Below are 54883 nucleotides of genomic sequence, written 5' to 3' on the forward strand. Positions count from 1 at the left end.
AGTACGTCCAGTACGGCGGCGCCCCGCCAAGGCGCCGATGCACGGCACCGGACGACGCGGGCTTGACCGGCAAGATCCGAAAGAGACGACCTAGCCGGAAGCCCGGCGCGCCCGGATCAGCCCTCGCGCAGTACGGCGACGGCCCCGCGCGGCCGCGTCCCGTCGGGCAGCTCCCAGCCGGCGGTGACGCGGCCGAGCGCGCCGGGGTCGGTCCGGCCGGCCTCCAGCACCCGCACCAGTTCCAGGCCGAGCCGCCGCCCGCCCGCCTCCACCACGAGACGGGTGCCCTCCGGCCCGTCCTCCACGGCCGCCACCGCCGCCCCGGCCGGGAGCGCGTCCTCGGCGGTCTCGGGAACGACGGTCGGGTCGGGGGCGCCGCTCACGTTCTGGTCCTGCGGCTCGGCGCCACCACGCAGGAGCGCGAGCAGACGCTCGGTCAGTACCGGGTCGTGCGCGCCGTCGTAGATCCAGCGGGTGCCGAGCACCCCGTGCTCGGAGGTGCCGACGAGCCCCTCCCCGGCCGCCTCCAGCGGGGCGCCGCGGTAGGTGAGCGGGACGAGGTAGGCGACGGGCTCGGCGCCCGAGGCGTCGGTGACCACCATGAACTCGATGCCCACCTCGCCCTCCGGGTCGTCGATCCGGAACCCGCCGGCCCGGGCCAGGTCGGGCGCCGCGGAGGTGCCGGCGTACCAGGGGCGGGTGGGGAGCCAGCCGGCGAGCAGCTCCAGCTTGCCGGGCTGCATGGTGGTGCGGTGGATGACGGCCATGTCCGGTCAACTTCCTTCGGCGGTACGGGTTTCCCCGAGGGGCGGGCTGTCCTGGTTTGATCATGACAGCCCGCCCCCGGTCCCCACCGATTTACGGAGCGGACGTCAGGTACATCCCGCTCTGGTCGGCCCCGGCGGTGTTCTTGCAGCCGGTGGCCGAGTCCGCGGCCTGGGCCACGGCCAGGGCCAGACACCGGCCGGCGGCCAGCTGGCCGAAGTGGTTCGGGTGCATCGACTCCTGGACCAGGCCCTGCGTCTCGTTGTTGTCGATCCACCGCGCCCACTCGCTGGTCTTCGCCGACGCCGGGACCGCCGAGGTGACCTGCTTGCTGGCCTTGGCGCAGACCTCGCGCCCCTGGAGCATGTCGCGCAGGTCCAGGAACTGGGTGCCCTTGGCCGCCGCGACCTGCTTGAGCCGGTTCGCGAGCTGCGGCACCAGGGAGTCGCGGGCCCAGTCCGAGTCACGGTTCCAGAAGGGGCAGCCGCCGCTGTTGAGCCGGCTCCAGTCGCTCTGGGTGTACCGGTTCTCCGCCCCGCGCGGGATCGGCGAGGGGTAGGACTGGAGCACGATGCGGTACGAGGAGTCCGTGTAGCCGGCCCCGCGCATCACGGCCCGGATCTCGTCGACGGACTTCCCGACGTTCGCCATCACTCCGTCGATCCTGGCGTCGACGCCCGCCTGCTGGTCGTCGTAGCAGTACGAGTTCCAGAGCACGAAGTCGAGCGCGCACTCCTTGATGATGTCGGCGAAGCCCAGGTCGTTCCCGCCGACGGAGAGCGCGATGACCTTCACGTTGCGGCTCGCGGCCACGGCCGCCAGCTGGTCGGCCTGCGGGGCCTCGCCCTTGTAGGCGACACCGCCGTTGGCGGCGCGGAAGACGTTCTCCGACGTCGCCCCGGAGCAGGCCAGGTTCACCGCCGTCTCGGCGACGGCGCCCGCGCTCAGCACCTCGGCCGAGTCCGAGCGGTCGCAGCCGCCGGCGGTGGCGCCGTATACCTTCGCGGGGTCGTAGGTGCTGCCACTGACCCAGGCCCGGTCGGTGCCGTTCCTGCTCCCGCTGTTGGTCAGGCTGTTGCCCTTCCAGCGTCCGGCCTCGCCGGAGATGTAGCTGTCGCCCATGGACACGACGGCGGTGGGACCCGTCCCGGGCCCGGCCGCCGCCGGCCCGGCCCCGCCGACGAGCAGCGCGCCGGCGGCCAGCGGTACGACCATCCCGGCGCCGGCCAGTCGCCGCACACGGCTTCGGGCGGCCCGGTCCTTGCCGGCCTTGCGGAATCCGATCACTGCGGAACTCCTGCGGTCGGCCACGCCGAAGTTGCCGACAACTTCGGTGCGTGGCTTGGAAAGTGGGGGTACCGCCGGCGCCGGTGGCATCGGAAAGGTGGCACGCGCCCACTTGTTACCGCTAGGTACAGTCGGATTACGATGACGTAACGCCCGACCGGTCGGTCGGGCGCGGCAAGGCCCCGAGGGGGCGCCCGGACGAGCCCCGGGGCGTGGTGACGGCAGGGGGTGTCGGGCGCCCGGCTTCGCAGGCGCGCACGCCGCGGCGGTCATGTGTCGACCGCTCCGGGCCCAGGGACGACTCCGCCCCCGGGCCCGGGAGGGCGGCGGGGGCGGAGGGGGTTCGGCCGCTGTGCGATTCAGCCGAAGCGGGGGGTGTCAGCCGACCAGCCGGTCGTACGCGGGGAGGGTCAGGAAGTCCGCGTAGTCGGCGTCCAGGGAGACCTGGAGGAAGAGGTCGTGGGCCTGCTGCCACTTTCCGGCCGCGAAGGCCTCCTCGCCGGCCTCGGCGCGGATCGCGGCGAGCTCCTCGGCGGCGAAGGCGCGGGTCAGTTCGGCGGTGGCGCGCTCGCCGTTCTCGAAGACGACTCCGGCGTTGATCCACTGCCAGATCTGGGAGCGCGAGATCTCGGCGGTGGCGGCGTCCTCCATGAGGCCGAAGATGCCGACGGCGCCCAGGCCGCGCAGCCAGGCCTCGATGTAGCGGATGCCGACCTGGACGGCGTTGCGCAGGCCCTCGTAGGTGGGCTTGGCGTCCAGGGAGTCGATCGCGATCAGGTCGCCGGGGGCGACGGCGACGTCCTCGCGGAGGCGGTCCTTCTGGTGGGGCTTCTCGCCCAGGACGGCGTCGAAGGAGGCCATGGCGATCGGGACCAGGTCGGGGTGGGCGACCCAGGAGCCGTCGAAGCCGTCGCCCGCCTCGCGGTCCTTGTCGGCGCGGACCTTCTCGAACGCGATCCGGTTGGCCTCGGCGTCCTTGCGGGACGGGATGAAGGCCGCCATGCCACCGATGGCGTGGGCGCCGCGCTTGTGGCAGGTGCGGACGAGCAGTTCGGTGTAGGCGCGCATGAAGGGCGCCGTCATGGTGACCGCGTTGCGGTCGGGCAGGACGAACTTCTCGCCGCCGTCGCGGAAGTTCTTCACGATGGAGAAGAGGTAGTCCCAGCGGCCCGCGTTGAGGCCCGCCGCGTGGTCCTTGAGCTCGAAGAGGATCTCCTCCATCTCGTAGGCCGCGGTGATGGTCTCGATCAGGACGGTCGCGCGGACGGTGCCCTGCGGGATGCCGACGTAGTCCTGGGCGAAGACGAAGATGTCGTTCCAGAGGCGGGCCTCCAGGTGCGACTCCGTCTTCGGGAGGTAGAAGTAGGGGCCCTTGCCGAGGTCGATCAGGCGCTGGGCGTTGTGGAAGAAGTAGAGGCCGAAGTCCACGAGGGAGCCGGAGGCCGGGCCGCCCTCGAAGCTGAGGTGGCGCTCCTCCAGGTGCCAGCCGCGCGGGCGCATGACCACGGTGGCGAGCTGGTCGGCAGGCTTGAGGGTGTACGCCTTGCCGGTGCGGGCGTCCGTGAAGTCGATGCGGCGCTCGTAGGCGTCGATGAGGTTGAGCTGGCCGAGGACCACGTTCTCCCAGGTGGGAGCCGAGGCGTCCTCGAAGTCGGCGAGCCAGACCTTGGCGCCCGAGTTCAGGGCGTTGATGGTCATCTTGCGGTCGGTGGGACCGGTGATCTCCACGCGGCGGTCGTTCAGGGCGGCCGGGGCCGGCGCGACCTTCCAGTCGCCCTCGCGGACCTGTGCGGTGTCCGGGAGGAAGTCGAGCGTGGAGGTGCGGGCGATCTCGGCGCGCCGCTCGCCGCGTCGGGCGAGGAGCTCGGCGCGGCGGGGGGCGAACCGCCGGTGGAGCTCGGCCACGAAGGCGAGGGCCGCATCGGTGAGGACTTCGTCCTGTCGGGGCAGGGGCTCGGCGTCGACGATGGCCAGCGGGGACGGCGCTGGTGCGGACATATCTGTCACTCCTTCAGCGGCGGTGCCTGGCGGCCGCGGGGAATGCTCGCGCGAGACGGCACGCAGTGCCGCCGGGTGTGGAGAGTTCCGTGTAACGGTCGCGGGCGCCGTCTGGGGGTTCAGGGCGCTTCTGACCAGTGGATAGTAATTTCCTCATGGTGGAAGTTCAATGGTTTGTTGATGTCGAGATTCTCCGAGTCGACAGATTCCACTTCCCCGTGGCCCTCAGTGCCATCGCGGTCACAGCCCGCTCAAGCCGTACTCCGGCCCGGCTCAGGCCAGACGTGCCAGGTCGGGCGGGGTGTCGATGTCGAAGGCGGCCGCGACGTCCCCGCACTCCACCAGCATGACCTCGTCGGCGTGCTTCTTCAGGTGGACCCGCGCGCCCCGGTCCCCGGTCGCGGTCGCCGTGATGTCGGCCCAGTGGTCCGCCCCGAACAGCACCGGATGCCCGCGCTCCCCGTCGTACGCGGCCGCCACCAGGCTGGCCGGGGAGCGGTACGCCGCCCGCACCCGGGCCACCGCCTCCGGCCCGATGCCCGGCTGGTCCACCAGGGACACCAGCGCCGCGCGGGCGCCCGTACCGGCCAGCGACGCCAGGCCCACCCGCAGCGAGGAGCCCATGCCCTCGGCCCAGTCCGGGTTGTCCACCACCACGCATCCCGCCAGGTCGGCACGTTCGCGCACCTCCGCCGCCGAGGCGCCGAGCACCACGTGCACCGGCCCGCAGCCGGCCTCGCGCAGCACGCGCACCGCGTTCTCCACCAGCGGACGGCCGCGGTACGGGAGCAGGGCCTTGGGCCGCCCGCCGAGCCGGCGGCCGCCGCCGGCGGCCAGGAGCAGGCCCGCGATCACCGGCGGCCCCTCGGCGGTCAACGGGGGAGCGGAAGCGGAGGTGTGTTCGGCTGCTGAGGACATGGGAGCGATTCTCGCGCCTTCCCCCGTACGGGTGAGCACCGTGCGAGCAGGCGCCGTACGGAGGCCGGCACCGCCCCGATCCGCAGCGGCTCGGAGATCCGGTTCTCGGCGGCCGCCAGCAGGGCCCGCTCGTCACGGTCGGTGAACAGATCCTTCGGCATTCCGGACTCTCCTTGCCAACGGGGGGCCAATACCGCGAGTCTGAACCCGGATTGGCCTGGCCGGCAGAGCCAATCAGGGGAGGTTGGCATGGCGAACGGGCGAGGCGTCCACAGAGTGGTCCATACGGCGGACCGGACGGTCGGCAGCCGGCAACTGGCGGCGATGCTCCCGGCCGAGGTGCTGGCCCGCCCCGGCTACCGCTCCCTCGCCGACGCCCTGCGCACCCTGATCCTCGACGGCCGGATCGCCCTGCACGTACGGCTGCCCGCCGAACGCGAGCTCGCCGAGGCCGTCGGGGCCAGCCGCGCCACCGTCACCGGCGCCTACGACCTGCTCCGCGAGAGCGGCTACGTCCGCAGCCGGCGCGGCTCCGGCACCTGGACCGAGCTCCCGGAAGGGCACGGCCCGGTCGGCGCCCACCTGCTGGTCGGCGGCGTCGGGGGCCGGGCCGACGGGGAACCCGGCATCGACCTCGCCATCGCCGCCATGGGCGCCCCCGCCGACAGCCTCGCGGACGCCCTGGCCTGGGCCGCACCCCGGCTGCCCGCCCTCGCCCGCAGCCCCGGCTACCACCCCTTCGGCCTGCCCGACCTGCGGGCGGCCGTCGCGGACCGCTTCACCCGGCGCGGGCTGCCCACCCGCCCCGAGCAGATCCTGATCACCGCCGGGGCCCAGCAGGCCTTCGCCCTGGTGGTCAGCCTGCTCTGCCGTCCCGGCGACCGCGTCGTCACCGAGAGCCCCACCTACGCCAACGCCCTCGACGCCCTGCGCCACGCCCGGCTGCGCACCGGCTCCGTGCCCGTCTCCGACGCGGGCTGGGACATGGAGACCGCCGAGTCCACGCTGCACCAGACCGTCCCCCGGCTGGCGTACACCGTCCCCGACTTCCACAACCCGACCGGCGCCCTGATGCCCGAGGAGCACCGGCTGCGGCTGCTGGCGGCGACCCGGGCCACCGGGACCTGGCTGGTGGTCGACGAGACCATCGCCGACATCGCCCTGGACGTGCCCGCCCCCGCCCCGCTGGCCTCCCTCGCCCCGCGCTCCGGCGCCGACCACGTGATCACCATCGGTTCGCTGAGCAAGACGCACTGGGGCGGGCTGCGGGTGGGCTGGGTCCGGGCCACCGCGAAGCTGGTCAACGAGCTGACGGCCGTACGGGTCTCGGCCGACATGACCGGCTCCGTGCTCGACCAGGTGGTGGCCCTGCCGCTGCTGGACGGCCTGGACCGGACCCTGCCCCGGCGGCTGGCGGAGCTGCGGATCCGGCGCGCGGCCCTGGTGGGCTCGCTGGAGCGGCACACCCCGGAGTGGTCCTGGCGGCTGCCGCCGGGCGGCCTGTCGCTCTGGGTGGACCTGGGCGAGCCGGTCAGCTCCGCCCTGGCCGAGCGGGCGGCCGCCGCCGGGGTGCACATCGGCCGGGGCGCCCGCTTCGGCGTCGACCCGGGGACCTTCGAGCACCGGCTGCGCATCCCGTACACCCTGCCGCCCGACCGCCTCGACGAGGGCGTACGCCTCCTCGCGGCGGCCTTCCACGACGGCGTGCCGCTGGCCCCGGCGGTGGAGCGGCCCTACTGGGTGGCCTGAAAGGGAGCCGGCCGGTGGGACGGGCCGGGCGGGTCAGCTGTGCCGCAGCTCGGTCCAGGTCGCGGCGTCGACCAGGCCGGTCTCGGGCAGGCCCCGGCGGGCCTGGAAGAGCCGGGTGGCCGCCTCGGCGTCCGGGCCGAAGACGTCCCGGGGCTCCTCCTCGGTCGCCTGCAGCCCCGTCCAGAACGTCAGCAGGCAGCGGGCTTCCGCCACGGTCCGGCCCTTGGCGCCGGGGGTGACGGTGGGCGGCGGGGTGCGGCCGTCGAAGCCGCAGCTCAGCCCGGTGAGCTCGGGCTCCGTGGTGGCCGCGGTGGCCGCGGCGGCGGAGCCGAGGAGGAGGCAGACGGTCAGCGCGGCCGAGGCGGCGGCGCGTATCGGTAACGAGTTCATGGTCCGGACCTTAATGATCATCAAGGCCCGGCGGTAGCGATATTCAGGGCGTCCGGATCAGCCGGCGCGTGGCGGCCGCCGCCACCGCCGCCGTACGGGAGTCCACGCCGAGCTTGGCGTACACGTGCACCAGGTGGGACTTGACCGTGGCCTGGCTGAGGAAGAGCCGCTTGGAGATCTGCTGGTTCGACAGGCCGTCCGCGACCAGCTGGAGCACCTCCAGCTCCCGCTTCGTCAGCGCCTCCGCCGGGGTCCGCATCCGGTCCATCAGCCGCAGCGCCACCGCCGGGGCCAGTGCCGACTGGCCGGCCGCGGCCGTGCGCACCGCCGCCGCCAGCTCCTCCGGCGGGGCGTCCTTGAGCAGGTAGCCCGAGGCGCCGGCCTCCACCGCCGCGAGGATGTCCGCGTCCGTGTCGTACGTGGTCAGGACCAGCACCCGGGGCCCGCCCGGACGGGCCGTGATCGCCGCCGTGGCCGCCGAGCCGTGCATCCCCGCCCCGAACTGGAGGTCCATCAGCACCACGTCCACCGGCTCGGACGCCGCCAGCTCCACGGCCCGCTCGGCCGTCGCGGCCTCCGCGACCACCGTGAAGTCCGGTTCGGTGTCCAGCACCGCGCGCAGCCCGGCGCGGACCACCGGGTGGTCGTCGGCGAGGAGCAGCCGGATGGTCATCGTCAGGCCTCCAGGGGCAGCGGCAGGGTGACGGCCACGGCGGTGCCCTGGCCCGGGTCGGACTCCACGGTGAACAGCCCGCCCAGCGACTCCGCCCGCGCCCGCATCGCTGGCAGGCCGAAGCCGCCCCCGCCGGAGGGCGCGCAGGCGGGGTCGAAGCCGCGGCCGTCGTCGACGACGTCCAGGGTGACCGAGCTGTCCATGAAGGTCAGGGTGATCTCCGCCCGGTCCGCCCGCGCGTGCCGCACCACATTGGCCAGCGCCGACTGCGCGATCCGCAGCAGGGCCACCTCGTACGGGGTGGGCAGCTCGCGCGGGGTGCCGCTGACGGAGAAGCGGACGCGCGGCCCCGGTGCCCCCGAGCACAGCCGCTCCAGCGCCGCCGCCAGCGAGCCGTGCTCCAGGTCCGGGGGAGTGAGGGCCCGGACGAACCGGCGCGCCTCGGCCAGGTTCTCCTGGGCGGCCTCCCGGGCCCGGGCGATGTGCGCCAGCGCCGCCGCCGCGGGAGCCGCGGACACGGCGCCTGCCGTGCCCGCCGTTCCCGTCGCGCCCGCCGTGTTCGCCGTTCCCGCCGTGTTCGCCGGGTCCTCCGACAGGGCGCGCTCGGCGGCCCGCAGCAGCAGCTGGATCGAGGACAGGCCCTGGGCGAGGGTGTCGTGGATCTCCCGGGCCAGCCGCTCCCGCTCGGCGAGGATCCCCGCGCCCCGCTCGGCCACGGCCAGCTCGGCCCGGGTGGCGATCAGCTCCTCGATCAGCTCCCGGCGCCGCTCGCTCTCCCGGTACAGCGCCTGGTAGCCCAGTACGGTCGCCACCGCCACCGCCCCGCCCAGCAGCGGCCCCAGGAAGGCCCCGGGGGTGACCGCCCCGCTGTGCCCCAGGAACCCCCCGATCGCCGCGCAGGCCGTCAGCGCGACCGCGGCCAGCGCCCAGCGCAGCCGCAGCAGGTGCAGCTCCAGGAAGTACAGCGGGAAGGCCAGCCACAGCCCGTCGGGGGACAGCGCGAGCAGCACCGCCCACAGCGCGCCCAGCCCCGCCAGCCACGCGCCGGCCGCACGCGCCGACCGCCCGACCGCCGGGGCCCGTACGCCGGCCGCGTAGCCGGCGGCCAGCAGGGCGCAGACGGCGACGACCGACCCGGCGCGGGGCGCGGAATCGGTGACGGCGCGTCCGGCGGCCAGCGCGAGCAGCCCGGCGAACAGGGCGTGCAGGCACAGTCGCAGGACACGGGTGACGGGGGTCAGGGGACGGGAGGGGGCGGCGGAGGAGCCGGAGGCGGGGGCGGCGGCGGAAGCGGAGGACATCGTCCGACCAGCGTAAGCGGGCCCCGGACGGGCCCGGTCAATCAAAAGTTTGATGTCGGAATGCCTCCTTCGATACCAGGATCGCTCCCGTGGCGCGATGCCCGGTGCCCGGGCGGACGACCAAGGTGGGGGACATGTTCGTCGCATGGAGAGATCTACGGTTCGCCCGGGGCCGCTTCGCCCTCATGGGCTCGGTCGTCCTGCTGATCACACTGCTGGTCGGCCTGCTGTCCGGGCTCACGTCCGGCCTGGCCCGGGAGAACATCTCGGCCGTCACCGGCCTGCCCGCCTCCCGGCTGGCCTTCGCCGTCCCGCCGGGGGACCAGAAGGTGTCCTTCACCAACTCGCAGCTGCCCGAGAGCGCCTGGCGGGCCTGGCGCGGCCGCCCCGGTGTCAAGGCGGCGGACCCGCTCGGCATCCGCACCACCAACGCCGCCGCCGGGCAGCGCACCGCCGCCGTCTCCGTGTTCGGCGTCGAGCCCGGCGGCCGCCTCGCCCCCGCCGGGACGGGACTGGGCCCGGGCAGGGTCGTCCTCACGGAGAAGGCCGCCAAGGAGCTCGGCGGGCTCAGCGCCGGGGCGAAGGTCAAGGCCGGCCCGCTGGAGCTGACCGTCGCCGCCGTCTCGGGCACCGCCGCCTACAGCCACACCCCGGTGGTCTGGGCGGACCTGACCGACTGGCAGCGGATCGGCGGACCGGGCGCCTCCCCGGAGACCTCCGCCACCGTCCTCGCCCTCGACGGCTCCGGGGACGTGGACTGGGCCGCCGGCGACAGGGCGGCCGGCACCCGCAGCCAGACCGTCGACGAGGCCCTCGGCGCCATAGGGTCCTACCAGGCCGAGAACGGCTCGCTCCAGCTGATGCGCGGCTTCCTCTTCGCCATCTCCGCGCTGGTCATAGGGGCCTTCTTCACGGTGTGGACCATCCAGCGCAGCGGGGACATCGCCGTGCTGAAGGCGCTCGGCGCCTCCACCCCGTACCTGCTGAAGGACGCCCTGGGCCAGGCCGTCGTGATGCTGGCCCTCGGCACCGGGGCCGGCACCGCGCTCGCGTCCGGCATCGGGGCCCTGATCAGCGGCGGCGACGTGCCGTTCGTCCTCGACGCCGCAACCGTCCTGGCCCCCGCGGCGATCATGATCGTCCTCGGCGCGCTGGGCGCGGCCCTCTCCATCCGGCGGATCACCGCCGTCGACCCGCTGACCGCCCTCGGGAGCGCCCGATGACCCTCCTCGTCCACGACGTCACGCTCACCTACCCCGACGGCGACGGCCGGCTGACCGCCCTCGACGCGGTGCAGCTGGAGGTGCCCGCCGGCACCCTGACCGCGATCGTGGGGCCCTCGGGCTCCGGGAAGTCCAGCCTGCTGGCCGTGGCCGCGACCCTGGTCACCCCCGACTCCGGCCGGGTCCTGGTCGCGGGCCGCGACACCGCGCGCCTCGGTGCCGCCGAGAAGGCGGCACTGCGGCGCGAGGAGATCGGCATCGTCTTCCAGCAGCCGAACCTGCTGGCCTCGCTGACCGCCGCCGAGCAGCTCCAGGTGATGGCCCACCTCTCCGGCCGCCCCGCCCGGCAGCTGCGCCGCCGGGCCCTGGAACTGCTGGACGCGGTCGGCCTGGCCGACAAGGCCGACAAACGCCCCCACCAGCTCTCCGGCGGCCAGCGCCAGCGCGTGAACATCGCCCGCGCCCTGATGAACGAGCCCTCCGTGCTGCTGGTCGACGAGCCCACCAGCGCCCTCGACCACGAGCGCGGCGCGGCCGTCCTCGACCTGCTGGTCACCCTCACCCGCGAGCGCTCCACTGCCACCGTGCTGGTCACGCACGACCACGCCCACCTGGACCGGATGGACCGCACGGCGACCATGACCGACGGCCGCCTCACCTCCGGCGCGCGGCCCGCCGCGCCCTCGGCCGCCGCCCCGGCGGCCTGAGCCGGGCCGCCCCACCCGGGCCCGCGAGCGCGAGAGCCCCGGCGCCCCCACAGGGGGAGGGCGCCGGGGCTCTCGTACGCGCGTACGGGCCTACGCGGGGGTCTGGCTCTGCAGGGCCACCGACAGCTCGGCGGCCACCCCCTGGAGGATCGGCACGAAGGACTCGGCCACCTCCTGCGTCACCCGGCCGGCCGGACCCGAGATGGAGATCGCGGCGGCGGTCGGCGAGTTCGGCACCGACACGGCCAGGCAGCGGACCCCTATCTCCTGCTCGTTGTCGTCGACCGCGTAGCCGGCCCTGCGGACCTGCTCCAGGGCCTCCAGGAAGCCCTCGGGCGTGGTGATGGTCTTCTCGGTGGCCGCCGGCATGCCGGTGCGCGCCAGCAGGGCCCGCACCTCCTCGGCCGGGGTGTGGGCGAGCAGCGCCTTGCCGACCCCGGTGGAGTGCGGCAGCACCCGGCGGCCGACCTCGGTGAACATGCGCATGGAGTGCTTGGACGGCACCTGGGCGACGTAGACGATCTCGTCCCCGTCGAGCAGGGCCATGTTGGCGGTCTCGCCGGTCTCCTCGACCAGGCGGGCGAGGTAGGGGCGCGCCCAGGTGCCGAGCAGCCGGGACGCGGACTCGCCGAGCCGGATGAGGCGCGGTCCGAGGGAGTACCGTCGGTTGGGCTGCTGCCGGACGTAGCCGCAGGCGACGAGGGTGCGCATCAGGCGGTGGATGGTCGGCAGCGGCAGACCGCTCGCGGCGGAGAGCTCGCTCAGGCCGACCTCGCCCCCGGCGTCGGCCATCCGTTCGAGCAGATCGAAGGCGCGCTCCAGGGACTGGACACCACCGCCGGCGGCGGTGGGCTTGGCGGAAGCGTCGGTGGTGCTGGCGCTGGACGTCGGCACGGCGCGGTCCTTTCGGTGCTGGCAGGCAAGGAAGCAGCCTACCGGTCGGTCGACGTCGGCCCTAGAGCCGGGCCTCGGCCGTCCCCGCCGGTCAGAGGCGGTTTGTCCTGGTGGCGGACGTCCTCGGGAAGTTACCCGCCCGGGTGCCGGTGGTGGTAGCTACATTCTGGATAGTGAAATCTTAATTCCATCTCGTGGAAACATCCAATCGCGGTGGGAATGGGTCAGCGGTCCCTCCGGGGGCTCTTGACTGGCCCCGGATCGGGGTGAAGACTCCGTCAACAGAACGTTGAATTTCGCTCTGTGGAAGTAGATGGGGAGGTTCCCGGTGGCCGACGTGGCTGTGGAACTGGTACTGCGCTCGACGCGCGTCATCACCCCCGAGGGGACGCGCGCCGCCTCGGTCGCCGTCGCCGGCGGGAAGATCGCGGCCGTGCTGGCGTACGAGGCCGAGGTACCGGCCGGAGCCCGGCTGGTGGACTTCGGCGACGACGTCCTGCTCCCCGGCCTGGTGGACACCCACGTCCACGTCAACGACCCGGGCCGCACCGAGTGGGAGGGCTTCTGGACGGCGACCCGCGCGGCGGCCGCCGGCGGCATCACCACCCTCCTCGACATGCCCCTCAACTCCCTCCCGCCCACCACCACGGTCGAGAACCTCCGCGTCAAGCAGGAGGTCGCCCGGACCAAGGCGCACGTGGACGTGGGCTTCTGGGGCGGCGCCCTGCCGGACAACGTGAAGGACCTGCGCCCGCTGCACGACGCGGGCGTCTACGGCTTCAAGTGCTTCCTGTCGCCCTCCGGCGTCGACGAGTTCCCGCTGCTGGACCAGGAGCAGCTGGCCACCTCCCTCGCCGAGATCACCGGCTTCGGCGGCCTGCTGATCGTGCACGCCGAGGACCCGCACCACCTGGAGTCCGCGCCGCAGAACCCGGGCCCCAAGTACGCCGACTTCCTCGCCTCCCGCCCCCAGGACGCCGAGAACACCGCGATCGAGAACCTGATCGCCCAGGCGAAGCGGCTGAACGCCCGCGTGCACGTCCTGCACCTGTCCTCCGCCTCCGCGCTGCCGCTGATCGCCGCGGCCAAGGCCGAGGGCGTGCAGATCACGGTCGAGTCCTGCCCGCACTTCCTCACCCTCACCGCCGAGGAAGTCCCCGACGGCGCCACCGAGTTCAAGTGCTGCCCGCCCATCCGCGAGGCCGCGAACCAGGACGTCCTGTGGGACGCGCTCGCCGACGGCACCATCGACTGCATCGTCTCCGACCACTCGCCGTCCACCGCGGACCTGAAGACCGGCGACTTCGCCACCGCCTGGGGCGGCATCTCCTCCCTCCAGCTGGGCCTGCCGGCCATCTGGACCGAGGCCCGCCGACGCGGCCGCACCCTCGACGAGGTCGCGCGCTGGATGTCCACCGCCCCGGCCGCGCTGGCCGGACTCGCCGCCAAGGGCGCCATCGAGGCCGGTCGCGACGCCGACTTCGCCGTCCTGGCCCCCGAAGAGACCTTCACCGTGGACCCGGCGCACCTGCACCACCGCAACCAGGTCACGGCGTACGCGGGCAAGACCCTGCACGGCGTCGTGAAGTCCACCTGGCTGCGCGGCCGGCAGATCGCCGACCACGGCACCCCGACCGAGCCCACGGGCCTCCTCCTCGAAAGGCAGAACTGACAGTGGCGATTCCTTCCTTCACCGGTAACGCGAACCCGTACGGGGGCGGCGACCCGTACGCGGACTACCGCACCGCGGAGTTCGAGTTCACCCAGTACGCCAACCTCGCCGCCCGCGAGCTGGGGGCCGGTGTCATCGCCGCCAACGACGAGTTCTTCGCCGAGCGCGAGAACCTGCTGATCGCCGAGGCCGCGCACTTCGACCCCGAGCACTTCGGCCACAAGGGCAAGGTCATGGACGGCTGGGAGACCCGCCGCCGCCGCGGCGTCTCGGCCGACCAGCCCTGGCCCACCGCCGAGGACCACGACTACGCCCTGATCCGCCTCGGCGCCCCCGGCGTCATCCGCGGCATCGTCGTCGACACCGCCCACTTCCGCGGCAACATGCCGCAGGCCGTGTCCGTCCAGGCCGCCTCGGTCGAGGGCTCCCCGACCGCGGAGGAGCTGCTCTCCGACGACGTCAAGTGGACGACCCTCGTCGAGCGCACCCCCGTCGGCGGCCACGCGGCCAACGGATTCGCGGTCGACGTCGAGCAGCGCTTCACGCACCTGCGCCTCAACCAGCACCCGGACGGCGGTGTCGCCCGCCTGCGCGTCTACGGCGAGGTACGCCCCGACCCGAAGTGGCTCGCCGTGCTCGGCACCTTCGACGTCGTCGCCCTGGAGAACGGCGGCTCCGTCGAGGACGCCTCCAACCGCTTCTACTCCCCGCCGACCAACACCATCAACCCGGGCCGCTCCCGCAAGATGGACGACGGCTGGGAGACCGCCCGCCGCCGTGACAACGGCAACGACTGGATCCGCTACCAGCTCGTCGCCGAGTCCGAGATCCGCGCCGTCGAGATCGACACCGCGTACCTCAAGGGCAACTCGGCCGGCTGGGCCTCGCTGTCGGTCAAGACGGGCGAGGAGGGCGAGTGGACGGAGTTCCTGCCGCGCACCCGCCTGCAGCCCGACACCAACCACCGCTTCGTGCTGGACGCCCCGGCGGTCGGCACGCACGTACGGATCGACATCTTCCCGGACGGCGGCTTCTCCCGCCTGCGTCTGTTCGGTTCCCTGACGGAGGCCGGCGCGGCCGCGCACGCCGCCCGTCACCAGGAGCTGGGCGGCTGATCCGGGCCCGTTCTCGACCCGCCCCGGGGGCCGACACCCCCGGGGCCGGGAAGGCGCCGTCGGGGCGCACCACTTTCGGTGGTGCGCCCCGACGGCGTCTGCCGTGCGGCGTGGCCGCCTCGGCGGGAATCCGGCCCCGCGTTCACGCGCGCCGCACCGATGGATTCCGGGGCGCGCGGGAGTCTGGAGGGGGACAGCACACGACACAAGGAGCGCCGACCCATGGGCAAGCTGACCCTCACGACCTTCCTGACCCTCGACGGGGTGATGCAGGCCCCGGGCGCGCGGGAGGAGGACGACAGCGGCGGGTTCCCCTACGGCGGCTGGCTCGCCCCGCACGCCGACGCGGGCATGCAGGAGTTCATGGAGGAGGTCTACGGCCGCGCCGGCGCCTTCCTGCTCGGCCGGCGCACGTACGAGATCTTCGCCGCGTACTGGCCGCACCACGACGACCCCGCCAACCCCATCGCGCACCGGCTGGGCCGGCTGACGAAGTACGTCGCCTCCACCACCCTCGAGGACCCCGCCTGGGGTCCGGCCGCCGTCATGGACGGGGAACACCTCCAGGCGGAGGTGGTCCGGGCCAAGGACGCCACCGAGGGGGAGCTCCAGGTGCACGGGAGCGGACGGCTCGCGCAGTGGCTGCTCGCCCGGGACCTGGTCGAGGAGCTCAACCTGCTCGTCTTCCCGGTCTTCCTCGGAGCGGGCCGGCGCCTGTTCCCCACCGGCGGCCTGCCCACGGCCTGCGAGCTGACCGCCTCGCGCACCACCGCGAGCGGGACCGCCATCCACACCTACCGCCCCACGGGCCGGGCCGTCTTCCGGGACTTCGAGGCCTGAGGAGGCCCCCGCACGGGTGCGCCGGCGGGCCGATTGGCCGACAATCGCCTCTTCGGGATTTGATCACCGGGCCTACTGTGGCCCGCATGCCCGTCCCGCCCGCCACGGGCCGTGTCCTACAGGTCCGGGAGCTCCTCCAGCCGTACCGGGCGCCGCTCCCGGCGCGAGCGCTCGCAGGCCTCCGCGACCCGGAACGCGGCCAGCGCCTCCCGGCCGTCGCAGGGGTTGTCCCCCTCGCCGCGCACCAGCCGGACGAAGGCCGCCAGCTCGGCCTCGTAGGCGGGGCCGAACCGTTCCAGGAAGCCGGTCCACGGCTTGCTCGCCGGGGGCGGGCCGTGCGGCTCCGTCGAGGCGATCGGCGTACGGTCGTCGAGCCCGCAGGAGACCTGGTCCAGCTCCCCGGCCAGCTCCATCCGCACGTCGTACCCGGCGCCGTTGCAGCGCGTGCCGGTGCTGGTGACCAGGGTCCCGTCGTCCAGGGTGAGGACGGCCGCCGCCGTGTCGATGTCACCGCTCTCGCGGAACGCGGCCGGCCCGGCGTCCGAGCCGGCCGCGTACACCTCGGTGAACTCCCGTCCGGTCACCCAGCGCGCCATGTCGAAGTCGTGCACCAGGCAGTCCCGGTACAGGCCCCCGGAGGCGGCCAGGTAGGCGGCGGGCGGCGGGGCCTGGTCGGCGGTCATCGTGCGGACGGTGTGCAGCCGCCCCAGGGCACCCGAACGGACCAGCTCCCGCGCGGTGCGGTACCCGGCGTCGAAGCGGCGCATGAAGCCCACCTGGAGCAGCCCGCCGCAGGCGGCCACCTCGCGCAGCACCGCCAGGGTCCGCGCCAGGTCCGGGGCCAGCGGCTTCTCGCAGAACACCGGCAGCCCGCCGCGCACCGCCCGCAGGACGAGGTCGGCGTGCCCGTCCGTCGAACAGGCCACGACCAGCGCGTCCACACCCCAGGTGAAGACCTGGTCGACGGAGGGCGCGGCGGTGGCTCCGAGACGGTCCGCGAGCCGCGCGGCCCGCCCCGGCTCGGCGTCGGCCAGCAGCAGCGAGCCGGCATCCGGGTGGCGGGCCAGGGAGCCCGCGTGGAAGGACCCGATCCGGCCCGTTCCGATGAGCCCGATGCGCATGCACTCAACGTGACCCCGTACGGGGGACCTGTCAATCCGCGCCCGCACGCCCCGATGACCCCTCATGGTCCACTGTGGCGGATACTGGGCGGCTGACACCGGAAATGACCGATTCATGACGGACGAGGGAAGGGCACGGGGACGTGGCTAGGGTTCGGACAGGGGTGCGCGTCGTCGGCGCCGTGCTCGCGGCGGTACTGGGGGCCTCCCTCGCGGGCTGCAGCAGCACGGGCGGCAAGCGCGCCGAGGAACGGGCGAAGGCCGCGGAGGCGGGCCGGCCCGCCGTGTCCACACCGCGCTGGACCTTCGCGATGGTCACGCACGCGGGCGACGGCGACACCTTCTGGGACATCGTGCAGAAGGGCGCCAAGGAGGCCTCGGCGAAGGACAACATCAACTTCGTCTACTCGCACGACGACCAGGCGCAGCAACAGGCCCAGTTCGTGCAGAACGCCATCGACCAGAAGGTCGACGGGATCATCGTCAGCCTCGCCAAGCCCGAGGCCCTCAAGGACGTCGTCGGCAAGGCCGTGAAGGCGGGCATCCCCGTGATCACGGTCAACTCGGGCTCCGCCCAGTCGGCCGCGTACGGGGCGCTGGCCCACATCGGCCAGGACGAGGAGATCGCCGGCGAGGCCGTCGGCACCGAGATGACCAGGCGGGGCCTGAAGAAGGCGGTCTGCGTCCTGCACGAGCAGGGCAACGTCGGCCACGAGCAGCGCTGCGCCGGGGCGAAGAAGACCTTCGGCGGCAGTATGGAGAACCTCTACGTCGAGGGCACCAACATGCCCTCCGTCCAGGCCGCCGTCCAGGCCAAGCTCCAGGCCGACCCGTCCGTCGACGGCATCCTCACCCTGGGCGCCCCCTTCGCCCCCACCGCCGTCAAGGCCAAGGAGGCGGCGGGCAGCAAGGCCGAGGTGGACACCTTCGACCTCAACGAGTCCGTCGCCCGCGACCTGAAGTCCGGGGCGCTGGGCTTCGCCGTCGACCAGCAGCCCTACCTCCAGGGCTACGAGGCCGTGGACCTGCTGTGGCTCTACCGCTACAACGGGGACGTGCTCGGCGGCGGCCGCCCGGTGCTGACCGGACCGCAGATCGTCACCGCCGACCAGGTCGCCAAGCTGGATCCGTTCATCAAGCGGGGCAGCCGATGAGCGCCGCCGCCCCGCCCGCCGACGAGCGGCTCGCCCCGGTCTCCCCGGTGCGCCGGCTGCTGGGCCGCCCCGAACTGGGCGCGGTCGTCGGCGCCGCCGCCGTCTTCGTCTTCTTCTCCTTCGCCGCCGACAGCTTCCTGAAGGCCGCCAGCCTCAGCACGGTCCTCTACTCGGCCTCCACCATCGGGATCATGGCCGTCCCGGTCGCCCTGCTGATGATCGGCGGCGAGTTCGACCTGTCCGCCGGCGTCATGGTGACCACCTCGGCGCTGTTCAGCTCGATGTTCAGCTACCAGATGACCGCCAACGTCTGGGTCGGCGTCGGGGTGTCCCTGCTGGTCACCCTCGCCATCGGGTTCTTCAACGGGTTCATGCTCACCCGCACGAAGCTGCCCAGCTTCATCATCACGCTCGGCACCTTCCTGATGCTGACCGGCCTGAACCTCGGCTTCACCAAGCTGATCAGCGGCACCGTCTCCACCAAGACCATCGCCGACATGGAGGGCTTCCCCTCCGCCCGCGCGCTGTTCGCCTCCCAGTGGAACGTCGGCTCGGTCACCCTGAAGGTCACCATCCTGTGGTGGCTGGCCCTGGTCGCCGTCGCCACCTGGATCCTGCTGCGCACCCGCGCCGGGAACTGGATCTTCGCGGTGGGCGGCGGGGCCGACGCGGCCCGCGCCACCGGCGTCCCCGTCGTCAAGACCCGCATCGGGCTCTACATGGGCGTCGCGCTGTGCGCCTGGATCTCCGGGCAGCACATCCTGTTCTCCTTCGACGTCGTCCAGTCCGGGGAGGGCGTCGGCAACGAGTTCCTCTACATCATCGCGGCCGTCATCGGCGGCTGCCTGATGACCGGCGGCTACGGCTCCGCGATCGGCTCGGCCGTCGGGGCGTTCATCTTCGGCATGGCCAGCAACGGCATCGTCTACGCCCAGTGGAACCCGGACTGGTTCAAGTTCTTCCTCGGCGCCATGCTGCTGCTCGCCACGCTGCTCAACGCATGGGTCCGCAAGCGGGCGGAGGCACGGGCATGAGCACGCCACTGGTGAAGCTGACCGGGGTCAGCAAGTACTACGGGAACATCCGCGCCCTGCGGGACGTCTCCCTGGAGGTCGCGGCCGGCGAGATCACCTGCGTCCTCGGCGACAACGGCGCCGGCAAGTCCACCCTCATCAAGATCATCGCGGGTCTGCACCGGCACGACGCCGGCACCTTCGAGATCGACGGCGAGGAGACCGTCCTGGAGAACCCGCGCGCCGCCCTCGACCACGGGATCGCCACGGTCTACCAGGACCTCGCCGTCGTCCCCCTGATGCCGGTCTGGCGCAACTTCTTCCTCGGCTCCGAGCCCACGAAGGGCCGAGGCCCCTTCCGCCGGCTCGACGTGGCGCTGATGCGCGAGACCACCCGCGCCGAGCTGCTGCGCATGGGCATCGACCTGCGCGACGTCGACCAGCCGATCGGCACCCTGTCCGGCGGCGAGCGCCAGTGCGTGGCCATCGCCCGCGCCGTCCACTTCGGCGCGAAGGTCCTCGTCCTGGACGAGCCCACCGCCGCGCTCGGCGTCAAGCAGTCCGGCGTGGTCCTCAAGTACGTCGCCGCCGCCCGCGACGCCGGGCTCGGCGTGGTCCTCATCACGCACAACCCGCACCACGCCCACCTGGTCGGAGACCGCTTCGTCCTCCTCAAGCGCGGTGCCATGGCGGGCAGCCACACCCGGGACTCGATCACCCTCGACGAGCTGACCCGGCAGATGGCCGGGGGCTCGGAGCTGGAGGAGCTGAGCCACGAACTGGAGCGGGTGGCAGAATCGGGTCCGGACACCCCGCCCGGTTCCGCCGCCGCGGCCGCCGCCACGACCACCTCCGACAGGGACGACACGACTCGATGACCACCTACCGGGACTTCTCGCTCACCCACCGCGGGTCGGCGCGAGGCACCGTCCTGCGGACCATCGGGACCCGTGAGCGCCGGTCGCACCTGACCGCCCCCCGCGTCCCGACGGTCGGCATCGACATCGGCGGCACCAAGGTGATGGCCGGCGTCGTCGACGCCGACGGGGTCATCCTGGAGACGATCCGCACCGAGACCCCCGACAAGTCCAAGAGCCCCAAGGTCGTCGAGGACACCATCGTCGAGCTGGTCCTGGACCTCTCCGACCGGCACGACGTGCACGCGGTGGGCATCGGCGCGGCCGGCTGGGTCGACGCCGACCGCTCCCGCGTCCTGTTCGCCCCCCACCTCGCCTGGCGGGACGAGCCCCTGCGCGACGCCCTCCAGTCCCGCCTCGCGGTCCCCGTGATGGTGGACAACGACGCCAATACCGCCGCCTGGGCCGAATGGCGCTTCGGCGCCGGCCGCGGCGAGGACCACCTGGTCATGATCACCCTGGGCACCGGCATCGGCGGCGCCATCCTGGAGGGCGGACAGGTCAAACGCGGCCGCTACGGGGTCGCCGGCGAGTTCGGCCACATGCAGGTCGTCCCCGGCGGACACCGCTGCCCCTGCGGCAACCGCGGCTGCTGGGAGCAGTACAGCTCCGGCAACGCCCTGGTCCGCGAGGCCCGCGAGCTGGCCGCCGCCGACTCCCCGGTCGCGTACAACATCATCGCCAGGGTCGGCGGCAACGTCCACGAGATCACCGGGCCGCTCATCACCGAGCTGGCCCGCGAGGGCGACGCCATGTGCGTCGAGCTCCTCCAGGACATCGGCCAGTGGCTCGGCGTCGGCATCGCCAACCTCGCCGCCGCCCTCGACCCCTCGTGCTTCGTCATCGGCGGCGGCGTCAGCGCCGCCGACGACCTGCTCATCGGCCCCGCCCGGGATGCCTTCCGGCGCCACCTCACCGGCCGCGGCTACCGCCCCGAGGCCCGTATCACCAAGGCCGAGCTGGGCCCCGAGGCGGGCATGGTCGGCGCCGCCGACCTCGCCCGGCTCGTCGCCCGCCGCTTCCGGCGCGCCACCCGCCGGCGCGTCGAGCGGCACGAGCGCTACGCGCAGTTCGGCCGGCGCGCCGCCGCCGGCCCCGAGGAGCAGGAACAGCCGTGACCCCGCCCACCTTGCCCCGTCAGGCCTCCTCCCCCGAGGCGGGCGGCGGCCGGCCCCCCACCGCCGAGGAGCGGCGCAGCACCGTGCGCCGGCGCTGGGTCACCGCGCTGATCATCCTGCTGCTCATCGGCGTCCCGGCCGGCTATCTGGCCATCTCCGCCCAGCAGAGCCGCGAGAGCGGCCGGGACAAGGCCGCCCGGGTGGGCGCCGTCAAGGTGCGCCCGGACTGGCCGTCCAAGGTGCAGCGCAGCATCTACGAGGTGCCGATCCCGCTGATGGCCTCCCACGTCGGCTACCTCGAGACCAACAACTGGCACACCAGTCGGCTGTACGTCCAGTTCCAGGTCACCCCGGAGCAGCTGGACGCCTTCCTGGCCGACGTCGGCACCAGTCGGGGGGCGCTCACCCCCGGGGTCTCGGTCTCCGAGCGCGACGCGCACGTCGCGGGCTGGAGCTGGAGCCCGAAGCACCAGTGGTCCGGGATCACCCTGGACGCCCGCGACCCGCGCCCCACCCGGGACGTCACCGTCGACTCCACCAACCCGGGCGCCCCCCGCGTCTACGTCGTCTCCACCACCGTCCCGTAACCGGCGCGGCATAGGGTGGGATCATGAAGCTCACCAAACGGCTGCACTCCTGCGTCCAGTTGGAGAAGGACGGGCACACGCTCGTCATCGACCCGGGCGCCTTCAGCGAACCGGACGCGGGCCTCGGGGCGGACGCCCTGCTGGTCACCCACGAGCACCCCGACCACTTCGACGAGGGCCGGCTGCGCGCCGCCCTCGACGCGAACCCGGCGGCGGCCCTGTGGACCCTGCGCAGCGTCGCCGAGCGGATGGCCGCCGCCTACCCGGGCCGGGTGCACACCGTGGGCCACGGGGACACCTTCACCGCCGCCGGCTTCGAGGTCCAGGTCCACGGCGAGCTGCACGCCGAGATCCACCCGGACATCCCGCGGGTGACCAACGTCGGCTACCTCGTCGAGCGCTCCCTCTTCCACCCCGGCGACGCGCTGACCGTCCCCGAGGCCCCCGTCGACACGCTGATGCTGCCGGTGCACGCCCCCTGGAACAAGATCGCCGAAGTGATCGACTACGTCCGCGAGGTCAAGCCGCGCCGGGCGATCGACATCCACGACGCCTACCTCGCCGACCTGGCCCGGCCGATCTACGACACGGCCCTGGCCAACCTCGGCGGCGCCCCCCACGGGCGCCTCGGGGCGGGCGAGAGCGCCGCCCTCTGACTGTCGGCGCCGGGCGGTAGGTTGGTGGACATGCGTATCGCCACGTTCAACGTCAACTCGATCACCGCCCGGCTGCCCCGCCTGCTCGCCTGGCTGGAGTCCTCCGGCACCGACGTGCTGTGCGTCCAGGAGACCAAGTGCACGGCGGAGCAGTTCCCGGCCGACGCGCTGCGCGAGCTGGGCTACGAGTCGGCCGTCAACGCCACCGGCCGGTGGAACGGCGTCGCCCTGCTGTCCAGGGTCGGGCTGGAGGACGTCGTCGTCGGGCTGCCCGGCGGCCCGGACTACGAGGGCGTCCAGGAACCCCGGGCCATCTCCGCCACCTGCGGCGGAGTGCGCCTGTGGTCGGTGTACGTGCCCAACGGCCGCGAGGTCGGGCACGACCACTACGGCTACAAGCTGGAGTGGCTGCGCGCCCTGACCGCCGCCGTCGCCGAGGACGCGGCCGGCCCGCGCCCCTTCGCGGTGCTCGGCGACTACAACGTGGCCCCCACCGACGAGGACGTCTACGACCCGGCCGTGTTCGAGGGCCTGACCCACGTCACCCCGGCCGAACGGGCCGCCCTGGAGACGCTGCGCGGGGCCGGCCTCTCCGACGTGGTGCCCCGCCCCCTGAAGTACGACCGCCCGTACACGTACTGGGACTACCGCCAGCTCTGCTTCCCCAAGAACCGGGGCATGCGCATCGACCTGGTGTACGGCAACGAGCCCTTCGCCAAGGCGGTCAAGGACGCCTACGTCGACCGCGAGGAGCGCAAGGGCAAGGGCGGCTCCGACCACGCGCCCGTCGTGGTCGACCTTGATCTGTAGAAGCCTCCGGAACCGGGGCGCGCCCTGTGGCCAGGCGGGGATCCTGGTGCCAGGCTGGTCGGTATGCGCATTCCCTTCCTGGCCAACTGGCTGCACCGGGACGAGACGGAGCAGGGCGCCGTGGGACTCGCCGCCGCCCTGGCGGACGACCCCGAGGGCATCGGCGAGCTGTTCGCGGAGTGCGAGCTGCTGCGCGCCCAGGCGAGGGCCGAGGGCCTGGAACTCGACCAGACCCCGGCCTCGTTGGAGGCGCTGGACCAGCTGATGCCGCGCTGGCGGCGGGACCCCGAGGCGGTGCCCTGGCTGGGCAACGACGCGGGCTTCTACCTCGGGACCGTCATCGTCCGGACCGTCGCGGGGGCCGGCTGGCAGGTGTGGCCGGGCGGTCTGCCCGTGATCCGGCTGGCCTCGGGGAGGGAGTTCAACGTCGTCGAGTCGGGGGTGTCCTGGGCGATGACCGGATCCCCCGAGCTCAGCCAGGCGTACGCCGAGGCCTCCGAAGGCTGACCGGATCGCTCCATTAAAGGGCCTATGTACTTTATGCACCTATCGGGCGTGTCGCGCCGAAGTCCCCTGCGCCGACTGGATAGTTTGCGCTGACCTCGACACACCGACAAGTGGGCAGGGCAGCGTATGGCCGTCGAACCGTTGATCGAGCTGCGGGACGTCAACAAGCACTACGGGAATCTGCACGTCCTCCAGGACATCAACCTCACCGTCGGCCGCGGGGAGGTGGTCGTGGTCATCGGCCCCTCCGGCTCCGGGAAGTCCACCCTCTGCCGGACCATCAACCGCCTGGAGACCATCGGCTCCGGGGAGATCCTCCTCGACGGCCGGCCGCTGCCCGCCGAGGGCAAGGAGCTGGCACGGCTGCGCGCCGAGGTCGGCATGGTCTTCCAGTCGTTCAACCTCTTCGCGCACAAGACCGTCCTCGCCAACGTCTCCCTGGCCCAGGTCAAGGTCAGGAAGCGGGGCAGGGAGGAGGCCGACAAGCGCTCCCGGGAGCTCCTGGAGCGGGTCGGCCTCGCGAGCCAGGCCGAGAAGTTCCCCGCCCAGCTCTCCGGCGGACAGCAGCAGCGCGTGGCCATCGCCCGCGCCCTGGCCATGAACCCCAAGGCCCTGCTCTTCGACGAGCCGACCTCCGCCCTCGACCCCGAGATGATCAACGAGGTGCTGGAGGTCATGCAGCAGCTCGCCGCCGAGGGCATGACCATGGTCGTCGTCACCCACGAGATGGGCTTCGCCCGCTCCGCCGCCAACCGCGTCGTGTTCATGGCCGACGGCAGGATCATCGAGGACCGCACCCCGGAGGCGTTCTTCACCGCCCCCGAGAGCGAGCGGGCCCGGGACTTCCTCTCCAAGATCCTCAAGCACTGAGGGGCCGCCCGATGAAACACACCCTGCGCGCCCTCGCCCTGGCCCTCGCCCTCCTCGCGGCCGCCACCGGTTGCGGGAGGAGCGGCAGCCCCCCGGTCAAGGGGCCGCAGCCCGAGGACCTGCCCGTGTACCGGGTGGACACCGCCTTCAGCCTGCCCGCCTCGCCCACCTGGGAGAGGGCCAAGCGGCGCGGCCACCTCGTGGTCGGCGCCAAGGAGGACCAGCCGTACATGGGGGAGAAGGACCCCGCGACCGGCTCCTACTCCGGCTTCGACATCGAGATCGCCAAGATGATGTCCGCCTCGCTCGGTTTCGACCCCAAGACGATCGAGTTCAAGACGATCGCCTCCGCCAACCGCGAGACGGCCCTGCAGAACGGCCAGATCGACTACTACGTGGGCACCTACACCATCAACGACAAGCGCAAGAAGCAGGTCGGCTTCGCCGGGCCCTACTTCATGGCCGGCCAGTCCCTGCTGGTCCGCCGGGGCGAGAAGGACATCAAGGGCCCCGACGACCTCGCCGGCAAGCGTGTCTGCTCGGCCGCCGGTTCCACCCCCTACCAGCGCCTCCAGAAGGAGTACCCCAGGGCGGTGCTCGTCGCCTACGACACCTACTCGGTCTGCGTGGACAACCTGCTGACCTACCAGGTCGACGCCGTCTCCACCGACGACTCCATCCTCCTCGGCTACGCCGCCAAGGTCCCCGAGGAGCTCAAGGTCGTCGGCAGGCCCTTCTCCGAGGAGCCCTACGGCATCGGCGTCCCCCGCTCCGACAACGCCCTGCGCTTCGCCCTCGACGACGCACTGGCCGCGCACGAGAAGAACGGCGACTGGAAGAAGGCCTACGAGGCCACGCTCGGCCTCTCCGGCCGGCCCGCCCCGCAACCGCCCGCCATCGACCGCTACCCCGCGGGCTGAGGGGAGAGCGCACCACCATGCACGTACTCACCGACAACTTCGCGCTCTACGGCAAGGGCTTCCTCGGCACCGTCGAGCTGACCGTCTACGCCTCGCTGCTCGCCCTGGTCCTCGGCTTCCTGATGGCCTCCTTCCGCGTCGCGCCCGTCGGCTCCTTCCGGGTCTTCGGCACGGTCTGGGTGACCGTGCTGCGCAACACCCCGCTGACCCTGCTCTTCTTCGCCGTGCTGCTGGGCCTGCCGCGCTTCGGGCTGGTCCTGCCGTTCCAGCTCTTCGCCGTCCTCGCGCTCGGCTGCTACACCTCGGCCTTCATCTGCGAGGCCCTGCGCTCGGGCATCAACACCGTGCCCACGGGGCAGGGGGAGGCCGCCCGCAGCCTGGGGATGACCTTCGGCCAGACCCTGGGCACGGTCGTCCTGCCGCAGGCCTTCCGCTCCGTCATCCCGCCCATCGGCTCCACGCTGATCGCCCTCGCCAAGAATTCGGCCATCGCCGGCGCCTTCAGCGTCACCGAGCTGCTGGGCACGTACAAGACCCTCAACGAGCTGGGCTACAGCATCGTCTGGACCTTCGTCTGGATCGCCGTGGGCTACCTGATCATCACCCTGTCCATCAGCGCGCTCTTCAACGTGCTGGAGAAGCGCTACGGAGTCGCCCGATGACCGCGCACGCGCTGCACGGGGACCGGCGGTCCACCGCCCTCTACGACCTGCCCGGCCCGCACACCCTGCGCCGCCACTTCCTCTACGGGATCGTCTCGACGGTGGTGATCCTCGGCCTGCTCGCCTGGATCCTGTACCTGCTCTTCGACACCCACCAGTTCACCGCCGCCAAGTGGCGCCCCTTCGCCTACCAGGGCATCCAGGACCTGCTGCTCAAGGGCCTGGGCAACACCCTCAAGGCCTTCGTGTACGCCTCGGTGCTCTCGCTGGTGCTCGGCGCGGTGCTGGCCACCGGCCGGCTCTCGGTGCACCGGCCGGTGCGCTGGCTGGCGACGCTGTGCGTGGAGTTCTTCCGGGCCATGCCGGTGCTGGTGATGATCTTCTTCATCTTCGTCGCGCTGAAGGTGCAGCCGCTGCCCGCCCTGGTGGCGGGGCTGACCCTGTACAACGGCTCCGTGCTGGCCGAGGTCTTCCGTACGGGGATCAACGCGGTGGAGCGGGGCCAGCGCGAGGCGGCGTACGCGCTCGGCATGCGCAAGACGCAGGTGATGACCTTCGTCCTGGCCCCGCAGGCGGTCCGGGCGATGCTGCCCACGATCATCAGCCAGCTGGTGGTGGCCCTGAAGGACACCTCGCTCGGCTTCCTGATCACCTACGAGGAGTTCCTGCACGCGGGCAAGCTGATCGCCTCCAACCTGGACTACGACCTCCCGTTCATCCCCGTCGTGATGATCATCTCGCCGATCTACATCGGGATGTGCATGCTGCTGTCCTGGTTCGCCACGTGGGTGGCCCGGCGGGAGCGCCGCAGCCTCAAGACCGGGGCCGTCGAGGTCGCTCCCGCCGAACCGGGACCGGTGCTGCCGGGGAGGTAGGCGCGCGACCCCTCCGGCGGCAGCCGGCGATCACTGCTCGCGCAGCGGCACCGAGACGTACGAGGGGTCGGTGCGCGGCGAGGAGAAGGTCAGCTGCGCGCCGGTGGGGTTGTGCTCGATGTAGAGCGGGTCGACCGTGTCGACGACGAGGGCGAGCCGGTGGCCCGCGGGCACGTCGTAGGCGGTGGAGAAGAGGTCCAGGTCCACGCCGAAGGACTGCCCGGGGGTCTTGTCGTGGAAGGTGTACGGGGCGTGGGAGACGAGCTTGCCGACGCCGAGCGGGCCGACGTCGTAGAGGTAGGCGACGAAGGTGCCGTCGCCCTTGGTGGGCGTGACGGTGGTGTGCAGGCGGACGGTGCCGCGGACACGGCGCTCCCGCTCGTAGCGGGGGGACTGCCAGACGGCGGCGAAGGCGCGGGGCAGGAGCGGGATGGAGGCGACCGGGGGCGCCTTGGCGAACTGGTCGAGGACGCTGGAGAGGAAGATCACCCCGCCGTCGGCCCCGGAGTCCACGTTGGCCCGGAGGTGCTCGCTGCCGTCCAGCGGCAGCCTCTCCTCGCCGCCGGCACCGACGGACTTCCAGTCGGCGTAGCCCTCGTAGCCGCCGGTGCTGCGGGACTTGATCCGCACCGGCGCCTCGGTGTCGACGCCGTTGCGCTCGCCCTTGAGGTAGCGGTCGAACCAGCGGTGGGCGTCGGTCCAGGTGTCGTTGGGCAGTCCGAGCAGGCCGGTGGCCTCGGCGGTGGCGTGGTCGCCGGGGCGGAACTCCAGGCGCTTGGGGCCCGTGAGCTTCTCGAAGAACTCCGCGTACTGGTTGGGCGGGAAGATGGTGTCCCCCCAGGCGTTGCCGAGCATGATCGCGGCGCCGTTGGCGTTGATCCGGCCGAGCTGCTCGGAGGCGGAGCGCTTCCTGCCCCACTCGATCATCGCCGCCTCGTTCTCCAGCTTCGAGCCGAGGAAGTCGCCGAGGATCTGCTGGAGTTCGGGCCCGGGGCGGCCGGTGAGGTAGCCGGCGGCGCCGAGCATCCCGGCGGCCTGGAGGTGCTGGGTGCGGCCGGAGTAGATGGAGTCGATGAGGTCGGCCCAGCCGCTGAGCGCGACCACGGCCTTGACGCGGGGGTCGTGGGCGGAGGCCAGCAGGCTGATGCCCGCGCCGTAGGAGACCCCGCCCAGGCCGATGTGGTCCGGGTCGGCGGGGGTGGTGGCGAGGGCCCAGTCGATGACGGCGGAGACGTCGGCGACGTCCGCCGGGCCTGCCGTCTCGATCTGCCCGCCGGAGAGCCAGAAGCCCCGCGAGGTGTAACCGACCACGGTGTAGCCGGAGTCCGCCAGCTGCTTGGCCTGGGCGAGGTATTCGACCTGTGGCATCCCCCAGCTGGTGGGGAGCACGATCAGCGGGTACTTGCGGCCGGGCTCCGCCCCGGCCGGGGTGAAGACGTTGCCCTTGAGGGTGATGCCGCCGGAGCCGGGGATGTCGAAGAAGCGTACGTCCGACGACGCCTGCGCCGAGGTCTGCGGGGTGGCGGCCGTCGCCGCCCGGGCCTGGTGGGGGGACAGGCCCAGGGTCAGGGCGGTCGCCGTGATCAGGGCGGCCGCTGTCGCTGCGGTGTGGGGGCGGGCTCTCATCGAACGCTCCTCGCGTGCGCCGGTGTCCGAAAGTGACCCGACGGTAACGGGAGGGGCTTACTCAAGGTAACCCGCCAGTAAGTTACGTAGCGGTAACAATTGGTGGAACGTCAGGATCCGCCCACACCCGCCCATGTCCGCACCAGGCTTGCCGTCAGCCCGCCTGGGTGGCTCCGGTCAGCGCGCTCTTGGCCTTCCACTGGTCCCAGGACACGTTCCACTCGCCGTAGCCGTTGCCGACGTCCGCCTTGCCCTTGGAGCCGCTGCCGACCACCTCCAGGGGGTCGCCCGCCTGCGCCTGCTCGTAGACGGCCTTGGCGTTGGCGTCGCTCATCCCCACGCAGCCGGAACTGGCGTTGGTCCTGCCGAACTTGTCGTCGTTCCACGGGGCCGCGTGCACGTACATGCCCGACCAGGTCAGCCGCATCGAGTAGTCGACCATCTTGGCGTAGGAGTCGCCGAGACCCACCGTCTGGGAGTCCATGAAGATGGTGCCCTCCTTCGCCATCAGCACCATCTTCCCGGACCAGGAGGCCTTCTCGCCGCCCGGAGTGCCCGCCGAGACGGGAACCGTCCTGACGACCCGGCCGTCCTCGGTGATGGACATCTTCTTGGTGTCCAGGCTGACCTCCATCCGGTGGTCCTTGCCTATCTTGAACTCGGTGGTGTAATCGCGGGCGAAGAGTCCGCCGCCGGCGCCGGAGTCCACGCCGTTCAGGTTCATTTCCACCTTCACGTCGGTGCCGGACTTCCAGTAGTCCTTGGGCCGCCAGTCCACCCGGTCGTTGCCGGAATAGTCCTTGACCCAGCCCCAGGAACCCTCGGTGTTGTTCGAGGTGGTCACCTTCAGCTGCTTCTCGACCTCGGCCTTGTTCTTCACCGGATTGTCGAAGACCAGCGAGACCGGCATGGCGACCCCGACCGTGCTGCCCTTCGGGACGTTGATGGAGACCTTGTTCACCTTGTCGGCGGCCGAGGTCTTGAACTGCGTGCCCGCGTTCCGGCTGTCGGTGCTCTGCGCCTCGACCTTGTAGTCCGTGTTCGGCGCGGCGTTGCGGCCCGAGGTCCAGCTCCTGCCGTCGGCGGCGATCTGCCCGGCCAGCTCCCCACCCTTGCCGTCCGTCACCTTGACCTGCGCCAGCTTGCCGTCGGCGATGGTCACCTTGACCGGCTCACCGGACTTGACCTGGCCGTCCGTCAGGTTCACCGAAACGGCCAGGGGTGCCTTGTTCTTCGTGTCCGCCGCCGTGCCGTCGCCGGCAGCGCCGCCGCCCGAACCGCCCGAACAGGCGGTCAGCGCGGCGGCGAGCAACGCGGTGCCGGCGAGGGCGGCGTGGCGGGCCCGGCGGCGCGGGAGTGCGGTACGGCGTGTGCGGCTCAAGGAAATCCCCTCCGGAGTAATGGTCGTCCACAAGGAAGGAGTGAACGGGACGACTTTAGGTTGCGCATTCCCCGGGAAAAGCCGTCCTCGGCCTTGTGACATGGGCCGCAGCGAAACGGTTGCCGAACCGTCACATTCCGCTTCCGTAAGCCGTGTCGGCTCCGGATAAAGGACCTTCGGCTCGGTGGAAAGGGCGAACGACCCCTTCCGGATACGAATTCCGGGACCGGGTCGGCCGCCCGCCCGGGGTACGCTCCACGTTCGCCCCCGCCCCCGAATCCTGGGAGACCGCCCGTGACAGCCACCGACACCAGGCCGGCGCAGGCGCACCCGCCGGCTCCGGCGAAGACCTCGGTGCTGCGCAGCGGCGCGCTCATGGCGGCCGGCTCCATCGTCTCCCGGGCCACCGGCTTCGTCCGCTCCGCCGTGGTCCTCGCCGCGCTGGGCACCGCGTTCCTCGGTGACGGCTACGCCGTCGCCAACACCGTGCCGAACATCATCTACATGCTGCTCATAGGCGGCGCGCTCAACGCCGTCTTCGTCCCCGAGCTGGTCCGCGCCGCCAAGGAACACCGTGACGGCGGGGCCGCGTACACCGACCGGCTGCTGACCGCCTGCACCGTGGCGCTCCTCGCCCTCACGGCCGCCGCCGTCCTCGCCGCACCGCTGGTCGTCGACGCGTACACCCCCTCCTCCTATACGGACGCGGAGCGGAACACCGTCGTCGCCCTCGCCCGCTTCTGCCTGCCGCAGATCCTCTTCTACGGCCTGTTCACCCTGCTCGGCCAGGTACTGAACGCCCGCGGCCGGTTCGGCGCGATGATGTGGACGCCGGTCCTCAACAACTTCGTGATCATCGCCGTCTTCGGGTGGTTCCTGTACGCCTCCGGGGGCGGCCGCAGCGGGCTGACCGCCTCAGAGACCCGGCTGCTGGGCCTCGGCACCACCGCCGGCATAGTCGTCCAGGCCCTCGCCCTGGTCCCCGCGCTGCGCGCCGCCCGCTTCCGCTGGCGGCCCCGCTTCGACTGGCGCGGCAGCGGCCTCACCCGCCCCCTGCGCAACGCGGGCTGGCTGGTCATGCTCGTCCTCACCAACCAGTTCGCCTACTGGGTGGTGACCAGCCTCTCCACCACCGTCCAGGACCGGCCGGGCGGCTCCGGCTTCGGCTACGCCGCCTACAGCAGCGCCTACCAGCTGTGGATCGTCCCGCAGGGCATCATCACCGTCTCCCTGGTCACCGCCCTGATGCCCCGGATGAGCACGGCCGCGGTCGCGGGCGACCTCGGCGCCGTCCGCGAGGACGTCTCGTACGCCCTGCGCTCCAGCGCCGCCCTCGTGCTGCCCGCGGCGGCGCTCTTCGCCGCGCTGGCCCCGTGGGTGATGGACTGCGTCTCCGGATACGGATCGGTCACCCCCGAGGGCGTCGCCGCCATGGCCGGCATGCTCATGGCCTTCGCCCCCGGCCTCGTCGCCTACTCCGCCCAGTACGTCCTCGCGCGCGGCTTCTACGCCCTGTCCGACACCCGCACCCCCTTCTTCCTCAACCTGGTCGTGGTGGCCCTCAACGCCGGGCTCTCGTACGCCGCCTACCTGCTGCTCCCGGCCCGCTGGGCGGTCACCGGCATGGCCGCCGCCGCCTCCCTCGCCTTCCTCGGCGGCTCCGCCGTCACCGCGTACGCCCTCGCCCGCCGGCTCGGCCCGCGCACCGGCCCCCGCGCCGCCACCGCCCTGCGCACCCACCTGCGGCTGCTCGCCGCCTGCCTGCCCGCGGCCGCCGCCGGCCACGCGGCCGCCCGCGCCGCCGACGGCCTCGGGGCCTTCGCCGCGGCCGGGGCGGGAACCGCGGCACTCGCCCTGGTCGTCGTACTCCTCGCCAGGCCCCTGCGCCTGACGGAGATCACCGAGCTGCTGGACTCCCTGCGCCGCAAGACCGGCCGATAGGGGGAGGAAAGGCGGCGGAACACCTTGGGATACTGGACCGGATGCCACGCGTACTGCTGATCGAGGACGACCCTTCCATCCGGGAAGGAGTCGCCCTCGGCCTGCGCCGCCGGGGCCACGAGGTCACCGCCGCCGGCACCGGCGAGGAGGGCCTCGCCCTCATGGGCGGCTTCCACCCCGAGCTCGTCCTCCTCGACCTGATGCTGCCCGGGATCAACGGCGTCCAGGTCTGCCGCCGGATCCGCGAGACCAGCATGGTGCCCGTCATCATGCTCACCGCGCGCGGCGACGACTTCGACGTCGTCGTCGGGCTGGAGGCCGGCGCCGACGACTACATCGTCAAACCCGCCCGCACCGCGATCATCGAGGCCCGCGTCCGCGCCGTCCTGCGCCGCCGCCCCGCCCCCGCAGGCGGTCTCGGCGTCGAACAGCACGGCGAGCTCGCCGTGGACCGCGCCGGACTGACCGCCGCCAAGAACGGCGAACGGCTCGCCCTCGCCCCCAGCGAGATCAAACTCCTGCTCCACCTGTCGGCCGCCCCGGAACAGGTCTTCTCCCGCCAGCAGCTGCTGGAGAGCGTGTGGGAGCACAGCTACCACGCCGATGCCCGGCTCGTGGACGCCTGCGTCCGCCGGCTGCGCCACAAGATCGAGGACCCCGCCCACGGCCCCCGCTACATACAGACGGTGCGGGGCTTCGGCTACCGCTTCGGGCCGCTCTAGGAGACCCCTGTGCCCAGCCGCGCGCCGTTCGGCCTGCGCACCCGCCTCATCGCCGCGTTCCTGCTGGTCGCCGCGATCTGCGCGGTCAGCACCGCCGCCCTCACCTACCGGCAGGCGCGCAGCGCCGTCCTCACCCAGAGCCAGGACACCGCCGTCGGCACCCTGCGCGAACAGCTGGAGGCCGTGGCCCTGACCCTCCCGCTGGACCAGCGCCAGCTCCAGCGCGTCGTCGACGACGTCGGCAGACGCGGCAAACCCCACCCCTGGGTGGTCTTCGGCGAGTACGGGACCCTGCGCGCCTCCTCCGCCGACCTCGGCTCACCCGTCTCCGACGTCCTCACCGACACCCTGCGCACCCAGGTGTCCACCCACCCCCACGGCGCCTTCCAGCGGGTCACCGACGACCGCGGCGAGCCCTACCTGACCATCGGCATGCCCGCCGTCTTCCTCCACAACGGCGCCCGCGAGGCCACCGGAGCGGTCCTCTACGCCGTCATGCCGCTCTCCACCGAACAGCAGACCGTCGACGCCATGGTCCAGGCCGCCAAGCAGGGCGCCGTCCCGGGGCTGGCCATCTCGGTCGTCCCCGCCCTGCTTGCCGCGCGCAGCGTCCTGCGTCCCGTGCGCGACATGCGCCGCGCCGCACAGAACCTGGGCCGCGGCCACCTCGACACCCGGATCGAGGTCCGTGGCGCCGATGAACTGGCCGGCCTCGCCCGCACCTTCAACGAGACGGCCGGAGCCCTGGAGGAATCCGTGGCCGAACTGCGGGACGCGGAGGCGCGGGCCCGCCGGTTCGCCGCCGACGTCTCCCACGAACTGCGCACCCCGCTCGCCGGGATGCTCGCCGTCACCGAGGTCCTCGACGAGGACGCCGAACAGCTCGACCCCGACACCGCCAAGGCGCTGCGGCTGATCAGCGCCGAGACCGGCAAACTGGCCGTGCTCGTCGAGGACCTGATGGAGATCTCCCGCTTCGACGCCCGCGCCGCCGGGCTCAACCTGGACGACGTGGACGTGGCCGAGGCCGTGGGCAAGACCCTCCAGCGCCGCCACTGGGACGACGGACGCGTCACCACCGAACTGCCCGACGGGGTCCGGGCCCGCCTCGACCCCCGCCGCTTCGACGTGGTCCTCGCCAACCTGGTCGGCAACGCGCTGCGGCACGGCGCCGCCCCCGTCCGGGTCGCCGTGCGCACCGCCCCCGCGGCGGAGGGCGAACGCCTCGTCGTGGAGGTCGCCGACAGCGGGCCCGGCATCGGTGCCGAGGTGCTGCCGCACATCTTCGACCGCTTCTTCAAGGCCGACGCCGCCCGCACCCGCTCCGCCGGCAGCGGCCTCGGCCTCGCGATCAGCCTGGAGAACGTCCGGCTGCACGGCGGCACCCTCGGCGCCGCCAACGCCCCCGAGGGGACGGACCGCTTCGGGGGAGCGGTGTTCACCCTCGACATGCCGCTGGAGGCCGCCCCGTGAGCCCGCGGCCGCCGTTCCGCCCGGCCGTGGCCGCCGCCCTGCTGGCCCCGCTGCTCGCGGCCACCGCCTGCGGGATCAAGCCCACCGGGGTCGTGGAGAGCGGCGCCGCCGCACGGGTGGCCGTCGCCCGGGCCGGAGCCGCCACGGCCTACTTCGTCACCCCCGACGGGCGCCTGGCCCCCGCGCCGCAGCCCGAGTACACCCAGGGCGGGCCCCGGGGCAGCGTGATCGGGTTGCTGCGCGGGCCCGGCCAGGCGGAGCAGGACGCGGGGCTGCGCACCCGGGTGCCCGTGCTGGGGGAGGAGGCGGCCGAGGGCGGCGTGAGCGTGACGGTCACCGACCGGCTGGAGGTGATCCTGCCCTTCCCCGTCGCCGGCCTCGACCCGCTGGGCCGCCGTCAGCTGGTGTGCAGCGCCTTGTCCACGGTGGACCCGCTGTACGAGGTGATCCTGCGCGGCACCGACACGGCCCTGGATCCGGCCCGCTGCGACGCCGGGCACTGAGTCTTGTGGCGGCGTCCCGTGTGCCGTCACCGTGTGGACCATGGAACCCGCAGCAGACGCATCCGCCGCCCCGGCCGTCCCCGCCGCCCGCCGGCTTCCGGACGTGCCCGACGTGTTCGACCCGCACCTCTACGCCGAGGGCGTCCCCCACGAGCGCTACCGGGTGCTGCGCGAGCGGTACCCCGTGGCCTGGCAGGAGGAGCCGGAGGTGGACGGGTGGCCCGCCGGGCCCGGGTTCTGGGCCGTCACCCGGCACGCCGACGTCGTCCGCGTCCTGCGCGACCACACCGCGTACTCCTCCTGGCTCGGCGCCACCCAGATCCGCGACCCCGACCCCGCCGACCTGCCCTTCCTGCGCCGCACCATGCTCAACCAGGACCCTCCCGGACACGGCCGGCTGCGCCGCCTGGTCTCCCGGGCCTTCACCCCCGCCCGGGTCGACGCCTTCACCGCCCGCGCCCGCGAGCGCGCCCGTACGCTCCTGGCCGCCGCCCGGGACGGAGCCGAGGACGGCGCCGCCGACCTGGTCCGCACCGTCACCGACGAGTACGCCCTCCTCAACCTCACCGACCTGCTCGGAGTCCCGGCCGCCGACCGGGGCCTGCTGCTGGAGTGGACCGTACGCGTCATCGGCTACCAGGACCCCGAGGACGCCCCCGCCCCGCTCCGCGGCCCCGACGGCAGGCCCCTCAACCCGCGCTCACCGGCCCTGCTCGGCGAGATGTTCGGCTACGCCCGCGAACTCGCCGCGTACAAGCGGGCCCACCCCGGCGACGACGTGATGACCGCCCTCGCCCAGGGCGGCCTGGAGCCGGCCGAACTGGAGATGTTCTTCTTCCTGCTGACCGTCGCCGGCAACGACACCGTCCGCAGCGCCGCCCCCGGCGGCCTCCTCGCCCTGGCCCGCGACCCCGACGCCTACCGGGCCCTCGCCGACGGCACCGCGCCGCCCGACCGGGCCGTCGAGGAACTCCTGCGCGTCCACCCGCCGGTGCTCAGCTTCCGCCGTACCGCCGCCCGTGACACCGAACTCGCCGGGACCCGGATCCGCGCCGGTGACAAGGTGGTGGTCTTCCACGCCTCCGCCAACCACGACGAACGCGTCTTCACCGACCCGCACCGCCTCGACCTCGGCCGCGCCCCGAACCCGCACGTCTCCTTCGGCGACGGCCCCCACGTCTGCCTCGGCGCCCACTTCGCCCGGCTCCAGCTGCGCACCCTCCACGAGGAGTGGCGCGCGGCGATGCCCGCGCCCGAACTCGCCGGTGAGCCCCGCCGGCTGGTCTCCCACTTCATCAACGGGATCACGCGGCTGCCGCTGCGGGTGTCCGGGCCGCGGCGGTGACGTCCGCCACCAGCTCCGTCACGTCCGGGCCGTACGCGTCGGAGTTGACCACCTTCAGCAGGAGGCAGAACGCCGCCTTGCGGTGGGTGCGGGCCAGCTTCTCGTGGTGGCGGGCCAGGTAACGGGCGGCGGCCTGGTTGCTGTTGGCGGTCTGCCCCGACAGCAGGAACACCGGCCGCGCGCCCTGGTCCGTCGTCAGCCGCGCCAGCAGCACGTACTCGACCAGCCCCGGCTCCCACCGGTACGTCTCGCCGCCGACGGCTATCGCCCCCCGGTCCGGGCCGGGCGCGGAGGAGACGTCGACCCGTACCCCCGGCAGCATCGACTGCAGGTGCGCCACGGTACGGGAGTTGGACGCCGGACCGCCGACGCAGAACTCGGCGCGCTCGCCGAACCCCTGGCGGGCCTCGTGGGTGACGATCTGCACCGTCGCCCCGCAGTCCTTGATCAGGGCCGATATCTCCAGCAGCGCGAACGCGTCGTTGCGGTGCAGCGAGGACTCGGTGCCGCCCATCTGCCGGTTGACCACGAACAGGCAGTCCGAGCCGGCCGGCAGCCCGAAGAAGGCCTGCTTGCGGCGCAGCGCCCGGCGCCACAGGTACGTACGGGTGAACCAGCCGGAACCGCCGCTGATGGCGGTGGCCACCACCCCGAGCACGATGTTGCGCACGTCGTCGTTCATGCGGCGGATGCTAACGGGCCCGCCGCCGCCCTGACGTGGAGGGTGCGGCGGAGCTAGGCTTCCGACCCGTGATCTGACAGGCAGTCGACCGGAGGAACCGGATGCGCGCTTCCGCAGGACGTCAGTTGGTGTTCGCAGCTCTCGCCGGGGCGCTCGTCTCCACCGGAGCCGCCGCTCCGCCCTCGCCGGCCACCACCCCGCCCAAGGTTCCGGTGGCCGTCGGGTACGGAGGGGCCGTCGCCAGCGTGGACGCCGACGCCTCGGCGGCCGGGATCGCCGTCCTGCGGGCCGGGGGCAACGCCGTGGACGCGGCCATCGCCACCGCCGCCGCGCTCGGGGTCACCGAACCGTACTCGGCCGGCATCGGCGGCGGCGGGTACCTCGTCCACTACGACGCCGCCACCCACCGCGTGCAGACGATCGACGGCCGCGAGACGGCGCCCGCCACGGCCACCGAGACCCTCTTCCAGGAGAACGGCGCCCCCATCCCCTTCGAGGAGGGGCAGACCAGCGGCCGCAGCGTCGGCGTCCCCGGCACCCCCGCCACCTGGAAGACCGCCCTCGACGCCTGGGGCACCAAGCCGCTCTCCCAACTCCTGCGCCCGGCCGAGAAACTGGCCCGCGACGGCTTCACCGTCGACGCCACCTTCCGGGCCCAGACCGAGGCCAACCAGAGCCGCTTCAACGACTTCCCCGACACCCGGAGGCTGTTCCTGCCCGGCGGGCAGCTCCCCGTCGTCGGCTCCACCTTCAAGAATCCCGATCTCGCCGCCACCTACGCCGAACTCGCCCGCAACGGCACCGGCGCCCTCTACTGGGGGCCGATCGCCGACGACATCGTCAAGGCCGTCCGCAAGCCCCCCGTCGACCCGGCCGCCACCCGCAAGGTCCGCTCCGGCGACCTGACCGCCGCCGACCTGCGCGTGTACGAGACCAGGCGGCAGGCCCCGACCCGGGTCGGCTACCGGGGCCTGGACGTCTACAGCATGGCCCCCTCCTCCTCCGGCGGCACCACCGTCGGGGAGGCGCTGAACATCCTGGAGCGCACCGACCTGTCGAAGCTCTCCGAGGCCCAGTACCTGCACCGGTTCATCGAGGCCTCCCGGATCTCCTTCGCCGACCGGGGCCGCTGGGTCGGCGACCCGGCCGCCCAGTCCGTCCCGACCCGCGAGCTGCTCTCGCAGCGGTACGCCGACTCGCGCGGCTGCCTCATCAGGCCGGACGCGACCCTGACCAGCCCGCTGGCCCCCGGCGACCCGCGCCACCCGGCGCCCTGCGGCGGCACCGGGCAGGCCGCCCCGACCACGTACGAGGGGGAGAACACCACGCACCTGACGGTCGCCGACCGCTGGGGCAACGTGGTCTCGTACACCCTGACCATCGAGTCCACCGGCGGCAGCGCCATCACCGTCCCGGGGCGCGGCTTCCTGCTCAACAACGAGCTGACCGACTTCTCCTTCGCCCCGGCCGCCCCCGGCGTCCCGGACCCGAACCTGCCCGGCCCCGGCAAGCGGCCGCGCTCGTCCATGTCCCCGACCATCGTCCTCGACCACGGCCGCCCGGTCCTGGCCGTCGGATCCCCGGGCGGGGCGACCATCATCACCACCGTCCTGCAGACCCTGCTCGGGCACCTGGACCGGGGCCTGCCGCTGGTCGACGCGATCAAGGCGCCGCGCGCCAGCCAGCGCAACCAGACCACGACCGAGCTGGAACCCGCGCTGTGGAACAGTCCGCTGCGCGCCGAACTGGAGGGTCTGGGGCAGGCGTTCCGGCAGAACCCGGAGATCGGTGCCGCGACCGGCGTCCAGCGGCTCCCGGACGGCCGCTGGCTGGCGGCCGCCGAGACGACCCGGCGGGGCGGGGGCTCGGCGATGGTCGTCCACCCGCAGGGGAAGCCGTGACCCTTACAGCGCGGTGAGGATCCTGGGACCGCCGGCGGTGATCGCGACCGTGTGCTCCACGTGCGCGGCGCGGGAGCCGTCGGTGGTGCGCAGGGTCCACCCGTCGGGGTCGCAGACGTAGTCGTCCCCGCCGCCCGCGATCAGCATCGGCTCGATCGCCAGGACCATGCCGGGGCGCAGCTTCATGCCGCGCCCCGGCGGCCCCTCGTTGGGGACGCCCGGGTCCTCGTGCATGCCGCGGCCCACGCCGTGGCCGCCGAAGCCCTCCGGGATGCCGTAGCCGGCGGCGCGGCAGACGCTGCCGACCGCGTGCGCGATGTCGCCGATCCGGTTGCCGGGGACGGCGGCCGCGATACCGGCCGCCAGGGCCGCCTCCGCGATGGCGATCAGCCGCAGGTCGGCGGGGCGGGCCCGGCCGACGGTGAAGCTGACCGCCGCGTCGCCGACCCAGCCGCGGAGCCTGGCCCCGCAGTCGACGCTGACCAGGTCGCCGTCGCGCAGCCGGTAGCCGTCGGGGACGCCGTGCACGATCGCGTCGTTCACCGACGCGCACACCACGGCGGGGAACGGCACCGGCGCGAAGTGCGGGCGGTAGCCGAGGAAGGGGGAGGTGGCGCGGGCCTCCCGCAGGACCGCGCGGGCCACCGCGTCCAGCTCCAGCAGGGACGTGCCCACGCGGGCCGCCTCCCGTACGGCCGTCAGGGCGTGCGCGACCACCCGGCCGGCGGCACGCATCTCGTCGATCGCTTCGTCCGTCTTCAAGTGCACCATGCCGATAACTATACCGGTATAAGTTTAACGGGATAGTTATGGGCGCGCGGGGTAGGATGGGGGCATGGTGCGAACCCCCCTGACCCCCGAAGAACGCGAGCGCGGCGAGCGGCTGGGCGCGCTGCTGCGCGAGGCGCGCGGCGGCCGCAGCATGGTCGAGATCGCGGCCGGCGCCGGACTCTCGCCCGAGACCCTGCGCAAGATCGAGACCGGCCGCGCGCCGACCCCCGCCTTCTTCACCGTCGCCGCCCTCGCCGGGGCGCTCGGCCTCTCCCTGGACGAGGTCGTCCGCCGCTGCGCCCTGGTCCCCGCCTGACGCCACCGCCCCTCGGGGGGCGTCTCCGGCGGCCGGACGGCGCAATGGCCGATCGGGACGGCCGCGTCCGGGGCAGGGGTGGAGGCGTGTCCACCATGAACTCGTCCAAGCGGCTCGGTCTCGCGCTCCTCGGCGCCGTCCTCGCGGCCGGCCTGCTGGCCGCGGCCGGCTCCACTCCGGCGGACGCGGGTTCGCCGTCAAGGTTTGAGGCTCCCGTAGCGCGCCCGTAACGGTGGTGCGGTGCAATGCGGGGATGGAGACGCCGACTGCGCTGGCCATCGGGCAACTCACGGACTACCTACGGGGTCTGACGCAGAGACTCGACCCCGGAGCGGGCTGGTACGGGGAGTTCCTGCGGCGGGACCCGGAGGGGATGCGGGCCTGCCTGGACGGGATCGCCGTACCGCCGTGGGACGTACTGGAATCCCTCCTGCTGGACCTGCCGCCCGGTGCGGCCGCGCCGCAGGAAGCGGCGTACGCGGCGGGGCTGCGGGCCGCCGCCGTGGCGGCGTGGGACGCGCGGCCGGGCGGGGCGCGGGAGCTGGGCGCCCTCCTCGCGGCGGCCGCCGAGCAGCGGGCCGCCGTGGAGGAGGCCCTGCGGGCCCTGACCGCTCGGCTGACCGCCACGGCCGACCCGGCCGAGACCGAGTCCCTCTCGCGCGAACTGGCCTGGACGCACGACGACGCCGCCCGCGCCACGGCCCGCCAGACGGACCTCGAAACCCGCCTGGCCGCCCTCACCCTCACGTCCGTCCCCCGCCAACGCACCCCCCAGCCCCCACCACGCCACCCCGGACCCCCTGCCTCCGGGCAAGCCGGCCCCGGGCAAGCCGGCCCCGGGCAAGCCGGCCCCGGGCAGGTCGGCCCCCGCCAGGTCGGCACCGGGCAGGCCGTGTCCGGCCCGGATCCCGGGTCCGGGAGCGACCGGGACGTCCATCCCGGGTCCGGGGGCGACCGGGACGCCTGGTTCGGCGCGCCGTCCGCCGGTCCGGCGCCCGCGCAGGGCGCCCCCGCGCGGACCGGGCCCGCTGCCGGCCCCGGCGGCCCGCCGGGGCCGGAAGGGGCCGGAGGCGTGCCGCGCGGGATCGCCCGCGGGGCCTTCGTCGCCGAGCTGCTCACCCTGCGGGCCCAGGAACGCGGCGGCGAGGCGCACGCCCTGCTGTGCGAGGCCGCCCTGTGGCCCGCCGCGGAGCTGCCCGGCCTCGCCGACGAGCTCGGGTACGCCGGGCTGGCCGCCGACTGGGCCACTCTGCTGTGGGAGGCGGCCTCCCTCCCGCCCGGCCGGCTCGCCGCGGCGGCCGCGGCCCTCGGGGACGCGGGCCGCGAAGACGACCGCGACCGGCTGCTGCGCCAGTGCGTGGCCCGCCCGGCCGCCGACGTCGCCGAAGCCGCCCTCGCCCTCGGCGGAGCCGGCCGCGACGGGGAGACCCAGGCCCTGCTGGAGGCCTACGTCAGGCTGCGCACCGCCGAGGAGGCGGCCGCCCTGGCCCGCCACGACCCGCACTGGTTCGCCCCGCGCCTGCTCCGCGCGGCCCGCACCCTCTCCGCCGCCCACCACCGCGCCCTCGCCCACGCCCTCCGCGCGACCGGCCTCCCGACGGACTAGTACTCCAGCCGTAGATCGCGATCACCGCGTCCGGGCTGCGGCTTGTCGCCGATAGCCTGCACGGGTGGGTGAGATCGAGCGCCATCCCGGATGAGGCCGCCCCCCACAGGCGGGAATCGTCCGCTCTCTGATCGCAAACGACCGTGTGGCGACGTAACTTGATCGACTACTCCAACCGCGCAAGGTGGTCTTGCCCCACGCTGTGACGGGGCCTACCTTCGACTCCCTACGCACACCGTCTACGTGCGTAGAAGTCGGCGTTCCCGTCGCGAGGAGCAGCTCATGGCCCAAGTCGTCCGCGCCGCACTCGTCCAGGCCACCTGGACCGGAGACACCGAGTCGATGATCGCCAAGCACGAGGAGCACGCCCGCCGGGCGGCCGCCCAGGGCGCGCAGGTCATCGGCTTCCAGGAGGTGTTCAACGCCCCCTACTTCTGCCAGGTCCAGGAGCCCGAGCACTACCGCTGGGCCGAGCCCGTCCCCGACGGCCCCACCGTGCGCCGGATGCAGGAGCTGGCCCGCGAGACCGGGATGGTGATCGTCGTCCCCGTCTTCGAGAAGGAGAGCGAGGGCTTCTACTACAACACCGCCGCCGTCATCGACGCGGACGGCAGCTACCTCGGCAAGTACCGCAAGCACCACATCCCGCAGGTCAAGGGATTCTGGGAGAAGTACTACTTCCGCCCCGGCAACCTCGGCTGGCCCGTCTTCGACACCGCCGTCGGCCGCGTAGGCGTCTACATCTGCTACGACCGCCACTTCCCCGAGGGCTGGCGCCAACTCGGCCTGGCCGGGGCCCAGCTGGTCTACAACCCCTCCGCCACCTCCCGGGGCCTGTCCGCCTACCTGTGGCAGCTGGAACAGCCCGCCTCCGCCGTCGCCAACGAATACTTCGTCGCCGCCATCAACCGCGTCGGCCAGGAGGAGTACGGCGACAACGACTTCTACGGGACCAGCTACTTCGTCGACCCCCGCGGCCAGTTCGTCGGCGAGGTCGCCAGTGACAAGGAGGAGGAACTCCTCGTCCGGGACCTCGACTTCGACCTGATCAAGGAGGTCCGCGACCAGTGGGCCTTCTACCGCGACCGCCGCCCCGACGCCTACGGAGGGCTCGTACAGCCGTGACCAACCCCACCCCCCTGCACAGCCGCCACCGCACCGTCCTGCCCGACTGGCTCGCGCTCTACTACGACCGCCCCATCGAGCTCACCCACGGCGAGGGCCGCCACGTCTGGGACGCCGACGGCAACCGGTACCTGGACTTCTTCGGCGGCATCCTCACCACCATGACCGCCCACGCCCTGCCCGAGGTCACCAAGGCCGTCTCCGAGCAGGCCGGGCGGATCATCCACTCCTCCACGCTCTACCTCAACCGGCCCATGATCGAGCTGGCCGAACGGATCGCCGCCCTGTCCGGCATCCCCGACGCCCGGGTCTTCTTCACCACCTCCGGCACCGAGGCCAACGACGCCGCCCTGCTGCTCGCCACCACCTACCGCCGCTCCAACCAGATCCTGGCGATGCGCAACAGCTACCACGGCCGTTCCTTCTCCACCGTCGGCATCACCGGCAACCGCGGCTGGTCCCCGACCAGCCTCTCGCCGCTCCAGACGTACTACGTCCACGGCGCCGTCCGCACCCGCGGCCCCTTCGCCGCCCTCGACGACGCCGCCTTCACCGCCGCCGCGGTCGCCGACCTGGAGGACGTGCTCGGCCAGGCCCGCGGGGGAGTGGCCGCCCTCATCGCCGAACCGATCCAGGGCGTCGGCGGGTTCACCTCACCCCCCGACGGGCTCTACGGGGCCTTCCGCGAGGTCCTGAACCGGCACGGCATCCTCTGGATCAGCGACGAGGTCCAGACCGGCTGGGGCCGCACCGGCGACCACTTCTGGGGCTGGCAGGCCCACGCGCAGAGCGGCCCGCCGGACATGCTCACCTTCGCCAAGGGCATCGGCAACGGCATGTCCATCGGCGGCGTCGTGGCCCGCGCCGAGGTGATGAACTGCCTCGACGCCAACTCCATCTCCACCTTCGGCGGTTCCCCGGTGACGATGGCGGCCGGCCTCGCCAACCTCGCGTACCTGCTGGACCACGACCTCCAGGGCAACGCCCGCCGCGTCGGCGGCCTCCTCCTGGAGCGGCTGCGCGCCCTCGCCGCCGCCTCGCCCGCCGTACGGGAGGTCCGCGGCCGGGGCCTGATGGCCGGACTGGAGCTCACCGAGCCCGGCACCGACCGCGCCGACCCCCAGGCGGCCGCCGCCGTCCTGGAGGCGGCCCGCGCCGGCGGCCTGCTCATCGGCAAGGGCGGCGGGCACGACACCAGCGTGCTGCGCATCGCGCCGCCGCTCTCCCTCACCGTCGCCGAGGCGGAAGAGGGCGCCGACATCCTCGGACAGGCGCTCCGCAGCATCGAGTAGGGGGACCGACATGAGCACCCGCACCCTGATCAGAGGCGGCCTGGTCGTCACCGCCGCCGACGAGCTCCACGCCGACGTCCTCGTCGAGGACGGCCGCGTGGCGGCCCTCGCCGCCACCGGCTCGGCCGCCGCCGGCGCCTGGACCGCCGACCGGACCATCGACGCGAGCGGCAAGTACGTCATCCCGGGCGGGGTCGACGCGCACACCCACATGGAGCTGCCGTTCGGCGGCACCTCCGCCTCCGACACCTTCGAGACCGGCACCCGCGCCGCGGCGTGGGGCGGCACCACCACCATCGTCGACTTCGCCGTGCAGAGCGTGGGCCGCTCCCTGCGCGAGGGACTCGACACCTGGTACGCGAAGGCCGACGGCAACTGCGCGATCGACTACGCCTTCCACATGATCCTCTCGGACGTCAACGAGCGCACCCTGAAGGAGATGGACCACCTCGTCGGCGAGGGCGTCACCTCCTTCAAGCTGTTCATGGCCTACCCGGGCGTGTTCTACAGCGACGACGGGCAGATCCTGCGCGCCATGCAGCGGGCCTCCGGCAACGGCGGGCTGATCATGATGCACGCCGAGAACGGCATCGCCATCGACGTCCTCGTCGAACAGGCCCTCGCCCGCGGCGAGACCGACCCCCGCCACCACGGCGAGGTCCGCAAAGTGCTCCTGGAAGCCGAGGCGACCCACCGGGCGATCCAGCTCGCCCGGGTCGCCGGCTCTCCCCTGTACGTGGTCCACGTCTCGGCGGAGGAGGCGGTGGCCGAGCTCGCCGCCGCCCGCGACAAGGGCCTGCCGGTCTTCGGCGAGACCTGCCCGCAGTACCTCTTCCTCTCCACCGACAACCTGGCGGAGCCGGACTTCCAGGGCGCCAAGTACGTCTGCTCGACACCCCTGCGTCCCAGGGAGCACCAGGCGGCCCTGTGGCGCGGCCTGCGCACCAACGACCTCCAGGTGGTCTCCACCGACCACTGCCCGTTCTGCTTCCGCGGCCAGAAGGAACTGGGCCGGGGCGACTTCTCGAAGATCCCCAACGGGCTGCCGGGCGTGGAGAACCGCATGGACCTCCTCCACCAGGCCGTCCTGGACGGGCACATCAGCCGCCGCCGCTGGATCGAGATCGCCTGCGCGACCCCGGCCCGGATGTTCGGCCTCTACCCGCAGAAGGGCACCATCGCGCCGGGCTCCGACGCCGACATCGTCCTCTACGATCCGCACGCCGAGCAGGTCATCTCCGCCGAGACCCACCACATGAACGTGGACTACTCGGCGTACGAGGGCAGGCGGATCACCGGACGCGTCGAGACGGTCCTCTCCCGGGGCGAACTCGTCATCGACCGCCGCGAGTACACCGGCCGGGCCGGCCACGGGGCCTTCGTCCACCGCTCCACCTGCCAGTACCTGTAAGGAGAGTCCCCGCATGGACTTCGGCCTCGTCCTGCAAACCGACCCGCCCGCCTCCCAGGTGATCAGCCTGATGAAGCGCGCCGAACGCAACGGCTTCCGCTACGGCTGGACCTTCGACTCGGCGGTCCTCTGGCAGGAACCGTTCGTCATCTACAGCCAGATCCTCGCCCACACGCAGAAGCTCCACATCGGCCCCATGGTCACCAATCCGGGCACCCGCACCTGGGAGGTCACCGCCTCCACCTTCGCCACCCTCAACGACATGTACGGCAACCGCACCGTCTGCGGCATCGGCCGCGGCGACTCGGCGATGCGGGTCGTCGGCCGCGCCCCCAACACCCTGGCCCGCCTCGGCGAGGCCATCGAGGTCATCCGCGACCTGGCCGAGGGCCGTGAGGCCCAGGTCGACGGCAAGCCGCTGCGCATCCCGTGGGTCAAGGACGGCAGGCTCCCCGTCTGGATGGCCGCGTACGGCCCGAAGGCCCTGGCCCTGACCGGAGAGAAGGCGGACGGGTTCATCCTCCAGCTCGCCGACCCGTTCCTCACGGAGTGGATGGTCAAGGCGGTCCGCGACGCGGCGGCCGCGGCCGGCCGCGACCCGGCGTCGGTCACCATCTGCGTGGCGGCCCCCGCCTACGTCACGGCCGACGACTCGCCCGAGGCCCTGGCCCACGCCCGGGACCAGTGCCGCTGGTTCGGCGGCATGGTCGGCAACCACGTCGCCGACCTGGTCTCCCGCTACGGCGAGCACTCCGGCATGGTCCCCGGGGAACTCACCGAGTACATCAAGGCGCGCCAGGGCTACGACTACAGCCACCACGGCCGCGCCGGTAACCCCTCCACCGACTTCGTCCCGGACGAGATCGTCGACCGCTTCTGCCTCCTGGGCCCGGCGGAGGCCCACATCGAGAAGCTCCGGACGCTGCGCGGTCTGGGCGTCGACCAGTTCGCCGTCTACGCCATGCACGACGCCCGCGAGGCCGTGATCGACGCGTACGGCGCGCAGGTGATCCCGGTGTTCGCCGGATGACGGCCGGCTGACCGGACCGGCCTGCCGGGCGTCCGCGCTCCTGCCCTACGATCAGGGGCGCGGGTCGTCGCGGTTCCACGGGGAACCCCGCGCCCGGCACTCCGGGGGGCGCACCGAACGCCGTACCCGGGCACACCCGGCCCCGAGGGGGGCCGCCGCCCCGGCAGACCCGGCCGGGCGTTCCACCGGTCGGAGAGTCCTCACCGTGCACACACAGCCGTCCGCTTCCCGCGCCGTCCTGGCCGGCGCCGCCGCCCTCGCCCTGGCCGCTTCGCTCGCGGGCTGCGGCAGCCCCGGGAAGGAGAAGGGGCCCGCCCCGGCCGCGTCCCCCGCGGCGCGGCCCGCGCCGGTCGAGCGGAAGGTGCAGATGCCGGCCGGCCCGGCCCCCACCATGACCAAGGTCCGGGACACCGCCGCCGGCCCGGTCTTCATGACCAGGCTGGCCGGACCGAAGTCCGGTGTGACCGGACAGGTGTGGGTCTGGCTCCCGCCCGAGTACAACGACCCGAAGTACGCGACGACCGGCTTTCCGGTGCTGACCCTGTACGCGGGCGGGCAGAGCAACGGCTACAACACCTGGGCCGGCGGCCAGCTGCCCGTCCAGGAGGAGGACGCGCGGCTGGCGAAGGAGGGCAAGGCCCATCCGTTCATCATGATCATGCCGGTGCAGAACTTCACCAGTGACGAGAAGAACGCGCTGGACTGCTCCGACATCCCGGGCCAGGCGAAGATGGGCACCTGGATGGCCGAGGACATACCGGACTGGGTCCGCGCCGGCTTCCGGACCCTGAAGGGCCGCGACAGCTGGGGCGTCATGGGGGCCTCCACCGGCGGGTTCTGCAGCGCCAAGCTCGCGCTGCAGCACCCGGACGTCTACCGGGCCGCGGTACCGATCGACGGCTACTTCGCCCCGGACTCCCTCCTGTGGAAGGGCCACGGCGCGGAGAAGGCCGCCAACAGCCCCGACCAGCTCGTCACCCAGGGCAAGGCCGACGTCAGGATGCTGGTCACGGCCGGTGGCGCCGACCCGTACGAGAAGGGCGTGGTCAAGGCCTGGATGGCCAAGGCCGTGCCGCCGGTCTCCGTCGAGTACTACGAGCTGCCCGGCGGCAAGCACCTGACCTCGGACTTCAAGAAGCTGATCCCGGACGTCCTGCGGTGGTTCACCAGGAACCTGGCGGGCCCCGCCTCCGACTGACCCCCCGAGCGGTGCCGGGGAGCGTCAGCCGCGCCGGCCTTCGAGGGCCAGGGACGGGACGAAGCGGGCCGCGTCCAGGGTGCCGGTGCCCGTGGCCATGTCGTAGCCGTTCACCGCGGGGTAGCCGGTGACGCCCTGGTAGCTGTTGTCCGTACCGTCGTTGACGTCGACGATGCCCGTGGAGCGGTCGTGGGCGGAGCGTCCGTACAGGCGGTACAGGGCCTCGTGGATGTCGCCGAGGCGCTTGCCCGCCACCTGGTCGGCCAGGGCCACGATGCCGGCGAACAGCGGGCTGGACTCGCTGGTGCCGCCGGAGACGTCCCAGCCGGTGGCCGCCGGGTCGTAGCTGGAGTAGATCCAGGCGCCGCCGTCGACCGCGGCGGCCATGGAGATGTCCGGGGTGCCGCGCCGGTCGCCGACGACGTTCTTGACGCCGTTCTGGAAGGACGGGCGGGAGAAGACGTGGGACTGGCCGCCGCCGCCGGCGCCGTAGTCGTTGTAGACGCTGTCGGGGGCGGTCCGCCGGCCCGCGCCGTCCAGGTGCAGCTGGGTGCCGCCGACCGAGGTGACGAGGGGGTCGGAGGAGGGCCAGGAGTTGACCCGCTCGTGGTAGTAGCCCGTGCCGTCGGCGGTGTTGTCGGTGGCGCCGCCGTCACCGGAGGAGGCGAGCACGGTGACGTGGTTGCGGGCGGCGGCCTCGAAGGCGTAGCGCAGCTTGCGGATGCTGGAGAAGTCGCCCTGGTCGAAGCCGGGGAAGGTGTTCTCGGTCGCGCCGAAGCTCTGCGTGATCACGTCGCCGATGCCGTGGTCGATCAGCGCCTTCTCGGCGTCCATCATCTCCGGCAGGCCGGTGGTGCCCTCGGTCTCCGCGACCGCGGTCTCCACCAGGACGATCTTCGCGTCCGGTGCCACGGCGTGGGCCATCTCCACGTCGAGGGTGCTCTCGCCGGCCCAGCCCAGCATGTCGGCGTTCTTCGGGTCCCAGGCGGGGACGTTGCCCCACTTGACCACCTGCACCTTGGTGCTGGGTATCCCGAACTGCCTGCTGTAGACGTCCAGGTCGTGCTGGACGGTCGGCGAGCCGAAGGAGTCCACGATGACGATGGTGCGGCCCTTGCCGGTGACGCCCGCCTTGTACAGGGGGTTCAGGTCGTACGCCTCGCGGTACTGGAGCGGGGTGTAGCAGGCGATCTTCCACTTGGCCCGGCACTCCTCGACGGAGAGCGGGCTGCCCACGGCGCGCACCAGCTGGTGTCCGGCGACGGCCGGACGGGCCGCGGTGCGCGCGGCCGTGAAGGCGGAGGCGGGTGCGGAGGCGGTCGCGATCCCGGTCACCGGGGCGGCCGCCACCGCGGTGAGCGCGAGGCCGGCGGCGGCGGCCGTGGTGGCCGCGGCGCGCGGCCACATACGACGGACTGGATGCATTGCGGACTCCCTTGGGGGGTGGCGCCGCTCGGAGCGGTCCCGGTGATCTCACCCGCCAAGTCATGAGCAGGACAAGGCTGTTTGACGCTTGATGTCGAACGCTTTACCTGAATGCGCAACTGGCCGCCGAGTACCGCGATCTGGTCAAGTCGCGTCTTGAATCAGCGCTGTTGGGTGGATCCGCGTGGATCTGCGCCGGTGCGCAGTGTCCGCTCAGCGGACGCCCTAGGGCGAAATCCGGACGCGTTTCGGCCAATAGCTGACGTGTCCATGGCGATCATGGAGATCGCTGGCAACCTCTCCCCATCCCCAACACGATCAGCTCCGCACGCTCTGCCCGGGCGGCCCGTTCCAGGCTGCCCGGTTCCACCCCCCACACGCAGAAGGAGTCCGCGTGAAGTCCACGCATCGGCGGAACGCCACCGCCACCGGCGCTCTGCTCGCCGCCGCAGCCCTGCTCACCGTCGGCGTCCAGGCCGGCAGCGCCACCGCGCAGCCCGGCGGTTCCGCCACCGCGACGGCCGCCAAGGGCCAGCCGGTCCGCAACCCGGGCGCCCTGCCCGCGCAGCTCACCCCGTCCCAGCGCGCCGAGCTCATAGCCAAGGCCCAGAGCACCACGGCCGCCACGGCCAAGGAACTCGGCCTCGGCGCACAGGAAAAGCTCGTCGTCCGCGACGTGGTCAAGGACCAGGACGGTACCACCCACACCCGCTACGAGCGCACGTACGAGGGACTCCCCGTCCTCGGCGGCGACCTGGTCGTCAGCCGCACCGCGGCCGACAAGACCCAGAGCGTCAGCAAGGCCTCCAACGCCCAGCTCCAGGGCATCTCCACCGCCGCCCCGGCCGACGCTCCGGCGGCCGCCTCCGCGAAGGCCCTCGACGCCGCGAAGGCGGTCGGCTCCAAGGCCGACAAGACCGACTCCGCGCCCCGCAAGATCGTGTGGATGGCGAAGGGCGTTCCGACCCTGGCCTACGAGACCGTCGTCGGCGGCCTCCAGGACGACGGCACCCCCAACCAGCTGCACGTCATCACCGACGCCAAGACGGGCGCCAAGCTCCACCAGTGGCAGGGCATCGAGACCGGTGTCGGCAACACCCACTACAGCGGCCAGGTCACCCTCGGCTCCACGAAGACCAGCACGGGCTACTCGCTGACCGACGCCGGCCGCGGCGGCCACAAGACGTACAACCTGAACCACGGCACCTCCGGCACGGGCTCGCTCTTCAGCCAGTCCACCGACACCTGGGGCAACGGCGCCAACTCCAACGCCGTCACGGCGGGCGCCGACGCCGCCTACGGCGCCGGGGTCACCTGGGACTTCTACAAGAACGTCTTCGGCCGCGCCGGCATCCGCGGCGACGGCGTCGCCGCCTACTCCCGCGTCCACTACGGAAACGCGTACGTCAACGCGTTCTGGGACGACAGCTGCTTCTGCATGACCTACGGCGACGGAACGGCCAACAACGACCCGCTGACCTCACTGGACGTCGCCGGTCACGAGATGTCGCACGGCGTCACCGCCGCCACCGCCGGCCTGGAGTACAGCAACGAGTCGGGCGGCCTGAACGAGGCCACCTCCGACATCATGGGCACGTCCGTCGAGTTCTACGCGAACAACCCGAGCGACCCGGGCGACTACCTCATCGGCGAGAAGATCGACATCAACGGCGACGGCACCCCGCTGCGCTACATGGACAAGCCGAGCAAGGACGGCGGCTCCGCCGACGCGTGGTACTCCGGCGTCGGCAACCTCGACGTCCACTACTCCTCGGGCCCGGCCAACCACTGGTTCTACCTGGCCTCCGAGGGCTCCGGCGCCAAGACGGTCAACGGCGTGAACTACGACTCGCCGACCTCCGACGGCCTGCCCGTCACCGCCATCGGCCGGGACAAGGCCCAGCTCGTCTGGTACAAGGCCCTGACCACCAAGTTCAACTCCACCACGGACTACGCGGGTGCCCGTGAGGGCACGATCGCCGCGGCGACCGAGCTCTACGGGGCCGGCAGCGCCGAGGTCAAGGGCGTCACCGACGCCTGGGCCGCCGTCAACGTCGGCGCCCGTTCGGGCGGCGGCACCCCCACCCCGGGGAACGTCTTCGAGAGCACGACCCGCGTGGCCATCCCGGACTCCCCCGGCCCGGCGGTCACCTCCTCGGTCGCCGTCACCGGGATCACCGGCAACGCGCCGAGCACCCTCAAGGTCGGTGTGAAGATCACCCACACCTACATCGGTGACCTGCAGATCGACCTCGTGGCCCCCAACGGGACCTCGTTCCGCCTGCAGAACTCCTCGTCGGACTCCACCGCCAACCTGGACAAGACGTACACGGTGAACGCCTCGGCCGTGGCGGCCAACGGCACCTGGAAGCTTAAGGTCCAGGACAAGGGAGCCGCCGACACCGGCACGATCACCGACTTCAAGCTCACCTTCTGATCGGCCGTCCCGCAGCATGCCGAGCGTGCCCGGAGCCCCACCAGGCTCCGGGCACCTCGCGTCGAACCGCTGAAGCTACTTGCCGCTCTTGTCCAGGACGAGGTTCGCGTCCCAGGCCTGGCCCGCCTTGATCGGCTTGCCGGCCTCGTCGGTGAACGACTGGGTGTAGATCCCGCTCAGCGGCAGCGTTTCACCCGGAGAGGCGGACTGAAGGACGTCGCAGACATCCGCGAAGGAGGCGGCAGGAGCGCCCTTGACGTCGGTGACGATCATCCCTTCGACGTCCTTGAACTGCTTCTGGATCTTCTCGACCGTAGGGGCGTCCTCGGGCGTGAAGGTCTCCGGCAGCGTGGGGTCGTGCAGGTACGCCAGCTCCCACCCCGGGTCGTTCCTCTTCTCGCCGGAGGCCAGCGTGTCGAGCAGCGGCCGGACGTGGTCACTGCTGATGGCGTAGAACTGCCCCTCCACCCCCGCGTTCCCGTTGCCGAGCGTGTTGATCCCGACCACCTCCCCCTTCCCGTTGAGCAACGGTCCGCCGGAATTGCCCGGATTGACGGTGGCGGAGTGCTGCAGCGTGTCGGGGTAGCGCGGCAGGGACGGGTCGGGAACGGCGTCCTTGACGGTCGGATTCTGCACGGCGCCCGTGGTGAACACGGGCTTCTGCGACGTTCCCTCCTTCTCGAACGTGGCGGGATAGCCCAGCGAGGTGACGGTGTCGGCGACGCCGACGTCTGCGCTCTTGCCGAACTTCAGCTGTTTGAGGTCCGGTTGGGGAGAGGAGAACTGCAGCACGGCGAGGTCCTCGCAGGGATCGATCCCGAGCACGCGGGCAGCCGCGGGCGCCCGGTCCCCCACCGTGACCCGCAAAGACGGCTCCCCCTGCACCACATGCGCGTTGGTGACGATGAGCCCCTTCTGGGCGTCGTAGATGATCCCGCTGCCGTCTGCCTTGGGCCCCGAGATCTTCACCGTGGCCGGCGCGGCGCGCTCGTAGATCTCCTTGGGCGAAAGGTCATCGGCGAAGGCGATCCCTCCGCCGGTTCCGAGAACCACCGCCGTGGCGATCGCCAGGGCGTTTCCGGTGCGTCGTCCCCTCATGAGCCCGCCGCCTTTCTCCACGCACGGACGACCCCTTTCCCGGCTAGCCCCGGCCCCCGGGGGGTGTCCTGCCGGCGCCGGAGAACCCGCTGGGGTTCGACGGCGGGCCGTGATGTGATGGGGGCATGATCGATGCATTCCTCGCCCATGACCTGTCCGCCGTCGAAGAAGCGGTCCGCAAGGCCGCGGCCGCGGAGATCATGCCGCGGTTCCGGCAGCTCGCCGACCACGAGGTGGACCAGAAGAGCGGCCCGCACGACCTGGTCACCGACGCCGACCGGCTGGCCGAGCAGCACCTCACCGCCTCGCTGGCCCGGCTCCTGCCCGGCTCGGCCGTCGTCGGCGAGGAGGCGGTGCACGCCGACCCGGAGGTCTACGGGGCCCTGCGCGGCGACGCCCCCGTCTGGATCGTCGACCCCGTCGACGGCACCCGGCAGTTCGTGGAAGGGGACCCGCACTTCTGCACCCTCGTCGCGCTGGCGGTGCGCGGGGAGGTCCTCGCCTCCTGGACCTACGCGCCGGCCCTGGACGTCCTGGCCACCGCCGTGCGCGGACAGGGCGCGTACGTCAACGGCGAACGGATCCACAGCGGTTCGCCCCGGCCCGGCGCCGAGCTGCGCGTGGCCACCGCCCACCCGCTGTACACCTCCGAGGAGGACCGGCGGTACCTGTCCCGGCTCGACGTCCCCGGCGTCGCCCCCCGCCCCTGCGGATCGGCGGGCCTGGAGTACCTGAGGGTGGCCCGCGGCGAGATGGACGCCCTGGCCTTCACCTGGCCCTCGGCCTGGGACCACGCGGCCGGACTGCTGCTGGTCGGCGAGGCGGGCGGCGCGCAGAGCACCGTGGACCGCGTCCCCTTCCGGATCGACCGGGACAACGCGCTGCCCTTCGCCGTGGGCCGCGACGAGGCCACCGCGGTCCGCGTCCGCGAGCTGCTGCGCGGCGAGGACTGAGGGGGCCGGGAAGGGCGCATTAGGCTGGGGGCAGTGGCCGCCGCCGGACGAAGGAGCTGTCAGTGCCGTCGATTCTCGACGCAGTCGTGGTGGGGGCGGGGCCCAACGGCCTGACGGCCGCGGTCGAACTGGCCCGCCGCGGCCACTCGGTGGCCGTCTTCGAGGCCGCCGGATCCGTCGGCGGCGGCGCCCGCACCGAGGAGCTCACCCTCCCCGGCTTCCGGCACGACCCCTGCTCGGCCGTGCACCCGCTGGGCGCCGGCTCCCCGGTGTTCAAGACGATGCCGCTGAAGCGGTACGGGCTGGAGTGGCTGCACGCCCCGCTGCCCATGGCGCACCCCTTCGACGACGGCACGGCCGCCGTACTCTCCCGCTCCGTCGCGGAGACGGCGGCGTCCCTCGGCCCCCGGGACGCGGGCGCCTACCGCCGCCTGGTGGAGCCCTACCTCGGCCAATGGGACACCCTCGCGCGGGACTTCATGTCCCTGCCCGACACCGCGCTGCCCCGCGACCCGCTCCTCCTCGCCCGGTTCGGCCTCACCGGCCTGCCGCCCTCCACCTGGCTGATGCGCCGCTTCCGCGAGGACCGCGCCCGGGCCCTGTTCGCCGGGCTCGTCGCGCACGTCATCGCCCCGCTGAACGGCATCGGCACCGGCGCCGTCGGCCTGGTCTTCGCCCTGGCCGCGCACGCCGGCGGCTGGCCGGTGGCGCGGGGCGGCTCCCAGTCGATCTCCGACGCGCTCGCCGGCTACCTCGCCGACCTCGGCGGCGCCGTCCACACCGGCTTCGAGGTCAAGCGGCTCGACGACCTGCCGCCGGCCCGCGCCTACGTCTTCGACACCTCCCCGACCGCCCTGGCCCGGATCGCCCGCCTGGGCCGCGCGTACGACGGCTACCGCTACGGGGCCGCCGCCTTCAAGCTCGACTACGCCCTGTCCGGACCCGTCCCCTGGACCGCCGAGGCCCCCCGCCGGGCCGGCACCGTCCAGATCGGCCCCGGCAGCCGCGACATCGACGCCGCCCTCCAGCTGGCCTCGGGCGGCCGCGCCCCCCGCAGCCCGTTCCTCATCACCGCCCAGCCCAGCCTGGTCGACCCCGGCCGGGCACCGGAGGGCAAGCACGTCTTCTGGGCGTACGGGCACGTCCCCGCCGGCTGGACCGGCGACCTCACCGAAGCCGTCGAACGACAGCTGGAGCGCTTCGCCCCCGGCTTCCGCGACCTGGTGCTCGCCCGCGCCACCGCCGGCCCGCCGGAGCTCGCCGCCCGCAACCCCAACTACGTCGGCGGCGACATCGCCTGCGGCTCAGCGGCCGGACTCCAGCTGCTGCTGCGGCCCCGGATCACCCTCTCCCCGTACACCACCGCCCACCCGGCGGTCTTCCTCTGCTCCTCGGCCACCCCGCCCGGACCCGGCGTGCACGGCATGTCCGGCCACAACGCCGCCAAGGCGGTCTGGCGCCACCTGCGAAAGGCAGCCCACTGATGGTCCGCATCACCCTCGTCCAGGGCGACATCACCGCCGAAGAGGCCGACGCGGTGGTCAACGCCGCCAACTCCTCCCTGCTCGGCGGCGGGGGAGTGGACGGCGCCATCCACCGGCGCGGCGGCCCCGAGATCCTCGCCGCCTGCGAGGACCTGCGCCGCTCCCACTACGGCAAGGGCCTGCCCACCGGGCAGGCGGTCGCCACCACCGCCGGCCGCCTCCCGGCCGAGCACGTCATCCACACCGTCGGCCCCGTCTGGTCCCGCCACGAGGACCGCTCGGAGCTCCTCGCCTCCTGCTACCGCGCATCCCTGCGCGTCGCCGACGAACTGGGCGCCCGCACCGTGGCCTTCCCGGCCATCTCCACCGGCATCTACGGCTGGCCCATGGACGACGGCGCCCGCATCGCGATCGACACCGT

Annotated in this window: 52 protein-coding genes (1 of these 52 cut by a window edge); 36 read left to right on the forward strand and 16 right to left on the reverse strand. The window is 72.9% G+C overall.

Annotated elements, in window-relative coordinates; translation table 11 throughout:
* Nucleotides 1-116: 116 nt before the first annotated feature.
* From ACZ5NJ_RS26890 to ACZ5NJ_RS26910, 5 genes are all read right to left on the reverse strand, one after another.
* Nucleotides 117-767, reverse strand: coding sequence for a maltokinase N-terminal cap-like domain-containing protein (locus ACZ5NJ_RS26890; protein WP_468767904.1), 651 nt, complete (start codon nucleotides 765-767; stop codon nucleotides 117-119).
* Between the two features lie 91 nt (nucleotides 768-858).
* Nucleotides 859-2052, reverse strand: coding sequence for a GDSL-type esterase/lipase family protein (locus ACZ5NJ_RS26895; protein WP_468767905.1), 1194 nt, complete (start codon nucleotides 2050-2052; stop codon nucleotides 859-861).
* Nucleotides 2053-2430: 378 nt separating this feature from the next.
* Nucleotides 2431-4050, reverse strand: coding sequence for a malate synthase A (gene aceB / locus ACZ5NJ_RS26900; protein WP_468767907.1), 1620 nt, complete (start codon nucleotides 4048-4050; stop codon nucleotides 2431-2433).
* Nucleotides 4051-4323: 273 nt separating this feature from the next.
* Nucleotides 4324-4968, reverse strand: coding sequence for a nucleotidyltransferase family protein (locus ACZ5NJ_RS26905; protein ID WP_468767909.1), 645 nt, complete (start codon nucleotides 4966-4968; stop codon nucleotides 4324-4326).
* Entirely contained in the window at nucleotides 4923-5129 is a 207-nt protein-coding gene (locus ACZ5NJ_RS26910) for a hypothetical protein (RefSeq protein ID WP_468767911.1), read from the reverse strand. The genes ACZ5NJ_RS26905 and ACZ5NJ_RS26910 overlap by 46 nt, the downstream gene beginning before the upstream one ends.
* An 88-nt stretch (nucleotides 5130-5217) precedes the next feature.
* On the opposite strand from ACZ5NJ_RS26910, the gene yczR reads away from it, so the two are divergent.
* Complete coding sequence (yczR, locus tag ACZ5NJ_RS26915; protein ID WP_468767913.1) at nucleotides 5218-6717, forward strand: MocR-like transcription factor YczR; 1500 nt, start codon at nucleotides 5218-5220, stop codon at nucleotides 6715-6717.
* 33 nt (nucleotides 6718-6750) lie between these two features.
* Here yczR and ACZ5NJ_RS26920 read toward each other — a convergent pair whose 3' ends face one another.
* The 3 genes from ACZ5NJ_RS26920 to ACZ5NJ_RS26930 are packed head-to-tail and all read right to left on the reverse strand — an operon-like array spanning nucleotide 6751 to nucleotide 9081.
* A complete protein-coding gene (locus ACZ5NJ_RS26920) occupies nucleotides 6751-7107 on the reverse strand; it encodes a peptidoglycan-binding domain-containing protein (RefSeq protein WP_468767915.1) in 357 nt (118 codons plus the stop codon).
* Nucleotides 7108-7150: 43 nt separating this feature from the next.
* The gene (locus tag ACZ5NJ_RS26925; protein ID WP_468767917.1) at nucleotides 7151-7780 is read right to left on the reverse strand and encodes a response regulator; all 630 of its coding nucleotides are present in this window, start codon (nucleotides 7778-7780) and stop codon (nucleotides 7151-7153) included.
* Between the two features lie 2 nt (nucleotides 7781-7782).
* The gene (locus ACZ5NJ_RS26930) at nucleotides 7783-9081 is read right to left on the reverse strand and encodes a sensor histidine kinase (protein WP_468767918.1); all 1299 of its coding nucleotides are present in this window, start codon (nucleotides 9079-9081) and stop codon (nucleotides 7783-7785) included.
* 134 nt (nucleotides 9082-9215) lie between these two features.
* Here ACZ5NJ_RS26930 and ACZ5NJ_RS26935 point away from each other — a divergent pair, with 134 nt between their 5' ends.
* Nucleotides 9216-10304, forward strand: a complete 1089-nt coding sequence (locus ACZ5NJ_RS26935) for an ABC transporter permease (protein WP_468767920.1) — start codon at nucleotides 9216-9218, stop codon at nucleotides 10302-10304.
* On the forward strand, nucleotides 10301-11011 hold the full coding sequence (locus ACZ5NJ_RS26940; RefSeq protein ID WP_468767922.1) for an ABC transporter ATP-binding protein: 711 nt from the start codon (nucleotides 10301-10303) through the stop codon (nucleotides 11009-11011). Before ACZ5NJ_RS26935 ends, ACZ5NJ_RS26940 begins: the two co-directional genes overlap by 4 nt.
* A gap of 90 nt (nucleotides 11012-11101) precedes the next feature.
* Here the strand turns inward: ACZ5NJ_RS26940 and ACZ5NJ_RS26945 are convergent, their stop codons facing one another.
* Nucleotides 11102-11905, reverse strand: coding sequence for an IclR family transcriptional regulator (locus tag ACZ5NJ_RS26945; protein ID WP_468767923.1), 804 nt, complete (start codon nucleotides 11903-11905; stop codon nucleotides 11102-11104).
* 313 nt (nucleotides 11906-12218) lie between these two features.
* On the opposite strand from ACZ5NJ_RS26945, the gene allB reads away from it, so the two are divergent.
* From allB to ACZ5NJ_RS26960, 3 genes are all read left to right on the forward strand, one after another.
* Nucleotides 12219-13577: an allantoinase AllB gene (gene allB, locus ACZ5NJ_RS26950; RefSeq protein ID WP_468767925.1), complete on the forward strand. Its 1359-nt coding sequence runs from the start codon at nucleotides 12219-12221 to the stop codon at nucleotides 13575-13577.
* A gap of 2 nt (nucleotides 13578-13579) precedes the next feature.
* A complete protein-coding gene (gene alc / locus ACZ5NJ_RS26955; RefSeq protein ID WP_468767926.1) occupies nucleotides 13580-14692 on the forward strand; it encodes an allantoicase in 1113 nt (370 codons plus the stop codon).
* Nucleotides 14693-14914: 222 nt separating this feature from the next.
* Nucleotides 14915-15532 (forward strand): dihydrofolate reductase family protein, encoded by a 618-nt coding sequence (locus ACZ5NJ_RS26960; protein WP_468767928.1) that lies wholly within the window; start codon nucleotides 14915-14917, stop codon nucleotides 15530-15532.
* A gap of 116 nt (nucleotides 15533-15648) precedes the next feature.
* On the opposite strand, the gene ACZ5NJ_RS26965 is transcribed toward ACZ5NJ_RS26960, so the two are convergent.
* Nucleotides 15649-16653, reverse strand: a complete 1005-nt coding sequence (locus ACZ5NJ_RS26965; RefSeq protein WP_468767930.1) for a Gfo/Idh/MocA family protein — start codon at nucleotides 16651-16653, stop codon at nucleotides 15649-15651.
* Between the two features lie 143 nt (nucleotides 16654-16796).
* On the opposite strand from ACZ5NJ_RS26965, the gene ACZ5NJ_RS26970 reads away from it, so the two are divergent.
* The 12 genes from ACZ5NJ_RS26970 to ACZ5NJ_RS27025 all read left to right on the forward strand — a co-directional run bounded on the left by ACZ5NJ_RS26970 (nucleotide 16797) and on the right by ACZ5NJ_RS27025 (nucleotide 26742).
* Entirely contained in the window at nucleotides 16797-17807 is a 1011-nt protein-coding gene (locus tag ACZ5NJ_RS26970) for a sugar ABC transporter substrate-binding protein (protein WP_468767932.1), read from the forward strand.
* Complete coding sequence (locus tag ACZ5NJ_RS26975) at nucleotides 17804-18841, forward strand: ABC transporter permease (protein WP_468767933.1); 1038 nt, start codon at nucleotides 17804-17806, stop codon at nucleotides 18839-18841. Before ACZ5NJ_RS26970 ends, ACZ5NJ_RS26975 begins: the two co-directional genes overlap by 4 nt.
* Nucleotides 18838-19698 carry an ATP-binding cassette domain-containing protein gene (locus ACZ5NJ_RS26980; RefSeq protein WP_468767934.1) on the forward strand — a complete coding sequence of 287 codons (861 nt, stop codon included), beginning with the start codon at nucleotides 18838-18840 and terminating at the stop codon, nucleotides 19696-19698. The genes ACZ5NJ_RS26975 and ACZ5NJ_RS26980 overlap by 4 nt, the downstream gene beginning before the upstream one ends.
* The gene (locus tag ACZ5NJ_RS26985; RefSeq protein WP_468767936.1) at nucleotides 19695-20855 is read left to right on the forward strand and encodes an ROK family glucokinase; all 1161 of its coding nucleotides are present in this window, start codon (nucleotides 19695-19697) and stop codon (nucleotides 20853-20855) included. The genes ACZ5NJ_RS26980 and ACZ5NJ_RS26985 overlap by 4 nt, the downstream gene beginning before the upstream one ends.
* Nucleotides 20852-21442, forward strand: a complete 591-nt coding sequence (locus ACZ5NJ_RS26990) for a hypothetical protein (RefSeq protein ID WP_468767938.1) — start codon at nucleotides 20852-20854, stop codon at nucleotides 21440-21442. The genes ACZ5NJ_RS26985 and ACZ5NJ_RS26990 overlap by 4 nt, the downstream gene beginning before the upstream one ends.
* Nucleotides 21443-21465: 23 nt before the next feature.
* Nucleotides 21466-22098, forward strand: a complete 633-nt coding sequence (locus ACZ5NJ_RS26995) for an MBL fold metallo-hydrolase (RefSeq protein ID WP_468767939.1) — start codon at nucleotides 21466-21468, stop codon at nucleotides 22096-22098.
* A gap of 30 nt (nucleotides 22099-22128) precedes the next feature.
* The gene (locus ACZ5NJ_RS27000; RefSeq protein WP_468767941.1) at nucleotides 22129-22908 is read left to right on the forward strand and encodes an exodeoxyribonuclease III; all 780 of its coding nucleotides are present in this window, start codon (nucleotides 22129-22131) and stop codon (nucleotides 22906-22908) included.
* Nucleotides 22909-22971: 63 nt separating this feature from the next.
* The gene (locus ACZ5NJ_RS27005; RefSeq protein WP_468767942.1) at nucleotides 22972-23415 is read left to right on the forward strand and encodes a DUF6278 family protein; all 444 of its coding nucleotides are present in this window, start codon (nucleotides 22972-22974) and stop codon (nucleotides 23413-23415) included.
* Between the two features lie 126 nt (nucleotides 23416-23541).
* Nucleotides 23542-24285, forward strand: coding sequence for an amino acid ABC transporter ATP-binding protein (locus ACZ5NJ_RS27010; RefSeq protein ID WP_468767944.1), 744 nt, complete (start codon nucleotides 23542-23544; stop codon nucleotides 24283-24285).
* An 11-nt stretch (nucleotides 24286-24296) separates the two neighbouring features.
* Complete coding sequence (locus ACZ5NJ_RS27015; RefSeq protein WP_468767945.1) at nucleotides 24297-25205, forward strand: glutamate ABC transporter substrate-binding protein; 909 nt, start codon at nucleotides 24297-24299, stop codon at nucleotides 25203-25205.
* 17 nt (nucleotides 25206-25222) lie between these two features.
* Entirely contained in the window at nucleotides 25223-25867 is a 645-nt protein-coding gene (locus ACZ5NJ_RS27020) for an amino acid ABC transporter permease (RefSeq protein ID WP_468767947.1), read from the forward strand.
* Nucleotides 25864-26742, forward strand: coding sequence for an amino acid ABC transporter permease (locus tag ACZ5NJ_RS27025; protein WP_468767949.1), 879 nt, complete (start codon nucleotides 25864-25866; stop codon nucleotides 26740-26742). The genes ACZ5NJ_RS27020 and ACZ5NJ_RS27025 overlap by 4 nt, the downstream gene beginning before the upstream one ends.
* A 30-nt stretch (nucleotides 26743-26772) precedes the next feature.
* Here ACZ5NJ_RS27025 and ACZ5NJ_RS27030 read toward each other — a convergent pair whose 3' ends face one another.
* Both ACZ5NJ_RS27030 and ACZ5NJ_RS27035 read right to left on the reverse strand, forming a co-directional pair.
* Entirely contained in the window at nucleotides 26773-28368 is a 1596-nt protein-coding gene (locus ACZ5NJ_RS27030; protein ID WP_468767951.1) for an alpha/beta fold hydrolase, read from the reverse strand.
* A 154-nt stretch (nucleotides 28369-28522) separates the two neighbouring features.
* Nucleotides 28523-29749 carry a L,D-transpeptidase gene (locus ACZ5NJ_RS27035; RefSeq protein ID WP_468767953.1) on the reverse strand — a complete coding sequence of 409 codons (1227 nt, stop codon included), beginning with the start codon at nucleotides 29747-29749 and terminating at the stop codon, nucleotides 28523-28525.
* Between the two features lie 294 nt (nucleotides 29750-30043).
* Between ACZ5NJ_RS27035 and murJ the strand changes: the two genes are divergently transcribed.
* From murJ to ACZ5NJ_RS27060, 5 genes are read left to right on the forward strand one after another with little or no spacing between them, the layout of a single operon-like run.
* Entirely contained in the window at nucleotides 30044-31690 is a 1647-nt protein-coding gene (gene murJ / locus ACZ5NJ_RS27040; protein ID WP_468767954.1) for a murein biosynthesis integral membrane protein MurJ, read from the forward strand.
* 41 nt (nucleotides 31691-31731) lie between these two features.
* The gene (locus ACZ5NJ_RS27045; RefSeq protein ID WP_468767955.1) at nucleotides 31732-32412 is read left to right on the forward strand and encodes a response regulator; all 681 of its coding nucleotides are present in this window, start codon (nucleotides 31732-31734) and stop codon (nucleotides 32410-32412) included.
* 9 nt (nucleotides 32413-32421) lie between these two features.
* A complete protein-coding gene (locus tag ACZ5NJ_RS27050; protein WP_468767957.1) occupies nucleotides 32422-33885 on the forward strand; it encodes an ATP-binding protein in 1464 nt (487 codons plus the stop codon).
* A complete protein-coding gene (locus tag ACZ5NJ_RS27055; RefSeq protein ID WP_468767959.1) occupies nucleotides 33882-34388 on the forward strand; it encodes a hypothetical protein in 507 nt (168 codons plus the stop codon). The genes ACZ5NJ_RS27050 and ACZ5NJ_RS27055 overlap by 4 nt, the downstream gene beginning before the upstream one ends.
* A 40-nt stretch (nucleotides 34389-34428) precedes the next feature.
* Nucleotides 34429-35733 carry a cytochrome P450 gene (locus ACZ5NJ_RS27060; RefSeq protein ID WP_468767960.1) on the forward strand — a complete coding sequence of 435 codons (1305 nt, stop codon included), beginning with the start codon at nucleotides 34429-34431 and terminating at the stop codon, nucleotides 35731-35733.
* Here ACZ5NJ_RS27060 and ACZ5NJ_RS27065 read toward each other — a convergent pair.
* Nucleotides 35693-36415 (reverse strand): hypothetical protein, encoded by a 723-nt coding sequence (locus ACZ5NJ_RS27065; protein WP_468767963.1) that lies wholly within the window; start codon nucleotides 36413-36415, stop codon nucleotides 35693-35695. The genes ACZ5NJ_RS27060 and ACZ5NJ_RS27065 overlap by 41 nt on opposite strands.
* A 101-nt stretch (nucleotides 36416-36516) precedes the next feature.
* Between ACZ5NJ_RS27065 and ggt the strand changes: the two genes are divergently transcribed.
* The gene (gene ggt / locus ACZ5NJ_RS27070; RefSeq protein ID WP_468767965.1) at nucleotides 36517-38316 is read left to right on the forward strand and encodes a gamma-glutamyltransferase; all 1800 of its coding nucleotides are present in this window, start codon (nucleotides 36517-36519) and stop codon (nucleotides 38314-38316) included.
* A 3-nt stretch (nucleotides 38317-38319) separates the two neighbouring features.
* Here ggt and map read toward each other — a convergent pair whose 3' ends face one another.
* Nucleotides 38320-39087 (reverse strand): type I methionyl aminopeptidase, encoded by a 768-nt coding sequence (gene map, locus ACZ5NJ_RS27075; RefSeq protein ID WP_468767966.1) that lies wholly within the window; start codon nucleotides 39085-39087, stop codon nucleotides 38320-38322.
* A 64-nt stretch (nucleotides 39088-39151) separates the two neighbouring features.
* Between map and ACZ5NJ_RS27080 the strand changes: the two genes are divergently transcribed.
* The 8 genes from ACZ5NJ_RS27080 (at nucleotide 39152) to ACZ5NJ_RS27115 (ending at nucleotide 47065) form a co-directional block, all read left to right on the forward strand.
* Nucleotides 39152-39403 (forward strand): helix-turn-helix domain-containing protein, encoded by a 252-nt coding sequence (locus ACZ5NJ_RS27080; protein ID WP_468767968.1) that lies wholly within the window; start codon nucleotides 39152-39154, stop codon nucleotides 39401-39403.
* A gap of 95 nt (nucleotides 39404-39498) precedes the next feature.
* Nucleotides 39499-39633, forward strand: coding sequence for a hypothetical protein (locus ACZ5NJ_RS27085; RefSeq protein ID WP_468767970.1), 135 nt, complete (start codon nucleotides 39499-39501; stop codon nucleotides 39631-39633).
* A 23-nt stretch (nucleotides 39634-39656) separates the two neighbouring features.
* Nucleotides 39657-41009: a hypothetical protein gene (locus ACZ5NJ_RS27090; RefSeq protein ID WP_468767971.1), complete on the forward strand. Its 1353-nt coding sequence runs from the start codon at nucleotides 39657-39659 to the stop codon at nucleotides 41007-41009.
* A gap of 282 nt (nucleotides 41010-41291) precedes the next feature.
* Nucleotides 41292-42134 carry a nitrilase-related carbon-nitrogen hydrolase gene (locus tag ACZ5NJ_RS27095; RefSeq protein ID WP_468767973.1) on the forward strand — a complete coding sequence of 281 codons (843 nt, stop codon included), beginning with the start codon at nucleotides 41292-41294 and terminating at the stop codon, nucleotides 42132-42134.
* Complete coding sequence (locus ACZ5NJ_RS27100) at nucleotides 42131-43426, forward strand: aspartate aminotransferase family protein (protein WP_468767975.1); 1296 nt, start codon at nucleotides 42131-42133, stop codon at nucleotides 43424-43426. The genes ACZ5NJ_RS27095 and ACZ5NJ_RS27100 overlap by 4 nt, the downstream gene beginning before the upstream one ends.
* A gap of 10 nt (nucleotides 43427-43436) precedes the next feature.
* On the forward strand, nucleotides 43437-44837 hold the full coding sequence (gene hydA / locus ACZ5NJ_RS27105; protein ID WP_468767976.1) for a dihydropyrimidinase: 1401 nt from the start codon (nucleotides 43437-43439) through the stop codon (nucleotides 44835-44837).
* A 13-nt stretch (nucleotides 44838-44850) separates the two neighbouring features.
* A complete protein-coding gene (locus tag ACZ5NJ_RS27110; protein WP_468767977.1) occupies nucleotides 44851-45867 on the forward strand; it encodes a TIGR03842 family LLM class F420-dependent oxidoreductase in 1017 nt (338 codons plus the stop codon).
* A 205-nt stretch (nucleotides 45868-46072) separates the two neighbouring features.
* Nucleotides 46073-47065, forward strand: a complete 993-nt coding sequence (locus ACZ5NJ_RS27115; protein ID WP_468767979.1) for an alpha/beta hydrolase — start codon at nucleotides 46073-46075, stop codon at nucleotides 47063-47065.
* A 24-nt stretch (nucleotides 47066-47089) separates the two neighbouring features.
* Here the strand turns inward: ACZ5NJ_RS27115 and ACZ5NJ_RS27120 are convergent, their stop codons facing one another.
* Nucleotides 47090-48490, reverse strand: a complete 1401-nt coding sequence (locus ACZ5NJ_RS27120; RefSeq protein WP_468767980.1) for a S53 family peptidase — start codon at nucleotides 48488-48490, stop codon at nucleotides 47090-47092.
* A 394-nt stretch (nucleotides 48491-48884) separates the two neighbouring features.
* Between ACZ5NJ_RS27120 and ACZ5NJ_RS27125 the strand changes: the two genes are divergently transcribed.
* Complete coding sequence (locus ACZ5NJ_RS27125; protein ID WP_468767981.1) at nucleotides 48885-50927, forward strand: M4 family metallopeptidase; 2043 nt, start codon at nucleotides 48885-48887, stop codon at nucleotides 50925-50927.
* A 75-nt stretch (nucleotides 50928-51002) separates the two neighbouring features.
* Here ACZ5NJ_RS27125 and ACZ5NJ_RS27130 read toward each other — a convergent pair whose 3' ends face one another.
* The gene (locus tag ACZ5NJ_RS27130) at nucleotides 51003-52046 is read right to left on the reverse strand and encodes a S1C family serine protease (RefSeq protein WP_468767983.1); all 1044 of its coding nucleotides are present in this window, start codon (nucleotides 52044-52046) and stop codon (nucleotides 51003-51005) included.
* 104 nt (nucleotides 52047-52150) lie between these two features.
* Between ACZ5NJ_RS27130 and ACZ5NJ_RS27135 the strand changes: the two genes are divergently transcribed.
* From ACZ5NJ_RS27135 to ACZ5NJ_RS27145, 3 genes are all read left to right on the forward strand, one after another.
* On the forward strand, nucleotides 52151-52978 hold the full coding sequence (locus ACZ5NJ_RS27135; RefSeq protein WP_468767984.1) for an inositol monophosphatase family protein: 828 nt from the start codon (nucleotides 52151-52153) through the stop codon (nucleotides 52976-52978).
* Between the two features lie 62 nt (nucleotides 52979-53040).
* Nucleotides 53041-54462 carry a phytoene desaturase family protein gene (locus ACZ5NJ_RS27140; RefSeq protein WP_468767985.1) on the forward strand — a complete coding sequence of 474 codons (1422 nt, stop codon included), beginning with the start codon at nucleotides 53041-53043 and terminating at the stop codon, nucleotides 54460-54462.
* On the forward strand, nucleotides 54462-54883 hold the 5' portion of the coding sequence (locus ACZ5NJ_RS27145; RefSeq protein WP_468767987.1) for an O-acetyl-ADP-ribose deacetylase. Its footprint extends 88 nt past the window's final position; 422 of the gene's 510 nt are visible here — the first part of the coding sequence; the start codon lies at nucleotides 54462-54464; its stop codon lies beyond the right edge, outside the window. Before ACZ5NJ_RS27140 ends, ACZ5NJ_RS27145 begins: the two co-directional genes overlap by 1 nt.

This window comes from Streptomyces sp. NPDC032091 (genome assembly GCF_055580265.1).

What these genes read in the sequence shown, in the direction of transcription:
- ACZ5NJ_RS26890 (WP_468767904.1), bottom strand. Translation starts at nt 767, where the DNA reads ATGGCCGTCATCCACCGCACCACCATGCAGCCCGGCAAGCTGGAGCTG.
- aceB (WP_468767907.1), bottom strand. Translation starts at nt 4,050, where the DNA reads ATGTCCGCACCAGCGCCGTCCCCGCTGGCCATCGTCGACGCCGAGCCC.
- ACZ5NJ_RS26905 (WP_468767909.1), bottom strand. Translation starts at nt 4,968, where the DNA reads ATGTCCTCAGCAGCCGAACACACCTCCGCTTCCGCTCCCCCGTTGACC.
- ACZ5NJ_RS26910 (WP_468767911.1), bottom strand. Translation starts at nt 5,129, where the DNA reads ATGCCGAAGGATCTGTTCACCGACCGTGACGAGCGGGCCCTGCTGGCG.
- yczR (WP_468767913.1), top strand. Translation starts at nt 5,218, where the DNA reads ATGGCGAACGGGCGAGGCGTCCACAGAGTGGTCCATACGGCGGACCGG.
- ACZ5NJ_RS26920 (WP_468767915.1), bottom strand. Translation starts at nt 7,107, where the DNA reads ATGAACTCGTTACCGATACGCGCCGCCGCCTCGGCCGCGCTGACCGTC.
- ACZ5NJ_RS26925 (WP_468767917.1), bottom strand. Translation starts at nt 7,780, where the DNA reads ATGACCATCCGGCTGCTCCTCGCCGACGACCACCCGGTGGTCCGCGCC.
- ACZ5NJ_RS26930 (WP_468767918.1), bottom strand. Translation starts at nt 9,081, where the DNA reads ATGTCCTCCGCTTCCGCCGCCGCCCCCGCCTCCGGCTCCTCCGCCGCC.
- ACZ5NJ_RS26935 (WP_468767920.1), top strand. Translation starts at nt 9,216, where the DNA reads ATGTTCGTCGCATGGAGAGATCTACGGTTCGCCCGGGGCCGCTTCGCC.
- ACZ5NJ_RS26940 (WP_468767922.1), top strand. Translation starts at nt 10,301, where the DNA reads ATGACCCTCCTCGTCCACGACGTCACGCTCACCTACCCCGACGGCGAC.
- allB (WP_468767925.1), top strand. Translation starts at nt 12,219, where the DNA reads ATGGGGAGGTTCCCGGTGGCCGACGTGGCTGTGGAACTGGTACTGCGC.
- ACZ5NJ_RS26960 (WP_468767928.1), top strand. Translation starts at nt 14,915, where the DNA reads ATGGGCAAGCTGACCCTCACGACCTTCCTGACCCTCGACGGGGTGATG.
- ACZ5NJ_RS26965 (WP_468767930.1), bottom strand. Translation starts at nt 16,653, where the DNA reads ATGCGCATCGGGCTCATCGGAACGGGCCGGATCGGGTCCTTCCACGCG.
- ACZ5NJ_RS26975 (WP_468767933.1), top strand. Translation starts at nt 17,804, where the DNA reads ATGAGCGCCGCCGCCCCGCCCGCCGACGAGCGGCTCGCCCCGGTCTCC.
- ACZ5NJ_RS26980 (WP_468767934.1), top strand. Translation starts at nt 18,838, where the DNA reads ATGAGCACGCCACTGGTGAAGCTGACCGGGGTCAGCAAGTACTACGGG.
- ACZ5NJ_RS26985 (WP_468767936.1), top strand. Translation starts at nt 19,695, where the DNA reads ATGACCACCTACCGGGACTTCTCGCTCACCCACCGCGGGTCGGCGCGA.
- ACZ5NJ_RS26995 (WP_468767939.1), top strand. Translation starts at nt 21,466, where the DNA reads ATGAAGCTCACCAAACGGCTGCACTCCTGCGTCCAGTTGGAGAAGGAC.
- ACZ5NJ_RS27000 (WP_468767941.1), top strand. Translation starts at nt 22,129, where the DNA reads ATGCGTATCGCCACGTTCAACGTCAACTCGATCACCGCCCGGCTGCCC.
- ACZ5NJ_RS27005 (WP_468767942.1), top strand. Translation starts at nt 22,972, where the DNA reads ATGCGCATTCCCTTCCTGGCCAACTGGCTGCACCGGGACGAGACGGAG.
- ACZ5NJ_RS27010 (WP_468767944.1), top strand. Translation starts at nt 23,542, where the DNA reads ATGGCCGTCGAACCGTTGATCGAGCTGCGGGACGTCAACAAGCACTAC.
- ACZ5NJ_RS27015 (WP_468767945.1), top strand. Translation starts at nt 24,297, where the DNA reads ATGAAACACACCCTGCGCGCCCTCGCCCTGGCCCTCGCCCTCCTCGCG.
- ACZ5NJ_RS27020 (WP_468767947.1), top strand. Translation starts at nt 25,223, where the DNA reads ATGCACGTACTCACCGACAACTTCGCGCTCTACGGCAAGGGCTTCCTC.
- ACZ5NJ_RS27025 (WP_468767949.1), top strand. Translation starts at nt 25,864, where the DNA reads ATGACCGCGCACGCGCTGCACGGGGACCGGCGGTCCACCGCCCTCTAC.
- ACZ5NJ_RS27030 (WP_468767951.1), bottom strand. Translation starts at nt 28,368, where the DNA reads ATGAGAGCCCGCCCCCACACCGCAGCGACAGCGGCCGCCCTGATCACG.
- ACZ5NJ_RS27045 (WP_468767955.1), top strand. Translation starts at nt 31,732, where the DNA reads ATGCCACGCGTACTGCTGATCGAGGACGACCCTTCCATCCGGGAAGGA.
- ACZ5NJ_RS27060 (WP_468767960.1), top strand. Translation starts at nt 34,429, where the DNA reads ATGGAACCCGCAGCAGACGCATCCGCCGCCCCGGCCGTCCCCGCCGCC.
- ACZ5NJ_RS27065 (WP_468767963.1), bottom strand. Translation starts at nt 36,415, where the DNA reads ATGAACGACGACGTGCGCAACATCGTGCTCGGGGTGGTGGCCACCGCC.
- ggt (WP_468767965.1), top strand. Translation starts at nt 36,517, where the DNA reads ATGCGCGCTTCCGCAGGACGTCAGTTGGTGTTCGCAGCTCTCGCCGGG.
- map (WP_468767966.1), bottom strand. Translation starts at nt 39,087, where the DNA reads ATGGTGCACTTGAAGACGGACGAAGCGATCGACGAGATGCGTGCCGCC.
- ACZ5NJ_RS27080 (WP_468767968.1), top strand. Translation starts at nt 39,152, where the DNA reads ATGGTGCGAACCCCCCTGACCCCCGAAGAACGCGAGCGCGGCGAGCGG.
- ACZ5NJ_RS27085 (WP_468767970.1), top strand. Translation starts at nt 39,499, where the DNA reads ATGAACTCGTCCAAGCGGCTCGGTCTCGCGCTCCTCGGCGCCGTCCTC.
- ACZ5NJ_RS27090 (WP_468767971.1), top strand. Translation starts at nt 39,657, where the DNA reads ATGGAGACGCCGACTGCGCTGGCCATCGGGCAACTCACGGACTACCTA.
- ACZ5NJ_RS27095 (WP_468767973.1), top strand. Translation starts at nt 41,292, where the DNA reads ATGGCCCAAGTCGTCCGCGCCGCACTCGTCCAGGCCACCTGGACCGGA.
- hydA (WP_468767976.1), top strand. Translation starts at nt 43,437, where the DNA reads ATGAGCACCCGCACCCTGATCAGAGGCGGCCTGGTCGTCACCGCCGCC.
- ACZ5NJ_RS27110 (WP_468767977.1), top strand. Translation starts at nt 44,851, where the DNA reads ATGGACTTCGGCCTCGTCCTGCAAACCGACCCGCCCGCCTCCCAGGTG.
- ACZ5NJ_RS27120 (WP_468767980.1), bottom strand. Translation starts at nt 48,490, where the DNA reads ATGCATCCAGTCCGTCGTATGTGGCCGCGCGCCGCGGCCACCACGGCC.
- ACZ5NJ_RS27135 (WP_468767984.1), top strand. Translation starts at nt 52,151, where the DNA reads ATGATCGATGCATTCCTCGCCCATGACCTGTCCGCCGTCGAAGAAGCG.